Source organism: Collinsella sp. AM18-10, from assembly GCF_003471585.1.
In the GTDB taxonomy this organism is placed as follows: Bacteria; Actinomycetota; Coriobacteriia; order Coriobacteriales; family Coriobacteriaceae; genus Collinsella.
This window is the reverse complement of sequence record NZ_QRJO01000004.1, coordinates 57,672-115,064: the sequence shown is the minus strand read 5'-3', so window position 1 is coordinate 115,064 and position 57,393 is coordinate 57,672. Positions and strand designations below refer to the sequence as shown.

The following is a 57,393-nucleotide window of genomic DNA, read 5'->3' as shown; positions in this document are numbered from 1 at the left end:
CTGTGCGTCACCGGTGGCCTGCTGGGTGTCCTGATTGGCTATCTGCTGGCCTGGGGCCTCGCGATGTTTGCCGCAGGATCAGGGGTTCTCAACGAGCTCGGTGCCAGTGGGGAGATCACACCGAGCTTTTCAATCGCCACGGTGCTGCTGGCCTTCGGCGTCTCCGTCGGCATCGGCGTAATCTTTGGCTTCTACCCCGCTCGCCGCGCGGCAAAGCTCAACCCGGTGGAGTGCCTACGCTACCAGTAAGCCACCACCAGCTACCAGTAAGCCACCACCAACAAGTTGCGGTGAATTAGGGACTGAATATGCTATCTAGCAGCAAAAACAGACACTATTTCACCGCAACTTATTGAAGGGCTGTTTGCGCCAGTTCTGGGCGTCGTCCTCGAGCTATTGATGGATGACGGGCTTGTACGGGTCGAGCTTGCTCGGGACGCTCCTCCTCGCGGGCGGGAGGGCGCGCTAGGCGCGGCAAGCGCCTAGCGCGCGAACTCCCGTAAGAGCGCGTCTTCCACTTCCCGAAGCGAAAGGGCCCCGCTTCCCTCGGCGGGACGGGTGACCACGATGCAGCGCGCTCCCACGTCGCGCGCGGCGGCGAGCTTCTCGGCCGTGCCGCCTACGGTTCCCGAGTCCTTAGTCACAAGCCACTGGGCGCCCACCTGCCGAAGCATCGCCTCGTTGAGCTCGCGGGTGAAGGGCCCCTGCATGCCGATGACGTGCGACGGCGAAAACCCCGCGTCGATGCACTTCGTTATAGCACCGGGCAGCGGGAGCACACGCACGAAGAAGCGCTCCGCGAAATCGGCGACGCTCGTGTAGGGAGCAAGCTCCTTGCTCCCCGTCGTGAGAAGCGCGCGACCCGGGTTCTCGGAGAGAAAGCGCGCCGCGTAGGCGATCGACGCGACCGCCACGACGCCTTTGGGCAGCGCCTCGACCGGGCGCGCAAGGCGCAGGCATCGTGCACCCACGGCGAGCGAAGCGGCCCGGATGTTGCCGCTTGCGAGCGTAGCGAAGGGGTGCGTGGCGTCGACAACGATGCACGCGCCGGAAAGCTCGCGCTCCATGTCGGCATCGTCGAGCCTGCCCGCATGCACCTCGATGCCCGGAAGCTCGCCCAAAAGCTCGCCTCCGTACTCGGTTGCCGCGTAGGCACGGGCGGGGATGCCCGCCCTGCTCGCCCATTCGCACAGAAGGCGGCCCTCGGTGGTGCCGGCGAAGATGCGCAGCGCCGGCGCGGATGCGGGCGCCGTCACTTCGGGCCGCCTGGGCGCGTGATCTGGTAGAGCAGCGCGTTCATAATGGCAGCCGCCACGGTCGAGCCGCCCTTGCGACCCCTCGCGACGATGGCTGGCACGCGTCGTGCGAGTAGCTCCTCTTTCGCCTCGACCACGTTCACAAACCCGACCGGCACCCCAACGACGAGCGCGGGCGCGATCTTCCCCGCGTCCATGAGCTCGGCGAGGCGCAGAAGTGCTGTGGGAGCGTTGCCGACGGCCACGATGAGCGGACCCTCGATGCCGCAAGCTTTGTCCATGCTCGCAACGGCGCGAGTCGTGCCCGCGGCGCGCGCAGCCGCGGCGACATCAGGGTCGGCCATGAAGCACACGGCCTTGCAGCCGAGCTTCGCGAGCGCGGGCTTGCTTATGCCTGCGAGCGCCATGTTCGTGTCGGTGAGCACCGTGGCCCCTGCGCGCAGTGCATCGAGCGCACAGTGCGCGGCGTCATGGGTAAACACGAGGGAATCGGCGTACGAGAAGTCGGCAGTGGTGTGGATGACGCGCTTCACGACGGGCTCTTCGAGCGGCGGGAACGTGCGGCCGCCGAGCTCTTCGGTGATGATCTCGAAGCTGCGCCGCTCGATGTCGCCGGGCGCCATCTCCTTGGAATCCATCTAGTACTCCACTCCTTCCCTTGCACATATCCCCTGCTCGTAGGGATGTTTCTTGCACCGCATCTCGGTTATGTAGTCGGCCTTCTCCACGATCTTGCGGGAAGGCGCGCGCCCGGTGAGCGCTACTTCGACGCCGCGCGCGGACATATCGAGCGCGCGGTCCACGAGCGCCTCGTCGACAAGCCCCTTCGAAAGCGCGTCGAGCGCCTCGTCGAGCACGAGCAGTCCCTCTTGCGCGCCCTCGAGCTCGGCAAGCGCGGAAGCGAGGTTCCCATCGTGCAGCTCGCACGTCGCGGCAAGTTCTTCCGACGTCATCGACCAGGTAAACTTGTCCGACACCTTCCCCGCGAACACGGGCACGCCGAAATGCTCGGCGAGCAGGCGCACCTCCCCGCTTTCGCCGTCTTTCAGGAACTGCACGACGACGACGCGGCGGCCTGCAGCGAGCATGCGAAGGGCGAGGCCCATCGCCGCCGTGGTCTTGCCTTTGCCGTCGCCATGATACACGTGGATCATACGCCCTCCTCGATAATGCGGTAGACATACTCCATGTCGAGCGCCCCGCGCACGACGTCGGCCAGGCGGTCGAACTCGCGCGCACGGTGATCGGCCGCGGACGCCGCGCCCGCAGCACCCACGACGTTCTCGGGCAGGCCGCGCATGCGCGCGAGCGAGCGCGCGAGGGCGAGCGCCACCCCCGGTTCGTCGAACAGGCCGTGGAGATAGGTTCCGAACACGTTTCCGCAGGCCGCGCCTTCTGGTTTGCCGCCAATCGTGCCCGCAGGAGCGCAGGAGACGGTCGTTTCGCCGTCGTGAATCTCGTACCCGCGCGCCGTCATGCCGTTCCACGCCGAGAACGCGCCTTGGGCGCCCGTGATGCGCAGCTCCGACTGGGCGAGGCGCTTTTCCTCCTTGAACACCGTACTTGCAGGGATGAGCCCGAGCCCGCGCGCGGTGCCAGCGCCTTCCCTGCCGTGCGGGTCGGAAAGCTCGTCTCCCAAAAGCTGGTAGCCTCCGCATATGCCGAGCACCGGCGTGCCCGCGCCCGAAAGCGCGCGTACACAGGCTCCGATGCCGCTAGCCGCAAGCCAGCGCGCGTCGTCGAGCGTGGTCTTCGAGCCGGGAAGCACCACCAGGTCGGGTCGGCCCAGATCGGTCGTCGAGGAAACGTAGCGCACGCCCATGCCGGGCACGCGCGAAAGCGGGTCGAAGTCGGTGAAGTTCGACAGATGCGGAAGGCGCACGACGGCGACGTCGATGACGCCGCGCGCCTCGCGGGCAGATAGGCGCGGCGCGAGCGAGTCCTCGTCGTCCAGGTCGAGCGTAAGATACGGCACGACCCCCACGACGGGAACCCCGCACATCTTCTCGAGCGGGGCCAAACCCGGGCGCAGGATTTCCACATCGCCGCGGAACTTATTCACCACAAGCCCCCGCAAAAGCGCGCGATCCTCGGGCGCAAAGAGCGCGACCGTGCCGTAGAGCTGGGCAAACACCCCGCCTGGGTCGATGTCGCCCGCGAGCAGCACGGGGGAGGACACGGCGCGCGCGAGCCCCATGTTGACGATGTCGTTTTCGGAAAGGTTGATTTCGGCGGGGCTGCCGGCGCCCTCGATGACGATGACGTCGTTTTCCTCCGCGAGCGAATCGAACGCCTCCAAAATCTGCGGCATGAGCGCCTTCTTTCGCGCGAAGTAGTCCCTCGCAGCGAAGGCTCCCTGCGCCTTGCCGGCCACGATGAGCTGGCTTCGGTGGTCGCTTTCGGGCTTGAGAAGGATGGGGTTCATGCGCACGTCGGGCGCGATGCCGCACGCCTCGGCCTGCATGATCTGGGCGCGCCCCATCTCGAGCCCGTCGGCCGTGACACCGCTGTTGAGCGCCATGTTCTGGCTCTTGAAGGGAGTCACGCGCAGGCCGTCCTGCGAAAGCACACGGCACAGCCCCGCCGCAAGCAGGCTCTTCCCCGCGTTCGACATGGTGCCCTGGATCATGATGGGCTTCGCCCTACCCACGGGTATCGACCTCCTTCGCCGAGCCTCGGCCATCCGCGCCCGCCATAGCGCCGCTGCAAGAAGCGCCGCTCCGTTCGTCGGGTTCGCCTTCGCCCGATGCACCTTCCGCCCGAAGTGCGCGGCTGAACGCCATCGCAAGCCGGGCATTCTCCTTGCGCGTGCGCACCGCGACGCGGCACCAGAAACGGGACAGTACCGAAAACGAGTCGCACGTGCGGACCAAAACCCCCTGTTTATACAGGCGCTCGGGGATATCTTTCGCCGGCGTGCGGACTAAAAGGAAGTTCGCATCCGATGGCACGACGGAAAGCCCGAGCGAGGAGAGCTCGTGGGAAAGCCACGCTCGCTCACCCGCCAATACATCGCGCGTGCGCGAGACGTATTCAACGTCTTCCAGGGCGGCGATGCCCGCGGCCTCGGCGACCGAGGAGACGGGCCACGCCTGCCCCGCCCGGCGAATCCCCTCGATGAGTTGGGCGTTTCCGCTGATCAGATATCCCAGCCGCAAGCCCGCCATTCCGTAGAGCTTGGTGAACGCGGAGAGCACGGCCACATGGCGCGAACACGCGGCGCGTGCGGCCACGCTCCTTTCGCGGGCGTCGGGCGCAAATCCGAGGAAGCACTCGTCCACGACGAGCAGCGCGCCCACCTGCTCGCAGCGGCAAGCCGCGGCATCGATCACGCTGGGGTCGACGAGACGCCCCGTCGGGTTGTTCGGATTGCAGAGGTACGCCACGTCTCCCGGCCTCTCGATCGCGCGGGCGAAGGAGGCGGGCACGTCGAAGTCGTCCGCTTCGGAGAGCGGGAACTCCTGCACGCATGCGCCGTAGTACGATGCCGCCTCCGCATATTCAGAGAACGTCGGCGCGCACACGACGATGCGTTTCGGGCGCACCGCCGCGGCGAGCCGCCAGATGATGTCGGACGCGCCCGCGCCGCAGACGATAGTATCTTCGGGAATGCCCTGGGCGCGCGCTAGGGCGCGAACGAGGGCGAGGCTTTCCCTATCGGGGTAGGCGTCGATTCGAGAAAGCGCCTTGCAAGCTGCGGCGACGGCGCGCGGCGAGGGGCCTGCCGGATTCACGTTCACCGAGAAGTCAATGAGGTCGGAGGCGCCCCCTTCGCAAGCGATGCCGAGCGATTGCGTACTACCCCCATGCGCACGGGCACGCAGGATTCCCCCGGCAGCCCGGGGCGCGACGTGGTCTTCCCTCATGCCATCGCCCCCACGGCGAGCACGACCGCCGCGCGCGCAGCACCGAAGACGACAAGCGCGCATACGGACGCGGCGAGCATGAGCCTTGTCGCCCGGGCGATGTCGCCCCACTCGATTTCGCGGGACGCGTCGCCTATCGTCGGTTTCTCAACGAGCTTGCCGAAATACACCGCGGGTCCTGCCAGGCGCAGCCCGAGCGCGCCCGCGCACGCTGACTCAGTCTGTGCCGCGTTCGGGCTCGCATGGCGACGCCTGTCGCGGCGCCAGATGCGCGCCGCCCCGCGCGCGTCGAGCCCGACGATCGGGCACACGGCGATCATGATCAGGGCCGATAAGCGCGAGGGAATCCAGTTCACCGCATCGTCGAGGCGCGCCGAGGCGCAGCCGAAGTCGATGTAGCGCTCGTTTTTGTAGCCCACCATGCTGTCGAGCGTGTTCACCGCCTTGTACGCCATGCCCAAAGGCGCACCCCCGATCATAAGGTAGAAAAGCGGCGCGATGACACCGTCGCTCGCGTTCTCCGCCACCGTTTCCACGGCGGCGCGCGCGACGCCCTGCTCGTCGAGAACAGACGTGTCACGTCCCACGATGAGCCCGACGGCTTCGCGCGCCGCGACAAGTCCGCCCTTCGAGAACGCGCGGGCAACGGCCAGGCTCTGGCGGCGCAGCTCGTATGTCGCGAGAATCTGATAGCTCGCCCATGCCTCGGCCACGATGCGCAAGCCGGAGTGAACCATGCCGCAAACATGCAGGATTCCCCAGGTCAAAAGCCCACACGTAAGCGGAAGCGCCACGGCGAGCACAAGCCCTGCGGCGCGCGTGCCCGCGGACGTTTGCGGGAATGCGCCCCGCAGGCGGCCTTCGGCCCACGTGATCGCGCGCCCCATGGCGACGACGGGATGGGGAAGCCAGCGCGGGTCGCCGAAGGCAAGGTCGGCCGCGAACCCGGCGGCGACGGCAAGAATCGTCATCACCGGGCATCGCCCCCCGAAGCGGGGCGAACGTCGCGAAGGCAGCGCCCATCCCAAGTGGCGGCCCATGCGCCGCCCGGCTCGGTATGCACGTCGAAGTATCCCATTTTCGGGACAGCTAGCTCGGAGAGCAGCGCTTTCACGGTACCCGCGTGAACGACGAAGACGGCGCGCCCACTCCCCTGGGCGCGCTCCGATTCGCACGCCTCCCGAAACGCCGCGATGACGCGGCGGGTGAAATCGCTCTTGCCCTCGCCATGCGGGCAGCGCGTCTCGCACCAGGAGTCTATCCAGGCGCGATAGCGCGCATCCTCTTTAAGCTCGGCGGCGCTTCGCCCCTCGAAGTCGCCGAAATCCATCTCGCGCAGACCGGGGCACGCCATAAGCTCCGCGTTCGGGAAGAGGATGCGCGCCGTCTGGTCGGTGCGGGCCATGCCGCTCGTGATAACACGGAACACGTCACGATCGCACGCGAGGTCGCGCAAAGCGCGCTCGCCCGCACTCGACAGGGGCTCGTCGGTGCCCGCCCCGCTGTAGCGATGGTCTTCCGTGCCCGCCGTGGCACCATGGCGCACGAAGACGACTTCCAAAAGCGCACCCGCGCCCTGCGTCCCTCGAGGTGCATCGGCAAGGTTTCCTTTGATGACCTGGGGAATCCCGCACGTCATGCGCACGACGACGTCGGCGCGCGCAGCGAGCGCGCATCCCAGGCGCCCCGCGCGCTCGCGCCATTGGGCGTCTTCCGCACTCATGGGGACGACCCCCGAGCCGACCAAGGGCAGAATCACTGCGTCGAAGCCGATCAGCCGCTCGAGCGCCCGGTCAGCGTCGAGCGCGCGTACGAGTTCCTCAGCACGGTATGCGACGCGGCCGGCAAAAGCCGCGGGCACGCCGCCCTCCGCAAGCTGCGCCGCGTCGACGAAATCGTCCGCCGCGAACCCGAGTTTTTCGCGCACGAAGGTCCTCTTCCCCGAATGCGCGCCACCTACCACGAGCATCATAGGAGCATGCCCCCCGCCACCAGCATGGCAAGCATCGCGAGCTCGGCCCATTGCAGAAACCATCCGGCCAAATCCCCCGTCACCCCGCCGAAGCGGGACAGGGCAACATGGCGGTACCACGCGAGCGCCAAAAGCCCCGTCACCGCCATAAGGGCGCCGACGGCCTGAGCGCACGCGACCATCCCTGCAGCCGAAGCCGCAGCGAAAGCGCAAAGCGGCACGACGATCGCCGCGCGCTTCTTCGCAGGCGAGAGCCCCGCGGCCATGCCGTCCGCCCGCGCGGCAGGCCAGCATTCAACGGCGAGTCCCGAAAGCGCGCGGGAGAACACGAGCGAGCACAGAAGCGCGAGGAACGCCCCCGCCGTAAGCGGCAGCGCGGTGAACAGGGAAAACTGCAGAATAAGGTACACAACAACACCGATAACCCCGAAGGCGCCCGCCCGCGGATCGTGCATGATCTCGAGCTTTCGCTCGCGCGGGGCCCAACTTGCAAGCGCATCGGAGGTGTCGCAGAGCCCGTCTAGGTGGATGCCTCCCGTCACCGCCACAGGCAGCGCCACGAGCACGGCCGCGACGATGGTCGCGGGCACGCCGAGCAGGTTCGCAACGTGTCCCCACGCCGTCATGAGGAACCCTTCCGCAAGACCCACCAGGGGAAACGCGGCAAGCGCATGGGTTGACCCGAAATTGGTCCAGGCCGATTTCGGGACGGGGATGCGCGAGAACGTTCCGAACGCCGCGCCGATTGCCTCTGTTATCTTCACCTTGTAGGTCCTTCACCTTTCATCCACACGGGAATCCCGCATACCACTTCGACTGCGCGGTCGGCCAGCGCCGCCACGCCCGCGTTCACGCGCGCGAGCGCGCGCCTCCATGCCTCGGCCCCCTCATCGTAGCGCATCCCATCGGCGAACACGTCGACGGTGACCACCACCGTATACGCAGCGGCCTGAGCGAGCCGTTCGATGCCTCCGAGCACCTCGCGCGCCGCAGCGTCGGGGTCACGTGGGGACAAGCCGCCTTCCGCGAAAAGCTCGTTCGCAACCAGGTTGCCCACGTCCTCCAAAAGAAGCGTGCAGCCGCGCGGAAGCCCGGACACTGCGGCGCCCACGTCACGCGTTCGCTCGAGGGTGGAAAACCCCTTGCCCTCGCGCAGCGCCCGATGGCGCGCGATGCGGCGGGCGCCCTCTTCCCCGAAGGGCTCCATCGTTGCCAGGTACACGCGAGGGCCGTCGTGCCCGAGGCACAGGGACTCGGCGTAGGCGCTCTTGCCGCTCGCGGCGGCGCCGATGACGAGCGTCACCGTCATTTCCCGGCCTCGAAATGCTCGTAAGCAGCCATGCCAGTCGCCGTGAACGTCTTCCCATCCCGGTACACGCGCAGCGCCGAATCCAGAAGGGGGAGATACGCCATGGCGCCCGTGCCCTCGCCCAAGTGCATGCCTGCGTCGAGGGGCGCCTTTATGCCGAGCTCGCGAAGGAGCTCCCGGCTTGCGGGTTCGCTTGATGCGTGGGTGCCCACGAGGTAGCCCAAGGCGTTGGGGCACAGGCGCGCCGCGCACAGGGCCGCCGTGCAGGATATGACCCCGTCGAGGAGCGCCGGCGCCTTCGAGACCGCGGCCCCCAGGTAGAAGCCGCACATCGCAGCGATGTCGAAGCCGCCCACCTTCGAGAGCACGTCGATCGGGTCGGCGGGATCGGGCGAGTTCGCGTCGATAGCGCGCTCGACCACGTCGCGCTTGCGCGCGAGCGAGGCGTCCGAGAGCCCCGCGCCGCGCCCGACAAGGCTCCGCGCGTCCGCCCGGATGAGCACTGCGGCCACCGCCGCCGAGGTGGTCGTGTTGCCGATGCCCATCTCGCCCGCGGCGAGAAGGCGCACGCCGGCGCGGGCAAGCCCGCACGCGACGGCGATTCCGACCTCGATCGCGCGCACGGCCCCATCGCGAGACATAGCGGGGCCGTGCGCGATGTTGCCGCTCCCCCGCCGCACGTTCGCGCGCACCATGCGCGCGTCTTCTATGCCCCGGGCCATACCCACGTCGACGGGCACGACCTCGGCACCCGCGAACGCCGCCATGCGGCAGGCGCTCGCGGCCCCCTCGCACATGTTGCGCGCGACGGCTCGCGTCACATCTTGCCCGCTTTGCGACACGCCTTCGGCAACGACCCCGTTGTCGGAGAAGAATACCGCGAGCGCACGGGGAAACTCGGCAACCTCGGCGCTCCCCTGAGCTGCGGCGATACGCGCGACGGCGTCTTCAAAGTCGCCCAATCCCCCCAAGGGGTGCGCGATGGAGTCCCACGCGGCGTACGCGGCGGCACGGGCGCACTCGTCTGCGGGCGCGATCCGGGAAAGCGCGGCTTCGAGCACGGCGCCCGGCGCCGACGAGAACGCGCGCTCGACTTCCTCGCGGATGCAGGCAAGCGCGGTTTCGGTTGCTTCAGCCATGCCGCCTCCTCTCTGCGAACGACGCTGCGGCAGACGCGAACGCGCGCGCAACATCGGGGTTCGCAGGATAGTACACATGCGGGAAGCCCGCCACCAGGGACGGGGTGGTCGTCATGCACGGCCAGCCCTTGTCGCGCCGGGGCTTCTGCGCCCAAAAGTCGCCGCCCGGGCAGGTGGACTGCCAGTAGTGGAACTCGTGCGCGCGGATGCGTGTGCCGCGCGGCCCGTAGAGCCCGTCGCGTTGGGAAGTAAGCTCCACGTACCCGAAATGGGACAGCCTTCCCCCGTTCTCGCTTGCGCCCTCAAGGGCGCCCGCAACAGGCCAGCGCCGCCCCTCGCTATCGGCGATTTCGCGCTGCAGGTACAGAAGCCCACCGCATTCGGCGACCGTCGGCATGCCGGATTCCACCGCGTGCCGCACCGCCTCGCGCATCGGCGCGTTCTCGGAGAGCTGCCGCGCATGGAGCTCCGGGTAGCCGCCCCCCAGATAGAGGGCGCTTGTCCCCCGGGGCAACTCGCTATCACACAGGGGGCTGAAAAAGGCCAGCTCGCAACCCAGATCCTTGAGCGCGCGCAGGTTCTCCTCGTAGTAGAACGAGAACGCCTCGTCACGCGCGACGGCGACGATGGGCCGCGCTCCCGCGATCGGCTCCGACCGGTAAGGTTCCTCGCGGATATCGGGTGCCGTCGCCGCTATTTCAAGCAAGCGGTCGACGTCGACGCTCTTTTCCACCAGCTCGGCCATCTTGTCGATGCGCGCGGAGAGCTGCTCGACCTCGTCGGCGGTCACAAGCCCCAGATGCCGGCTTTCGAGCGAGAACGTCTCGTCGGCGGGGATATTCCCCAAAACCGCGACGCCCGTGTGCTTCTCGATCGCAGGCGCCGCGTAGGCGCAGGCAGCGGCGCTCGTCTTGTTCAGCACGACGCCGCGCACGTTCGCACAAGGCAGGAACTCGGCGATGCCGCGGATTACGGCGGCGAGCGATAAAGACGCCCCGCGCCCGTTCACCACTAAAACGACCGGCGTTTCCGTGTCGCGCGCAACCTGGTAGCTGCTCGCGTCGGCCACGCCGGGCGCCATGCCGTCGTAGAAGCCCATGACCCCCTCGAGCACCGCGACATCCGCGCCCGCGGCGCCGCGTGCGAGCAGGGCGCGCAGCGTCGGGGCGTCGGTGAAAAAGCCGTCTAAATTGCCCGAGCGCGCACCCACGACGCGGCGATGAAAGAGCGGGTCAATGTAGTCGGGGCCGCATTTGAAGGCCGCGCATGCAAGGCCGCGGCGCGCGAGCGCGCGCAGGAGCGCGCACGTGACGACCGTCTTGCCGCTCCCGCTCGAGGGCGCAGCGACCATGACGCGAGGGATGGACGTGCTCACCGGGCACCGCCTTCCCCACCTGCGGCGTTGCAGTTAGCAAGCGAGACCACCTCAACGGATGGTTTCCCCTCGGTAGAGGGGTCCTCCCCGACAGGCAACTCAGCAAGCGTCCCGACTTCGGCAAGCTCCTCGGCATCCGCGCCCGCACCACGCGCGCTGACGAGGAACACGGGGTTTTGCGCCTTCATAAGATGGTGCGAGCCTACAGTCTCGGCGCGGGCGGCCGACACCTGGCACGCCTCGAACCCCTTAAAGCGCGAACCCGAGAGGAGCGCGCACGCCTCGGTGAGCGTCTCAACGGTGACGCATGGCACGCACAGGCGAACCTGTGAGTTCTTCTCGAGCGCCGCCTCCACGATGGAGGGAAGCTCGCCCGCGCTCCCGCCGACGAACACGGCGTCGGGGACGGGCAGTTTCGCGAGCGCTTCGGGGGCGACACCGGGGACCGCATGCACGTTGCCGCACCCGAATGCATCCGCGTTCTCTCGGATGAGCCGCACGCCGGCCGCGTTGCGCTCGACCGCCCATACCGACCCCGCTCGCGCGACGAGCGCCGCCTCGATCGACACGCTCCCCGTGCCGGCGCCGACATCCCACACGGTGTCGGTCGCGGTAAGGCGCAGCTTCGCGAGCGCGACGGCGCGCACCTCCTGCTTGGTCATGGGAACGTCGCCGCGGATGAAGAGCTCGTCGGGAATGCCCGAGGAAGCGTACGGCCAGCGGGGGCTCGCGGCGCGGGATGCGCCCGCAGAGTCCGCCGCGGAAGAAGCCGTCGCGGGCGCAGACGCGCCGGCCGGCGCCTCGGAGGCTGCGCTAGAGCCCGCAGGCGACCCGGCGCCGCCTGCGGGCTCGATAAGCATTACGTTCAAGTCGTCGAACGTCTGACCTGCGATTTCACTTGCGGTCGCGCAGGTGATGCGCTCGTCGGGGTACGACAGGCGCTCGGCCACCGTCACGCGCGCGTCCCCGAAGCCCGCCTGCACAAGCTCGCCCGAAAGCCGCGAGGGGTCTTCCCCGCCCGACGTGGCGAGGAAGAGCTCACCTGCGCGCTCAGCCTCGGCCACAATGTCGCACGCCACGCCGTGAGCGCTCACGAAGCGCCAATCCTGCCATGGACGCGCGAGGCGCGCGGCGAGATACGACGCTGAGCTTATGCCGGGAATGACGCGCACGTCCACCTGCGCGTCGCCGGAGAGCGCCTCCACCAGGCGGCGCGCGCCGCTGAACAGCCCCACATCGCCCGTCATCACGACCACGGCGCGCTGCCACGACGCCGCATCGGTGAGCGCGGCGACGATGTCCGCCGTCTTCACGAGCTCGCACCTCACCACGTCGGGCGGCACGTCGATGCCGACAAGCGCGCGATGAGCGCCGATGACCACGTCGGCGATGTCGATCGCCTCGCGCGCCGCGCGCGAGAGCAAGTCGGGGTTTCCGGGCCCCGCCCCGATGATCGTTATCTTTCGCATGGAATCTCCCGATACCCGCGCGGCGTGACCATACGGCCGCCTACGCGCTTTGTGTCCGCGTTGCCGACGAACACGGTAGTGAACATGTCGGCGTCGAACTCCCCCAGATCGGAGAGCCTGCACATGCCCGATTGCTGCCCCTCGCGCCCGATGTTGCGTACCCAACCGCAGAGCGTGTCGGGGGCCTTCCATTTGAGCATAATCTTCGCCGCGCGCGAGAGCCTGTCGGCGCGCTTTCTGCTGCGCGGGTTGTACAAACAGATGCAGAAGTCGGCGCTCGCCACGGCGGCGAGCCTGCGCTCGATGACCTCCCACGGCGTGAGCAGGTCGGAAAGCGACACGACCGCGAAATCGTGGGCAAGCGGGGCGCCGAGCACCGCCGACCCGCTCTGAGCCGCGGTGACCCCGGCGATAACTTCCACGTCTACATCGGGGTAGTCCTCCGCAAGCTCCAGCACGGGGCTCGCCATGCCATACACGCCCGCGTCACCGCTGCACACGAGCGCCACCGCTTCTCCACTCTGCGCGCGCGAAAGCGCCACGCGGCACCGTTCGACCTCGTGCATCATCGGCGTCGCGAGATGCGCCGCGTCGGGCACGGCGGCGAGCGCAAGCTCCACGTATTTCGTGTACCCCACAACGATGTCGACCGCCTCGAGCGCGCGCCGAGCCGCAATCGTCATGCCGTCGGGGCCGCCCGGGCCGATCCCCACCACGAAGAGCTTTCCCATCACCGCTCCTTAAACGAAAGTTCGATAGTTACCTTGGAAAACGCGACGGTCACGCCGCCATGAGCGAGCTTCGGGAAGATAAGTATGCCCCCGTCCGCGAGCGCCGCGCGCTCGCACACGTTGTCGACTCCCACCGTCGCGCGCACGAAATCAGATGGCGAAACGCTGCCTTCGACCTGCGACAACTCCTCTGCGGAATACGTCGCGAGCGGGATATTGCGCGCGCGGCAGAAGGCGAGCAGACCCTCCTCGCGCGCCTTCACGTCGATCGTCGCCGCCTCGCACACGGCCGAAGGCGAGATACCCGCCTGCCCGCACGCGAGAAGAAACGCCTCCCCGATCGCTTCGGCGCACGCACCGCGGCGGCACCCTATGCCCACAACGATGCAGGGCACGACAAGGCGAAGCGGCTCGGGCGCAGGCGCCTGAGCCCGCACGCCCGCCGGCTTCCCCGTCTCACCGGCGGGTACGACCTCGCCCGTTGTCTCCGCCGCGCGAACGGACGCACCTGCATTCGCGCCAGCGAACGGCGACACGACGATATCGGCCCGAGCGCGGTCGGACGCAATGTCAACCCCCTCAGGCGGCTGTCCCGAAATCGGCATGTCGGAATAGAGCGCCACGCGCCCGCCCGAAAGCAGCCGTGCCGACACTCGCTTGATAGCCTCGGGATTCGAAACAGCGAGCCCCGCACAGCGCGCCCACGTATCCACCGCCCACACGCCGCGGACGTCGGTCGCCGTGGTGATGACGGGGATGGCCCCTGCCGCGCGTGCCACAGTTTGCGCAAGCTCGTTCGCACCGCCCAAATGCCCCGACAAAAGTGGGACGGCAAAGCGCCCCGCCTCGTCGATCACCACAACCGCGGAATCGGTTGCCTTCGAGGCGACATGCGGCGCGATCGCCCGCACGGCGATGCCCGCCGCGCCCACGAACAGAAGCGCGTCCGACGCTTCCCACGCGAGCGCCGTCCATGCGCGCAGGTCGGCCTTCCCCTCGCCGAACCCGCGCGAAACGGAAACGTCCCAGCCAGGGTCATCCTCACCTGTCTGCGCGCAATCGGAAAGCGCGCGTGCGGTGCGCTCCGCCAACGCATATCCCCTCTCAGTGAACGCTATGCAGGAAACCCTCATCTAGCGCACCACCATCGTCGAGAAGTAGCTGCCCCGATCGGGCACATCGTCGAGCGAGCGGTACACGCGCTCGCCCGGAAGCCCACAGTCCTCTACGAGCTCGGAACCGTCGAAGGCGCCCTCCTCGCGAAGGATGCGCTTCGTGTCCGCAAGCGAGCGGCGCGCCTTCATGACCACCTTCGTCCCCGGCCAGCCGATTGCGCGGCGCACGTCGTCGTAGCCGCCGGACACGATGTGCAGAGGCGACGACATCTCGGGCGTGAGGTCGCGCTCGAGCGCTGCGGCGACCGCGCAGAAGCTCGGCACGCCGGGAATGGCGCGCGCCTCGAACCCGCGGGCGCGCACGTCGGGCGCTATGCGCTGGAAGGTGGCGTAGATGCTTGGGTCCCCCAGGTTCAGCAGCGCGACGTCGCGGGCCGCATCCAGGTGCGCGACAAGCTCGCGAACAAGCGAGGCATGCTCGGCCGCGCGGCGCTCGGCGTCGCGCGTCATCGAGAATCGCACGGGGATCACCGTCTTGCCTGTAAGGTCGACGGCGCCGAGCACGATGTCGAGCGCGACCATGACCCCGTCCGCCGTCTGCGGTGCGGCGATGACCGGACACGATTCGATTGTGCGGACGGCCTTGATCGTGAGCAGCTCGGGGTCGCCAGGCCCCGTGCCCACCCCGTACAGCACGCCTTTACTCATACGTCGCCCCCAATTCCCCGATAACTGCATCGGCGCCCGACGTGCGGAAAAGCTCACAGCGCTCGGCGTCGAACACGACCGCGGCGATGTCGCATGCGCCCGCCGCGCGGCGGCGCAACCTGTCCTCGATTGCCGCAGCGAGCGAGGCGCGCGCAGCGTCCCCCACGCCGGCGGCCTCGATTACCTCGAGCGCCGCCGTGGTCGTGACCGACGACATGATCTCGCGCACGGTCTTCGCGCCCGCGCCGGCCAAGGCCGCGTGGGCGGCCAGAATCTCCGCGCGGCAGTCGGCGGTACGCGAATGGGTGTCCATGATGCCGCCCGCGACCTTCACCAGCTTGCCGATGTGTCCCACAAGAAGGACATTGGTAAATCCCTCGCGAACGCAGCAATCAATCGCATCGCCCACAAAGTTGGAGATGAAGACCACCGGCGCACCGTTTAGGTGGAAATGCCCCGAGATGAACTGCGCGCCGTAGTTGCCGGGCGTGAGCACGACTCCGCGCCGCCCCATAGCCGCATGCTGCCGGATCTCGAGCTCGATGCTGTCGCGCAAGGCAGCGAGGCTGCGCGGCTCGACGATGCCCGTCGTGCCCAGGATGGAGATGCCGTCCTCTATCCCCAGGTGCGGGTTGAAGGTCTTTTCGGCAAGGGCAACACCCTCGGGTACCGAAATCGTCACAGCAATATTTCCAGAAAAGCCGTGCGCGGCGCACACCTCGCGCACCGCCGAAGTGATCATCGCGCGCGGTGTCGCGTTGATGGCGGCCGCCCCCACCGGCTGTTCGAGCCCGGGCAATGTCACGCGCCCCACGCCCACGCCGCCATCGACGGAAACTTCCGATTCGCGCGCGGGCACGCCCTTGCTGCCCGCAGCGCCCGTGCCCGACCCCGCATGTTCCACGCGCGCGTACACGAGTACGCCGTCGGTCACATCGGCATCGTCGCCTGCGTCCTTTCGCACGGCGCACTGGGCGCACCCCTCGCCGATACATGCGTCTACCACGTTCGCCTCGACGGGCAGCCCGCCGGGGGTGACGATCGACACGCGGCCGACGGGCTTTCGTGACAAGAGCATCTCACAGGCCGCCTTCGCCGCGAGCGCGGCGCAGCTCCCCGTGGTGTAGCCGCAGCGCAGGCGGGTCGTCCCGGTATATATGTAGTGCTCGAAGGCCACGCTAGCTGCTCGCCTTTCGATACCCTGTGGCAAACGAAGGGTCGTAAAGCTTGCTGCGCTCGTACGACTCCGCTTGCGCGCCGATGTGCGCAAGCCCGCCACGAACTCCGAGCACGCGGCCCACCACCACGAGCGCCGTGCGGTCGATGCCCTCTCGCGCGCCCGCATCGGCGAGCGTGCCCACTGTGCAGCGCACCACGCGCTCCTCAGGCCAGGTCGCCTTGTACACGAGCGCCGCCGGCTCGTCGGAGCTGCGGCCCGCGCCCAAAAGCTCGGCGGAAAGCTCGGCGAGCATACCCGAGCTCAGGAAGATGACCATAGTCGAGCCGCTTTCCGCCATGGTGCGCATGCCCTCGCCCGCGGGCATGGGGGTACGTCCGGAAAGCCGCGTGATCACGACCGACTGGCTGATTCCCGGCAGCGTGTATTCCTGGCGAAGCGCCGCCGCGGCACCGCAAAAGCTCGACACGCCGGGCACCACCTCGTAGTCCACGCCGCGCGCGTCGAGCGCGTCCATCTGCTCCTGGATGGCGCCGTACAGGCACGGGTCGCCCGTGTGCAGGCGCACCACTTCCTCGCCCCGCGCATCTGCCGCGCACATCACGTCGAGCACTTCCTCCAAGGTCATGTGCGCGCTGTCGTAGACGACGCAGGATTCCTTGCACTCGGCGAGCAGCTCGGGATTCACAAGGCTTCCCGCCCAAACGACTACGTCGGCCGCGCGCAGAAGGCGCGCCCCGCGCAGCGTGATAAGGTCGGCGGCGCCCGAGCCTGCGCCAACGATATGAATCATCCGAGCCTTCCCTTCCCGTTTCTCATCGCAACCGTTTACGCCGCCATTCGCGCAGCGGGCAAAACACGGCGCCTGCGGCAGCAATCGGCGCAAATACGCAGGCAGGAGGCGCAATGCCGCCCGCGCTGGCTTTGACACGTTCACAAGTGCCCACTATCATAGTAAAAGTTTCGGCAACGAGCATATGACAATCGGATAAAAGGAAATGACCGGCGCGGCGCCTGCACAGCCCGCGCTGGCTTGCGGAGGGAACCAGGTGGGAATCCTGGGCAAGGGACATTACTGTATAGGACGCGCGGGCGAACCGCCTCGCGCCCCAAGCCAGACTGCTTCGCCTTTTCCTCACGGCATCGCCGTGGCGTTAGCTCCTTGTGAACCCCGAGGGGTGCGCTTTTCTTTCGCTTGTGCCGACAAGCAACTGTCGCCGGGGGACCGGCAAACCGAGGAAAGGAAAAACCATGTCCGACCAGATGTCACGCCGCGGCTTCATGGGCGCCGCAGCAACCGGAGCCGTCGCGCTCGCCGGAGTCGCGCTCGCGGGCTGCTCCAACACCTCCGCGAGTTCCGAGAAATCTAGTGAAAAGGAGAAGGCCGCGAAGCCGGTCATCCTCGTCACGAGCTTCGGCACGAGCTACAACGACTCGCGCCACATCACCATCGGCGCCATCGAAGACGCTATCCGCGAGAAGTACTGGCAGGACTACGACATCCGCCGCGCCTTCACCGCGCAGATCATCATCGACAAACTGAAGAAGCGCGACGGCATCACGATCGACAACATGACCGAGGCGCTCGACCGCTGCGTGGAAGACGGCGTGAAGGAAATCGTCGTGCAGCCGACGCATCTCATGGCTGGCCTGGAATACGCCGACGTGAAAGACGAGCTCGACAAGTACGCCGACAAGTTCGACAAGATCTCGCTCGGCGACCCGCTGCTCACCTCCGACGACGACTACAAGAAGGTGGCCGCAGCCATTAAGGAGAACATGGCGTCCTTCGACGACGGCAAGACGGCGCTGTGCCTCATGGGCCACGGCACCGAAGCCGATTCCAACGCCGACTATGCCAAGATGCAGGAAGTGTTCAAGAACGAGGGCTTGACGCAGTTCTTCGTCGGCACCGTCGAGGCTGAACCGACCTGCGAGGATGTTATCGCCGCTGCGAGCGCCGCAGGGTACAAGAAGGCCGTGCTCGCGCCGTTCATGGTGGTCGCGGGCGACCACGCGAACAACGACATGGCAGACGAGACCGACCCCGACAGCTGGGCTGCAAAGTTCGTGGCCGCCGGCTTCGAAGTGACGTGCCTGCTCCAGGGTCTGGGACAGAACGCCGCGGTCGACGACATCTACGTCTCGCACGTGGACGACGCCATCGCCAAGCTGTAAACTCGCCGCGCACGGGGGCGCCGGTCGCGTCCCCGTGCAACGGGCATGCGCCTTCCCCGACCGACGGCGCATGCCCGTTGCATTCGCATCCCGCCCGCCCACCGCACGGCGCGGGCGGTAGAAGCGATTGAAAGGAACCCCTCCATGTTGAAGAAAACCCTCGTCTTCGCCCTGTCGGCGGCGCTTCTCGCGTTCTCGCTCGCCGGCTGCGCCGGAAATTCAAGCGACAGCGCAAAGGCAAGCAATACCGATTCCCAGGAAAAGACCGAGCAGGCGGCCGATGCGACCGAGGGCGCAAGCGCTGCCCCCATCACCGCCGACAAGGTGGCCGACGGCACCTATCCGATCACCGTAGATTCCAGCTCGAACATGTTCAGGATTGTGGACGCCCAGCTCATCGTGGAAAACGGCTCCATGCACTGCGTGATGACGCTTTCCGGCACGGGCTACGGCAAGCTCTTCATGGGCACGGGCGACGAGGCTGCCGCCGCGAGCGAGGCCGACTTCATCCCCTATGTGGAAAACGCGGAAGGCAAGTACACCTACGACGTGCCCGTTGATGCGCTCGACGAGGACACCGCCTGTGCCGCGTGGAGTATTAGAAAAGAGCAGTGGTACGACCGCACGCTTGTGTTCGAATCCGCCGGCGTCGATCTGCGCGCCGACGCACTGAAGTAACGCCATGCGGTTGATTCTCCCCAAGGGGGAAAACAGGAAGCGCCACAGCATCGCGGCGCGCGCGATCACCTGCGTTCTCGTCGCCCTGCTCGCGCTTCCCTTCGCGGGGTGCAGTGCGAGCCCGAACGCGACCGGTGGCACGGCGGGCTCTCAGGAATACACTGTGAATGTCTCGCTTTCCGGCGGGTCAGGGCGCGCAAGCATCGCCTCACCCACCACAATTGTGAAGGATGGCGACACCTACACCGCGACCATCACCTGGTCGAGTTCGAACTACGACAAGATGACCGTCGACGGCGTGGACTACGCACCCGTAAACGACGGCGGCAACTCCACGTTCGAGATACCCGTCACGCTCGACGAGGACATCGCCGTGTCGGCCGAGACCGTCGCCATGTCGACGCCGCACACCATCGACTACACGATCCACTTCGACTCATCCACCATGAAGGAGAAATCGGGCGACGATGCAAGCGGCGGCTCCCCTGCGGGAACGGCTTCAAGCGCCGCGGCCGACTTCCACAACGCCGATTTGGGCTGTGGCTGGGAGCCGACGGGGGCGCTTCAGCTTGAATACGCCGAGCACTTCACTGTCGACGAGTTCGAAGGCGGTCTGCGGCTTATCTGCGTTTCGAATGGGGAGCGTTTCCTCGTGGTGCCGCAAGATGCGAAGGTACCTGATGGGTTGAGCTCCGACATCGCGGTCATAAGGCGCCCCGCCGACAAGGTGTACCTCGTGTCGTCGGCGACGATGTGCCTGGTCGACGCGCTCGATGCGAACGACAATATCATCATGTCGGGCACGAAGGCCGACGATTGCTCGGTCGCAGGCTTCAAAAGCGCGCTCGAAAGTGGGGCGATCGCCTACGGCGGCAAGTACAGCGCGCCCGACTACGAGCGAATATCGGCCTCGGGCTGCACGCTCGCCATCGAGAACACCATGATCAACCACACGCCCGATGTGAAGGAAAAGCTGCAGAAGCTCGGGCTCGTCGTGCTCACCGAACAGTCGTCGAGCGAGCCCGAAGCACTCGGGCGCGTCGAGTGGATTAAGCTTTTCGGCGTCCTGTTCGACAAGGAAGACGAGGCCGCGCACCTGTTCAACGAGCAGAAGGCCCGCGTCGAGCAAACGTCGGGGCTCGCGTCGTCAGGTAAAACCGTGGCGTATTTCTACATTAACTCGAACGGGGCCGCCGTCACGCGGCGGGCGGGCGACTACGTGGCGCAGATGATCGAGCTTGCAGGCGGCAGCTATGCGCTCGATGACGCGCAGACGGCGTCGACGTCAGGTTCGTCAGTAACGCTCGAAATGGAGCGCTTCTACGCGACGGCGAAGGATGCCGACATCATCGTCTACAACGGCACCATCGACGAATCGGTTGCCACCTTGAACGACTTCGTAGGCAAAAACGCGCTATTGTCGCAGTTCAAAGCCGTGAAGAACGGCAACGTCTGGGTCACAAGCGCCGACATGTACCAGCAGATGACTTCTACCGCCGACATTATCGACGAGCTGCACGGGGCGTTCACCGGCGATGACGCGAGCGACTTCCATTATCTGAGGAAGCTCGGCTAGCACCATGAGAAGCCGACTTTCCATGGCATACGACGAATCGGGGCGCGCCGCGCGGTATCGCGTCGTGACGGCGCTGCTCGCTGTTGCCCTCATCGTGCTCGTCGGGGCCAACCTGTGCATCGGGAGCGTGCTCGTGCCCGCAGACCACATCCCCGGCATCCTTTCGGGCGGCGCGGCCAATTCCATGGAAAGCCAGGTCATCTGGGAGATTCGCCTGCCGCGCGTGCTTTCAGCCGTGCTTCTCGGCGGGGCACTTTCGCTCTCCGGGTTCCTGCTGCAGACGTTTTTCAACAACCCCATCGCCGACCCGTTCATCTTGGGCGTCTCCTCGGGCGCAAAGTTCGTCGTCGCACTTACGATGATCGTACTTCTGGGCGCGAACCAGGCCATGTCCTCGCCGGCCATGGTGGCCGCAGCGTTTCTGGGCTCGCTTATCACCATCGGCTTCGTGCTCCTCATCGCACGGCGCATAAGTTCCATGGCCATGCTCATCGTGGCGGGCGTCATGGTGGGATACATCTGCTCGGCGGCGACGAACTTCCTCATCGCCTTCGCCGACGACCAGTCCATCGTGAACCTGCACAACTGGTCTTTGGGTAGCTTCTCGGGTTCGAGCTGGGACGACGTGGCGGTCATCGCGGTCGTGGTGATCACCGTGAGCGCATGCGTATTCGCGATATCGAAGCCCCTTTCCGCCTTCCAGCTGGGAGAAGCCTACGCGAAAAGCGTCGGCGTGAACGTCGCACGCTTCCGCGTGGTGCTCGTCCTTCTAGCGAGCATGCTCTCCGCCTGCGTGACCGCGTTCGCTGGTCCGGTGTCGTTCGTAGGCATCGCGGTTCCGCATCTCGTGAAGTCGGCGCTAAAGTCGTCGAAACCCATCCGCGTGATTCCTGCGTGCTTCTTGGGAGGCGCCATCTTCTGCGCGGGCTGCGATTTGATCGCACGTACGCTGTTCTCTCCCGTCGAGCTTTCCATCAGCGCCGTCACCGCCATCTTCGGCGCGCCGGTGGTTATCGCGCTCATGTTGAAGAAGCGGGTGAGGTAGATGGGGGAATTCGTGCCGCGGCCCAAAAAGCTCGGAGGGAACATTCCATGCTTAGACAGTCCTGAGCTCGCACGAAAGCGCCAGAAGGCACTTTCGGCTCGTGCGGAACTGCGCGCGGAACGACTCCTCCGAGCGGAGTCGAACCTCGAAGCCCCGGTCGAAACGCAGGCTGACGGAGTTCCGCTTTTCCGCATAAGCGACCTGTCGGCGGGCTACGACAAGAAGGTCGTAGTCGGAGGCGTCGATCTGGAGGTTCGCGCGGGCGACGTTGTGGCGCTCATCGGGCCGAACGGCTCGGGCAAGTCGACCATCTTGAAAACCATCACACGCCATCTGGCACCGCTTGCCGGCGCGGTCGAGCTCGACGGGCGGGAGATTTCCCGATGGAAGACGGCGGAGTTCGCAAGGAACCTTGCCGTTATGCAGACAGATCGCCCCCGGACCGAGCTCCTCACCTGCCGCGATATCGTAGAGGCGGGAAGGCATCCCTACACCGGGCGAATGGGCACACTCTCGCCCGACGACCATAGTCGGGTCGACGAGGCCATGAAAACCGCACATGTGGAAGAGCTCGCCGAGCGCGACTTCATGCAGATAAGCGACGGGCAACGCCAGCGCGTCATGCTCGCACGTGCCATCGCGCAGGATCCGCGTGTGCTCGTGCTCGACGAGCCCACGTCGTATCTCGATATCCGCTACCAGATCGACCTGCTGCGAATACTTCGACACCTTGCGAAATCGCGGAATGTGGCTGTCATCATGTCCATCCACGAACTCGAGCTCGCGCAGAAAAGCGCCGACAAGGTGATTTGCGTGAAGGACGGCCGGGTCTTCCGCGCCGGCGTACCCGAGGACATATTCACGCGCGAGACGATTGGCGAGCTCTACGGCCTTCAGCATGGCACCTTCAACGAGCGCTTCGGCAGCGTGGAAATTGGGCGCCCGCACGGCGATGCGCACACGTTCGTCATCGCCGGCGCAGGTACGGGGTCGGCTGTGTTTCGCCAGCTCATCCGGCAGGGCAAGGCGTTCTACACGGGCGTTCTGCACGAAGGGGACATCGACTGCGAGCTCGCGCGCGACCTGGCGGCGGAATGCGTGGCCGAGCGCGCCTTCGAGCCGATCGGGGATAAAACCATAGCCCGCGCCAAAGAGCTCCTCGTCCACTGCGCGCGCCTTATCGTGTGCCCCGCCGCCTTCGGCACCATTAACGCCCGCAACGCAGAGCTCGTCGAGTTCGCACGCTCGCACGGTATCGAGGTCATGCGAGCGTGCGAAGGCGCATCGGAGGATTCCCAATTGGGGTGGAAAGGATAAACTGGACTTTCTTTTAAGGATCCTCAGGCTACAGCTCCTACGCCGGCGAGGTCTACAAGGCGCCGGAGAACCTCGTAAACAGGAATTTCCACGCCGACGAGCCCAACCTGCTGTGGCTCACCGACATCACCGAGTTCAGACTCCCGGGCGGCGAGAAGGTCTACCTGAGCCCGGTCATCGACAGCTTCGGCGGGATGCTCGTCGCCTGGTCGATCGGGCTGCACCCCGACAAGCGCCTCGCGAACTCGAGCCTGCGCCTAATCCAAGCGAGATTCCAGACTCGACAGGCCATTGAGAGTCAGGTCGTTGGCGACCTCCGAGACGCGCTCGATAGGAACCGAGCCGTCAGACAGCGCCCATGTGCGATAGATTCCGATAATACCCGACAGCAAAAACGCCAGATAGTAGTCGAACATCTCGTCCTTGAGACCTTGGGGCAGCAGATCGCGCTCGGCAATCTCATGCTCGAGCGGCACGCGCAAACGCGTCATAAAATCGTCGAGCGGGATGTTTTCAATCAGCTGGCGATTGAGCACGAGGTTATTGCAAAGTGCCTCGTTGATGGTCTTAAAGAAGGTAGCCGCCGCTCCAAGGGCGCGCTCGTTGGGGTCACTGCCCATAGTGGAAAGCGTCTTTTCGACCGAGTCGACGATCATCTCGACCACATCGGCGGCGATGGCATCGAGCAAGCCATCAACCGTACCAAAGTGCACGTAGAAGGTTTTACGGTCGACATTGGCCTCGCGCGCGATGGCACTCACCGTAATGTCTGCCAGCGGCTTTTCCATGAGCAAGCGCTCAAAAGCGGAAAGGATGGCATTGCGGCTGCGAACGATACGGCGATCAATACGCGGTTTGCTGGTGTCCATGGACGTGTCCCTTCGATATGCGGGCATTCATCAACAGATGAGAGATAATCTACGTAAGAGGATTATCCCCCATCCGGCACAAAAAAGCCCGGCAATATGAAGAACGCACGACTGCCCTACTGCGACTTAGGGTGCTTCTTCTTATTGAGTGCCGACGGAGATACGCGAATACCGTCGCCTGTCTGGCGCACATAGGCTTTATGAGCCGGCTTAGCGGTCCCAGAAGCCTTCTGAGCGTGCTTCTTGGGATCAACGGTAACAGCATTCGTGGGGTGCGGCTTAGTGGGCGCAGAGGGCGTCTGAGGCGTGCGGCCGAGTTTGCGCATCACGCGATCCCAGCGCGCATGGATGCTCTCGTTGTGGGCGCTCTTAAGGCCCAACAGGGGCGCAGCCAAAATGGTCGGCGCAATAAACGTAATGAGGCGCCACAGCAGATAGCCGGCGGTCGAAGCCGACCCAAAGAAATGACCCAAGAACAATGCAAAGCCGCCCTCAGCGCCACCAGTTCCACCGGGCAAGGGGACCGCAGAGCTCAACAGCTGGACAAAGGCGCTCGCGGCCATGACCGAGAAAAAGTCGACCTCGTGGTGGCCAAAGGCAAGCATCAGGAAATACGGCACGAGGTAGAAAAACGCGAGCTGCAGCATGGTGATGACCACCGTGAGCAGCATGGACGAAAAGTGGCCGGCTGAAAGCTTGAACTTCTCGGAGAAAGAGTAGATCTCGCCGTCGACAAACGTACGCCAGCCCTCAATCTTGGTGGCCGAGACGCCCATTCGCTCGAGCCAATTGATAATGCAGTGCGCGACGCGCGTGACGGTCTTAGGCATGAGCGCGACGGCAAAGATGCCAAGCAGAATGCAGCAGTGGCCGCCAAAACTAAAGACGCACAGCAGCGTCATGTCGCCATAGCGCTCGGCAAAAAACGGCATGCGAGCAAGCAATAGGATAGCGCCCCAGGCAACAAGGCCAAACTGATACACGATAAAACGCGTGAACTGCGTGGCGCCGGCCTCGCCGACATTTTGGCCCGCTTTGGTCAGGCGGTAAATCTGGGCGGGCGTAGAGCCCATCATCATGGGCGTGAGGTTGCCAAAGAAGATACCGCTCGCCTCGACCGAGATCAGGTCGCGAATGCCGACGGGCGAATAAGGGTCGAGCCAAACGGCGATCGCATAGGCCACAATGCCAAAGAACAGATACATGAACATGCAAAGACACGCGATAACGAGCCATGGCGCCTGGACGCTCGACATAGCGGCCCAGAACTGCCCCATCTGCCCGGTTACCACCAGATAGACGATATAACCCACCAGCACGACGCCGATAAAGATGGCGCCGCGGCGTGCGCTCTTATTGTCATCTCCGCCCGAGGCCTCAACCTCGACCTGGGGCTTAGACGTATGCTGAGAGGACTCCGTCATGAGACTCCTTCTAACAGTCAAAATATCTTGGTTATTGTACCCGTAAGGGCCATAGGCAGAACGCAAAGCTCTGGTTCAAACGGGAATTGCAGACGGTTGTTTGAAAATAAAAAACCCGGCCTTCCATGGGAAGACCGGGTATCAGATGCGTGGTAGCCCGTACCAGATTCGAACTGGTGATCTCCGCCTTGAGAGGGCGGCGTCCTAAACCGCTAGACGAACGGGCCATAAGCCTCAGCAGAAAAGAAGTGGTAGCCCGTACCAGATTCGAACTGGTGATCTCCGCCTTGAGAGGGCGGCGTCCTAAACCGCTAGACGAACGGGCCACATGACATCTGCACTGCCGTGCTGCGAGCAAATATATTACGGGACATAAAACACGAGCGCAAGAAGAAAATCCAAATTGCCCGAATTTTGTCGGGAGGTTATGGAACACGCAGGTCAACTAGGTAGCCCATTTGGGACGAACCGAAGGATGTTTACCCCAGGTGCAGATGGGCCAGAAGGGCTTCGCGCTCGTTGGGAACGTTGTCCTCGATCACGGTGTCGAGGGCGGCATTGAGAAGCTGCCCCAACTCCGGCCCCGGTTTGACGCCTGCGCGAATCAAATCGCCGCCGTTAATAGCAAGCATCTTGAGCGTATAGGGCTCCCCTGCCTCAAGCAGTCCGTGGGCGAGTGAGCGCATCTCCTCGATCGTCTCGACGTAATAGAAGCACGACGGCGCTTTACCCAGCGTATCGGCACGTTTAAGGTCCATAAGCTCGTCGATCAGACGCGGCGTATCGATGCCCTCGCCCGAAAGCAAGCGCATCATATTGAGCAAACAGGAGCGCTCGGAGCGCAGCGGCTTATCGTGATACTTGATAAGCAGAAACACATCGCGAACCAAATCGTGCGAAAGCGCCAGACGATCCATAATGGCGCGCGCCTTCTTTGCACCGAGCTCGGGATGACCGTAAAAGTGGCCGCTGCCCGCATGGTCGACCGTAAAGCAATCGGGCTTGGAGACGTCATGCAAAAACGCTGCCCACATTAAGCTCGACGAAGGCGCTACGCCGTCACACAGCGCCAACTCTCCCGCCACCGTCAACACGCGAGCAATATGCTCGTAGACATTAAAGGCATGGTAGACACTGCGCTGGTCAAACCCACGAGCCGGCGCAAGCTCAGGCACAGCGGCACAAATAAGCTCGGGGTAGCGCAGCATCGCGTCTCCCCCATGACCGGTCGAAAGAATGCCTTCGAGCTCAATGCCCACGCGTTCGCGTGCCACGGCGTCAAGCAGCGGCGAGCATTCGGCAAGTGCAAGTTTGGTCTTAGGCTCGATCATAAAATCCAAGCGGCAGGCAAAACGCACAGCGCGCAGCATGCGAAGCGCATCCTCGGTAAAGCGACGCTTGGGATCTCCGACGGCACGGATCAACTTACGCCCTAAGTCGCCCTGGCCATCGTAACGGTCGACAAGACCGCGCTGGGGATGCCAAGCCATGGCGTTAACGGTAAAGTCACGACGCGCCAGATCGTCCTCAAGCGACGCCGCACGCTCCACACTCTGGGGATGACGACCATCGGTGTAAAAGCCATCCAGGCGATACGTCGTGACCTCAATGCGCTCATCGTCACAAATGGCGGTGATGCCACCAAATTTAATGCCCGACTCAACTACCGCAATGTCAGCGGCCTCGAGTGCCGCTTTGGACTCCTGCCACAGGCCGCTGCAGCACATGTCCACATCGTGGCTAGGACGTCCCATCAGTGCGTCACGTACCCAACCGCCCACGAACCAGGCCTCAAGACCAGCATCCTCAAGCGCACGTAGCACACGCAGGGAGGCATCTGAGGGCTGCGTACCGTTGAGCGAAACATTGCACATAGCTATGGCCTCCTGCGCCTGCAAACGTTAATCGATGGTTCTCAAGAAGTCTAGCAAGAAACGAGCATGGGCGCACATGCAATCGTATCGTCGATTCGAACGAACGGGACAGAAAGCGCCTCATGTGGACAGCGTGCAAAAAAACACCCGCCTTGGAAATCCAAAGCGGGTGCTCGGCAACGATATATCGATGCAGCTAGCAGACCTGACGAACCTCGATGTGCTTCCTATATTCGTCCACCTTGGCAAAATCGCCCAGACCAGGGCACTCAACCACGTTGGCGCCGGTAGCCATCGAGAGGCGCAGTGCATCCTCGACGCGCTCGGGAGCGTCGTGCCACACGGACAGGAAAGCAGCAAGCGAGGAGTCGCCCGCGCAGACCGTCGACAGCAGCTTGACCTCAAAGGTGCGGTTGGCAAACCAGATGTGCTCACCGTTGGAAAAGTACGCGCCGTCGCCACCAAGGGTCAGCAGTACGTTCTTTGCGCCCTTGGCGTGCAGCTCGGCCATCGCACTCTTAACGGACTCGTCGTCGCCACCGCTCACCTTAATGCCAAAGATGTCGAGCAGCTCGTCGTCGTTGGGCTTAATGAGCAACGGCTCCATGGCAATGAGGTCGGCCAGCTGATGGCTCGAGATATCGAGCACAAACTCGGCACCTTTTGCCTTAACACGGCGCAGGACCTCGGCCAGGAAACCCTCGGAGGTGTTGGGGGGAAGCGAGCCGCTAATGACCAGGCAGGTCATATCGTCGAGCGAATCGATGAGCTCAAACATCTCCTGCTCGTTGGCAGCATTGATGGCGGCGCCTGCGTTTACCATGTTGTACTCGGTATCGGGGCCGGCGTTGAGGAAGACGTTGACGCGCGTGATACCGTCGGTCCACACGGGCTTGACGGGCACGCCCAGGGCCTCGGCGCCCTTGACGATAAACTCGCCCGAGAAACCGGCAAAAAAGCCCAGGATCGTGGTGTCGACGCCGTAGTGATCGAGGGTGAACGAGACGTTGAGACCCTTGCCGTTGGGCGTGTAGACCGCGTTGCGCGTGCGGGTTACGGTATTGGCGGAAAGACCGTCGCAGGCAATGTTATAGTCGATGGCGGGATTTGCAGTGAGCGTGTAAATCATGAATGTTCCTTTCACAAGGCAACGTGTTGATGAAAGTATATTCCACGCCACGTGAAAAGGCTATAGCAACTCGGCGAACGGTGTAGAACGCGTGCAGGGCGGCAGGATGACGGGCAAAAAGAATCAGGGTGCTTGCTCTGTCGCTCGCCCACGATTTACAAAAAATGGCGCCCCAGCCTAAACCGGGACGCCATACACGCGAAAATAATGTGTTTCGCTTACTTGCGGTCGAGCTTACGGACAGCAACGCGCTTGCTGTACTCGTCAACGTGACCAAAGTCGCCAATGCCCACGGACTCGGCAACGTTAGCGCCGGTGGCCATAGCGAGCTTCATGGCCTCCTCGACGTTGTCGCGATCCCTGTACCACTTGTGCAGGAACGCAGCGAGGGTGCAGTCGCCGGCGCAGACGGAAGAGACCAGCTTGATGTTGAACTCACGCTTGGCGTACCAGATGTCCTCGCCGTTGGAGAAGTAAGCGTCGCCGCGGCTACCACGGGTGAGCAGCACGTTCTGAACGCCGGCCTCGTGAGCCAGCTTCATGGCAACGCGGACCTCGTCGTCGGTGTCGACCGGCACGCCGAAGATGGCCTTCATCTCGTGATGGTTCGGCTTGATGAGCAGCGGCTTCTTGTGAGCGAGCTCCTTGAGCTTGTCGGAGGACAGGTCCAGGACGACGTCGGCGCCACGGGCCTGAGCATGCTCCATGACCTTGGCCAGGAAGTCAGACGTGGCTTTGGGAGGCACGGAGCCGGAGACGATCAGGCACTCGAGGTCGCCCGCGGTGTCCAGGATGTTGTAGAGCTCCTCCTGATGCTGCGGCGTGATCGGGGCGCCGGGGTTGAGGATGCCGTACTCGTGCTGGCCATCGTTGACGTAGGTGTTGATACGCGTGATGCCGTCGGTCCAGACCGGGCGGCACAGGCAACCCAGGTTCATGACCTCCTCGACGATGAACTTGCCCGTGAAGCCGGCGAAGAAACCGAGCGCGACGGTGTCGACGCCCATCTTCTTAAAGGCGAAGGACACGTCGAGGCCCTTGCCGTTAGCCGTGTAGCTGGCCGAGCCGGTGCGGACGTTCTCGTCGGGCTCGAGCGGAGAGCTCGAAACCGTCATGTCGACAGCCGGGTTAGCGGTTAGCGTGTAGAACATTTACAGTACCCCCTGTATATGTGAGGGCCGCGTGGCCGGCCCATTCCAACCACGCGGTTACCTCTGATACCAAATTAGCGAGCTGCGGACTCGAGCAGTGCCTTGACCTCGGCAGCGGTGTTGCAGGCGAGCGCCTTCTCGGCGAGCTCGTCGCACTCGGCCTTGGTCCACTGGCTGATGGTCTTGCGGGCGCGCAGGATGGACGGAGCGCTCATCGAGAACTCCTCCAGGCCCCAGCTGATCAGCAGCGGCTCGAGCAACGGATCGGCAGCGGCCTCGCCGCACATACCGACCATGATGCCGGCCTTCACGCCGCTCTCGATGATGTTCTTGAGCGAGCGGAGCACGGCGGGATAGTAAACCTGGTACAGGTTGGAGATGGTGTCGTTGCCACGGTCGGCGCACATGGTGTAGCCGATCAGGTCGTTGGTGCCGATGGAGAAGAAGTCGGCGACCTCGGCCAGGCGGTCAGCGAGCAGCGAGGCGGCAGGCGTCTCGACCATGATGCCAACCTCGATGTTCTCGTTGAACTTGCGACCCTCTTCGGTCAGCTCGGCCTTGCACTGCTCGACGAGCTCCTTGACAGCCAAGACTTCCTCGACGCAGGTGACGAGCGGGATCATGATCTTGACGTCACCGAAGGCGCTGGCGCGCAGCAGGGCGCGGAGCTGAACCTTGTACTGGTCGGGATTGGCCAGGCAGTAACGCACGGCGCGGAAGCCCATGAAGGGGTTCTCTTCCTTGACCATGTGCAGATACGGAATCTCCTTGTCGCCGCCCACATCGAGCGTGCGGATGATGACCGGAGCACCCTTGAGCGCGCTGGCGACCTTACGATAGGCGTTGAACTGCTCCTCCTCGGAAGGAAGCTCAGCAGAGTCCATGAACAGGAACTCGGAGCGGAACAGACCGATAGCCTCGGCGTCGTGATCGAGCGCGTTGGGCACGTCATCGGGGTTACCGATGTTGCAGGCGATGATCTTCTTGATGCCATCGGCAGTCACGGACGGCTTGCCACGGAAGGCCTCGAGGGCTGCCTTCTCGGCAGCGAAGGCCTCGGCCTTGGCGGTGTAGGCAGCGAGCGTCTCCTCGTCGGGATCGGCCTCGACGATACCCTTGCCACCGTCGACGACAACGGTCATACCGTTGCGCAACGCGGTGCAGCTGTTGGAAACCGAAAGGACAGCCGGGATCTCGAGGGCGCGCGCAATGATCGCGGAGTGCGACGTGCGGCCACCGGTCTCGGTGACGATACCGGCAACGTGGGCCTTATCGATCGTGGCGGTCATGGACGGCGTGAGGTCGTGCACGACAACGACGGTATTCTCGGGCAGGACGGAGAGGTCGACGACCTCCTTGCCCAGCAGCTCGGCCAGAATACCGGTGCGGATGTCGGCGATGTCGGCCGCGCGCAGACGGAACATCTCGTCGTCCATGGACAGGAACATGTTCTCGAACATGGTCGAGGTGTCCATGAGCGCCTGCTCGGCGCAGGTGCCGCCGTCAATGGCGGCGTTGATGGCGTCGGTCATGCCCGGGTCCTGAGCCAGGACAATGTGTCCGCTCATGATCTCGGCCTCGGCCTCGCCCACCGTCTCCTTCATGTGGTCGGCCTGAGCCTGGGTCTTCTCGCAGAAGACCGAAAGAGCGGACTGATAGCGCTCCTTCTCTGCTGCCGAATCAGCAACCTCGTGCGGCTCAAACGTCAAGTCGGGATCGACGGCGACCATGACGGTGCCGATACCGATGCCCTCGGAAGCGTTGACTCCCTGATACATTCCCATTCCTCTCTCCGTGTCATGTGATAAAGCGTTTTGCCATATCCATGACAAAAGAGCGCAGCTACCTTACAACAGGTCACTGCGCCCCCAAATATGAACTTAGTTGTTCAACATGCGACCCGTTTGAGTTCTACTCGCCAAGACCGCTCTTGATGAGCTCGATGGCAGCAGCCAGAGCCTCGGCCTCGTCGGCGCCGTCGCACTTGACCTCGACCTCGGTACCGCAGGGGATACCAGCAGCCATGAGGGCCATCGGGGACTTGCCGTTGACCTCCTTCTCGGGGGTGACGACCGTCACGTCACAGGCGTACTTGCCCATGGTGGAGGCGAACAGACCAGCCGGACGCATGTGCAGACCCTGAGGATTAACGAGGGTAGCCTTCTCAGAAACCATAGTTGACTCCTTTTTTGTGTTTAACCCCTGTCATGCATGTGGCAGGAGTCAGATTCACGACGTTGTTTATATTAACTCACATCAAACGGTTTTTCATTGTGTTTCGCACGAATTGTTGGACAGATGTCGTTCGCTGTCCGCTCGCCTGCCGGGCGGGGCGGTTAAGTTTGCTGCTCTACAGTCCTGCGCAAGACGGAAAGCACATTAAGTGCTTTCCTTTGCGTGCGGAACTCGCGACAAACTTAACCGCCCCGCCCGGCAGGCGAGCTGCGGGAACATGCTTCCGTCCAAGAAATATCGTGCAAAAGGAATTCTGGCTGAATTATTGTTCGCGTGGGTGATTCAGTCGATGAGGGCTATTTATGCCCTGTCGGGGACTAAGGAGTGTCCCGGGGTGCCGGCAGGAAAGGAACGTCCCTGAGTGCCGGGTGGTATGAAAAAAGGCGAGGACCCGTAGGGAGTCCTCGCCTTTGTTACAGGGGGCGATGTTATTCGCGTACTGTGGGATTAGATCAGGCGAGCGTTGATCGTCTTGGCGATCTCGGCGGCGTCGGTGGAACCCTTGACGGTGGCACGGAAGTCCTCGTCCATGAGCGCCTCGGCGACCTTGGACAGGATTTTGAGGTGCGTAGTGCCGGCCTGGGCACCGGGGATGAGCAGGGCGATAGCCACGTTGACGGGAGCACCGTCCATGGTGTCCCAACCGGTCACGCCGGACTCGTCCTTGACGACGATGACGGCAGCCTCGGTAATGGCGTCGGACTTGGCATGCGGGATGGCGAAGCCCTCCATCATGCCCGTGGTGCCCTCGGCCTCGCGGGCCAGGAAGGCGTTCATGACGGCGTCGGCGTCGCTGGCGATACCGGCCTTGACGGCCTGGTTGGAAACGAAGCTCAGAGCCTCGTCACGAGAAGCGAAGTCCTCGGCGACAAAGACATTCTCGACCTTCACGAAGTCGGCAGCCTCGGCCTTAGGGGACTCGACAGCAGCGGCCTTGGGGGCCTCAACCGGCTTGGCTGCAGGAGCGGCTTTCTGGTTCTTCTCGAAGTCATACTTCTTGAAGGCGACGAACAGGATGCCACCAACCACAGCGCCGATGAGAATCGCGAGGACCCACAGCGGACCGTTCTCGACAACGGGCAGGACCAGGAAGCCACCGTGGGGCGCTGGATCGTGGACGTTGAACATAATGGTCAGGATCGAAGCGATGGAGGAACCGAGCATCATGATGGGCATGACGGGCCAGATGTTCTTGGTCATAAACGGAATGGCGCCCTCGGTGATGTGGGTGCAACCAAGGATGAGGTTGACGACACCGGCGTCATGGTCCTCCTGGCTGAAGTACTTCTTGCCGACGATGACGGCGAAGGTGGTGATCAGCGGCGGAACGATGCAGGCGGCAGAGACGGCAGCCATGAAGTTGGTGCCGAAGTTGTAGGTGTCGGTGCCGACACCGGCAGCCAGAGCCTCGGTGAGCATGGCGGTACCGGTGACGTAAGCAGCCTTGTTGACCGGGCCGCCCATGTCAAAGGCGCACATGCAGCCGATGGCAAGACCCAGGACAACGGCGCCAGAGGCAGACAGGCCCTTGAGGAAGTCCATCATGGCGGTGTTGATGGCAGCCATGGGGCCGGAAATGCCGAGCATGACCAGACCGACGATGGCGGTCGAGAACAGCGGGTACAAAAAGATTGCCTTGAGGCCGTCCAGGTTCTTGGGCAGACCGGCAAAGACCTTCTCGAGCAGCAGGATGACATAGCCAGCGAGGAAGCCGCCGACGATGCCGCCCAGGAAACCGAAGCCCACGCCGGCGCCACCGGCGTCAATCATACCGGTCTCGGCGTTAACGGGCAGGCCCTGGATGGCGATCATACCGGCGACGAAGCCGGGGACGAGCGCCGGGCGCTTGCCGATGGACTCGGCGATGTAGGCGGAAAGCACCGGAACCATGAGGTTCATGGCGATGCCGCCGATGATCTTGAGCATCGCGGCAAAGCTGTTGTAGTCGGCAGCCGTCGAATCGAAGGACGTGATGCCCCACAAGAACGAGACGGCGGTCAAAACACCACCGGCGACGACGAAGACCAGCATGTGGCTGACGCCGTTCATGAGGTGCTTGTAGATGACGTGGCCGATGGACTCCTTCTCCTCGACCTCGTCCTCGACATCGGCAGCAGCCGCAACCGTGTCGTCGCCCTTGGCGGCGAGAGCGCGGTCGATCAGCTTACCGGCGGCCTCGACGGACAGGGCCTTGGAAACACCGACGGAAACCATGGGCTTACCGGCGAAACGCTCCGCCTGGACATCCTTGTCGGCTGCGACGACAACGGCCTTGGCACCGGCGATCTCGCTCTTGGTGAGCTCGTTCTCGACACCGACCTGGCCATGAGTCTCGACCTTAATAGTCAGACCGCGCTCGGCAGCTGCCTTCTCCAGCGCCTCCTTCGCCATGAAGGTGTGCGCAATGCCGGTCGGGCAACCGGTAGCGGCGATGATGTCAAACTTAGCCATGTGTCCCTCCTTTTTATGTTTTGCGCCCGCAGGCGCTCCCCTACACGCGCGTCCTTGCGCGCTTTTCCACAACTGAAAGATACCAACCCAGCGCTTTCGCGGAAAGGAAAATGTCCCAATTCTCCGGTGAAAGGTTCTTTCATAACCGTAAACGGTAGGTGAAAGTTTACCATCAACACTTGAAACAGCAAGGTGTATCTTGTAATTGAAAATGACCGTATACTATGGCTTTGAAGAACAGGACCGATTTTCATGCCAACCAGGAGCCATCCATGACTGATAGCAGCAAGAGCGCGCTCTCCCTTATTAGCACTCATCAGGGATATAGTGGATCCGAGCAGCGCATTGTCGACTATATATTGGAGCACCAGTCCGAGGCGCCGCGCCTGACGGCCGCACAGCTTTCGCGTGCCGCAGCCACGTCCGAGGCGACGGTTTCGCGCTTTTGCCGCAAGCTGGGCTTTGGCAGCTTCCGCAGCTTTCAGTTTTCGTTGGCGCGCGACTTGGAGAGTCAGCGCAACGAGGGCCTGACCGACGAGGTCTCGCTCGACAACATGGAGCAGAGCCTTAAGAATATCTTGGCTGCCAAGGTCAGCGAGCTTAACGCGACCATCGACGGGATTGACCACGATACGCTAACGGCCGTTGTGCACGCGTTAAAGAATGCGGGCGTTATTGAGTTTGCGGCCGTAGGCAACACCAATGCCGTTGCGCTCGACGCGACGTTTAAGTTTTCGCAGCTGGGCCTTCGCTGCATGGCAAGCACCATCAGCGAGACCTCGATTGGTTTCGCGCTCACGTTGCGCCCCGGCGACGTTATCGTGCTGATCTCGAACTCCGGCAAGTCGCGCCGTCTGAATCGCATGGCAAAAGCAGCTCGCGACTGCGGTGCCACCGTGGTCGTCATCAGCAGCGACAGCAAGTCTCCACTTGCGCGCCTAGCCGACTACACCTTTAATACCGTCAATCACGAGGCGCTGCTGACAACGGGCGACTTCGCATTCTCCAAGATGAGCGCCACGATGATCATCGAGGTTATCTACAACTTCCTGCTGCCCGAAATCGAGGACGCCCGAGAGCACATCAGCTACTACGAGGAGCTCATCCAACCGGACAAGGTCGTGGAGTAGACATTTTGGGGAGCCGACAAACAGCACCAGCCACGAAACGGGCCCATCTACTACGTTTTATCCGTATAGCCCAACCACATACCGAAAATAGAGAAAACCGCAGGCGTTCTACCTGCGGTTTTCTTTTTGCAATTCTTGGCGTGGTTGACGATAGCCTATTAAACGTAGTAGATGGGCCGGTTTCGTGGCGGCAGGGTCGGACATACATGTGGCGGCTCGGCCTAAGCGTGCGCTTCTTCCAGCATCTGTCTGGCATGCGCTAGACTTGCCTCGGACTGATCGCCGCTCAACATGCGGGCGACCTCGGCGGTACGGGCATCGCCGGTCACCTCGTCCAAGTGCGTCTGGGGAACATCGCCGGGCTCTTTACTGACCACGTAGTGTTTGTCGGCCATGACGGCGACTTGCGCCAAGTGGGTTACGACAATCACTTGATGCGTAGCGGCAAGATCGGCCAGCACACCAGCAAGAGCACGAGCCGTGGAGCCGCCGACACCGGCATCGACCTCGTCAAATACCAGTGTGTCGACGCCGTCAGCATTACCCAAGACCACCTTGCTCGCCAGCATGACGCGGCTGAGCTCGCCGCCCGAGGCAATGCGGCGCAGGGGACGCGGCGTCAAGCCGACACCGCTGCGATACAAAAGCTCGTAGCTTGAAGGACCCGCCGGCGTCCACTCGGCACGCGGAAGATCACGCGACTCCCAAACGAGCTCGGCGCCGCCCATCTCCAGGCGCGCCATTTGGCGGCCAACCTCGTGACAAAAACGCGGAGCAGCGGTATTACGCGCACGCTTGAGTGCCTTGGCGGCAGCGAACAGCTCGCGCTCGGCGCTCCCGAGTGCCTCACGCGCCTTTTTGATCTGTTCATCGCCATCATCGACCAGGGACAGCAGCTCTTGCGAGCGATCGCGCATGGCAAAAACATCGTCCATGGTGGGACCCCACTGACGCAACAGGCCCTTGAGGTCGGAATACCGCTCACGCATGCGAGCGAGCTCGCGCGGGTCGAAGGCGACGCCATCGCGATAGGCACGAAGCTCGTTCGCGCTATCCTCAAGGGAGATGCAGGCATCCGAAAGCGCATCGGCAATGTCGCCCAGTTTGCGATCGACGGTAGCCATACGGGAAAGCTCTGCCACGGCGCTGTTCACGGCATCGAGCGCTCCACCTTCGGCGGCAAGCGATGCATGGGCATCGTTAGCTGTGGCAACCAGTACCTCGGCATGTTCGGAGCGCGGCAGCAGTTCCTCGAGTTCCTCATACTCACCCGGCTTGGGGTCGACCTCGGCGATACGCTCCAGGGCGAAGCGCGCCTCCTCGACGCGACTCCCCTGCGCACGCGACGCCTCCTCTACGCGACGGACCTCCTTGGCAACCGCACGCGACGCCTTGAAGCAGGCACGGTAACGGTCGAGCGCCTCGAGCGCAGAGCGACCAGCCCAGGCATCAACCATGGCAACATGATGCGCCGGATCGAGCAGACGCTGATGTTCATGCTGGCCGCACAGATCCATCATCACGCCGACGCGCTCGGAAAGCTCGCGCACGCTGGCGATGCGGCCGTCAATCTTGACGCGGCTGCGACCCTCGGCAGAAAGGCTGCGCTGCACGGTAAAGCCCTCCGTGTCGTGCGGGCCGTCGAACAAGCGTGCCTCGACGCTCGCCAGCGCCTCTCCCTCGCGCACGGTCGACGAATCTGCACGCTCGCCCAAAATGAGCTTGAGCGCCGAGAGCAGCGCGGTCTTGCCGGCACCGGTCTCGCCAGTCAAAACCGTTAGGCCCGCACTCGGCACCAGCGTCGCCTCGCGAATGAGTGCAATGTTGGAAACCTGCAGCTCATCGATCATGACGCACTCCGTAGAACACGCGGCTCACGGAGTTATAGAAGCTCTCGGGACCGTAATCGAGAAGCAGCACATCTCCGGGACCGCGACGTACCGCCACGCTCTCAACGGTGCCATCGCAGGTAATAAACTGTCCATCGATAGCGATCGCCGGAACACTCGGACGGTCATCAGACATAAAGATCTCGACGACATCACTCGGCGAGGTCAAAAAAGCGCGAGCCTGTATGGTATGCGGGGCGATGGGCACACAGACCATACCCGTGTAATCGGGGCTGACAATGGGACCGCCGGCGGAAAGCGCATAGCCGGTGGAGCCGGTCGCCGTCGAAACGACGACACCGTCGCCGCGCAGGCGATCGATATGATGGCCGGACACCGTGATGTCAAACTCAACCATATCGGACAGGGGGCCGCGCGTAAGTGCCATATCGTTGAGGGCAAACGTGCGCACGACATCCTTCGTGCCATCGTCGCGCACGGACACGATATCCGCGGCGATGGTGGCGCGGCGGCTCACGTGCAGCTCACCGGACAGAGCATCGCTCACGACCTGCAGAATGTCGCGCTCCTCGGGGCTCGCAGCAGTTAAAAAGCCCAGGTGACCATAGGAAAGACCAAGGATAGGAATCTCGCGATGGTTGAGGATGCGGGCAGCGCGCAGCAACGTACCGTCGCCGCCGAGCGTAATGACCAGATCTGAGCCATCAATATCAGGCGTGCTTTGAATCTTCGATCGCTGGTCGGCAGCCCATGCGACCTCGTAGCCCTGGCGCGAAAGCCAAAGCTCAAGCATCAGGCCGCTCTCGACCGCCTCTTGCTTGTAGTAATTGGGAACCAGAAAGACCTTCATAGCGTTGCAGCTTTCTCGCTCAAAGCCGATACCTGGGATTGCAGCTCATCGTCGGTGCGTTCACCAGGGGCAAACCTTGTGCCGTACAGGAAAAACTCAACGTTGCCCTTAGCGCCATGGATGGGCGACACGCACACGTCAAGCGGGAACAGGCCCTTGGCGGCAAAAAGCTCAATCGCCGCCACGAGCGTATCGCGGCGGACGGCGGGGTCGGTCACGATACCGCGCTCGCCCACCAGCGCAGCCGGCGCCTCAAACTGGGGCTTTACGAGCGTGCAGAACGAACCCGAAGGCTTCAGGCACGCCAGCACCGCATCGATAATGTTCGCGATGCTGGTAAACGAGACATCACAAACAGCCAGGTCGATGGCGCCGGCATAGCCAAGCTCAGGCAGCTGCGTCACGTTGGTGCGCTCATGCAGCGTCACGCGATCGTCCTGACGCAACGACCAATCGAACTGTGCGCGACCCACGTCCACCGAGACAACGGTCGCAGCTCCGCGCTTGAGCAGGCAATCGGTAAAGCCGCCGGTAGAGCAGCCTACGTCCAGGCAGGCAAGGCCCGTGGGGTCGATACAAAACGCATCGAGCGCACCCTCAAGCTTAAGGCCGCCGCGCCCAACGTACGGAATGCGCCCCTTAACGTGCAGCGGCAGGCCCGGCGTCACCTTGAGCCCCGGAGAGGTCAAACGCTCACCGCCGCTCGAAACCAAGCCGGCCATAAGAGTGCGAAGGGCATCCGCGCGATCGGCGCAGATGCCCTGTGAAATCAGTTCGTCATCAAGACGCACGCGTTTCATGAATGCCATCAACCATTCGTATCCGGAGATGCGGCTAGCTATCCTGGGATTCGTTTGCCGCATCCTCATCGTATTCCTGCTCGAGCTTATCGGCCTCACGCGGCGTCAGCTCAAACTTGTCGACCATATCGACCGCGCGGGAGCCCAGCTCAATCGCTTCGTCAAACAGATCGAGTGAACGCTCCAAGGACGTATCCTTGGAGCGAACGGTAGCAATGATCTGGTCCAGACGGTCCGAGATCTCGTCAAAGTTGCGGACAGAACCCTCTGGCATGGCTACTCCTCGACGGAGTCGGCCTCGACGGCCTCAGCAGCGTCCACATCCTCGGCAAGTACACCGGCGGTAGCCTGAGCGGCAGCGACCTTGGCGGCAGCCTCAGCAGCCTGGGCCTCCTCGCGAGCGCGATCCTCGGCCAGCAGTTCCTGGTAAAGGTCCTCGCCCGGCAACTCCTCGCTGCGCGCGATCTTGCCCAGCACGCCGTTGACGAACGACGCGGACTGGTCGGTGCCATAGGCCTTGGCGAGCTCGACGGCCTCGTTAATCACGATGGCGTCCGAGACCTCCTCGTCGGTGAGGAAACGCATCTCATAGACGGCGATACGCAGCAGATTGCGGTCGGCGCCGGGCATGCGCATAAGATCCCAGTTCTTGGCGACGGCGCGCAGAGCGCAGTCGATGCGGTCGATATGCTCGTAAGCACCGCGGCACAGCTCCAGCGCATAGGGGTCGAGGGGACCCTTCGAGATCAGGAAATCGCCCTCGAGGACGCGCTCGAGCGGGCTGTCCGTGGCCTCGGCCTGGAACAGCAGCTGCAGCGCCTGACTGCGGGCAAGCGTGCGCCCGCGATAAACCTTAAGGCTCAAAGGTTACTCCTTGGGGAAAACGAGGCCGTCGATGCAAACGTCAACGCGCTCGACCTCAACGCCCACCTGGGCATCGATGGCGGTGACCACGGCGACGCGAACGGCCTCGGCGAGTTTCTTGAACGGATAGCCAAAGAACACCACAACGCGCACGGTGAGTGCGAGCTTGTCGCCGACGACCTCGGCCTCGACCGCCGGCTCGGAAGCCGGGGCCTTGGACGAGAGCATCATGGAGACAAGGTTGGTGGCAAGGTCCTTGACGCCAACGGAGGCGATGCCCTCGACATCCGACACGGCGCGCGAGACGATGGCGGTCAGAACATCGGGTGAAATGCCGATGCCGTCAATCTTGATTTCCTGGGGCATGAGTCCTCCTAGAAGAGTTGGTTGCTAGACGCGGGAGACGAACTTGCCATCGCGGGTGTCAACCTTAATGACCTCGCCCTCGTTGAGGTACATGGGGACCTGGATGACAGCGCCGGTGTCGATCGTGGCCGGCTTGGTGGAACCCTGGACGGTGTCGCCCTTAAAGCCCGGGTCGGTCTGGACGATGGTGGTCTCGATGAACATCGGCGGGGTCACGCCCATGAGCTCGTCGTCGGCGAAGAGCAGCTGGCAGATGTCGTTCTCACGCAGCCACTTGGAGTTCTCGCCCACCATGTCCTCGGGAACGGGAACCTGCTCGTAGGACTCGTTGTCCATGAAGATGTAGTCGGTGCCGTCGTTGTAGAGGTACTGGAACTCACGGGTGGTGAGCATGACGCTCTCGAACTTGGTGCCGGCGTTGCAGGTGTTCTCAACGACACGACCGCTCTTGATATCGCGAGTCTTGTAGCGCACAAAAGCACCACCCTTGCCCGGCTTGACGTGCTGGAACTCGACGATGGTATAAACCTTGTCCTTAATACGGAGACCGAGGCCGTTCTTGAAGTCGGCGGTAGAAATGGTAGGCATAGCGACCTTTCTTCTTATGGGCAGAACGCACAGGCGTCCAAATTACATACGACCGAAATTATACACTTGCAGACGGCGCCTGCAGCGAGCGCATAAAAAGAGAACGCGGGGCGTCCGAATCGATCCGGACGTCCCGCCCCAAAAATCTATCGAAATGAGCTAGCAATCGATGACGTGAAGGTCATGCGGCGTCTTGGTGAAGGGCTCGTAGCCGTTCTCGGTGACCACGCCGTAGTCCTCCAGACGCACGCCGCCCACGCCGGGCAGGTAGACGCCGGGCTCCATGGTGATAACCGAGCCGACCTCGATGATATTCTTGCTGCGGTTGAAGTTGGGCAGCTCGTGGATGTCAATGCCCACGCCGTGGCCCAGACCATGGTTGTAGTAATCACCATAGCCGGCATCGCCGATGATCTTCTTGGAAAGCTTGAAAATGTCGTTGCCCTCGACGCCCGGATGGATTGCGGCGACGCATTCCTCGTGCGTACGGCGCACGAGCGCGTACAGGTCGAGCTGTTCGGACGTGGGCTCGCCCATCACGACGGTACGAGTCATGTCGGAGCGGTAGTCGCAGTAACCCGCGCCATAATCCATGAGAACGAAGTCGCCCTTCTCGATCACGCGGTCGCTCGGGACGGCATGCGGGTTGGCGGTGTTGGGACCGCTCGCGACGATGGAGCCAAAGGCCAGGCTATCGGCACCGTTAGCGAACATAAAGTTCTCGAGCTCGTTGCGGACCTGTTTCTCAGTCATACCGGGCTTAATATAGCCGAGCATGTGCTGGAAGGCGGCGTCGGTGATCGACTGCGCGTGGCGCATGAGCTCGATCTCCTCGGCGTCCTTGATGGCGCGCATCTTACGGATGTCGTCATGCATCAGCGGCAGCATGCAGGCAACGGAGCGGTCCTCCAGGCCACGCTGAATACCCTGGTAGAAATTGATCTGCATGTCGTCCTCGACAGCGCAGACGCGGCACTTGTTGGCCGCGATCTTGCCGGCGACCCAACCGGGGATGGTGCCCTCGTCCATGTCGTAGACCCAGGGGCTGCCGGCGGGCGTGTTCTCCTCAAAGCTGTTGAGATAGCGCGAGTCGGTATGGAACAGGCACTGGTCAGCCGTAATAAACGCAGCGTGCGGGAACTCGAAGGTGTAATCGAAGACGCCCTTGACGCCCGTAAGCCAACGAAGGTTGGCCTCGTCGCGCACCACGATAGCGTCGTAGCCGCGCTCAACCATCAGGGCACGGACACGCTCGATACGACCGGCAGGACCGGCAGCAAACTCAGACATGCAGATTCCTTTCTTGTTGTCTCTATAAAGACGGGACGGGCTCAATCAACGTACGGAATCGCATGCGATCCGCAACCGATTGGAAACCCGCCCCTCAACATGATACGAAAGACGATGGAAGTCAATAAATCTTAGAGAAGTTCTTTGCGAGAAGCCAAGTAGGCGTGAGCATGGCGCTCAAGAACCTCGTCCTCAACGCTCGTGAGACGAATGGCGCCGAGTGCCGCGGGCAGCGGCAACATACTGCGGTTCGAGCGGACAAACTGCTGCCTGCGGAACTCCTCGATATATGCGGCAGGCTCCAGATCGAAGGCAAGCTCCTCGATACCAAAGTCCTCCAGGCAGTCATCGACCTCAAAGACGTAATCGATATCAAAGTCGCAGGCATCATGTGCTAGGCGCGCCTCAAAGCGCATGCCCTCGGACAGCAGCTGGTAGGCAGGAACCTGCGCCGCGGCTTTGCCCAGGCTGACGTGCAGAGTACGCTCCCCTGTCTTGCCAAAATCGAGCGCATGGCGGGCACTCGGGTTCGTGGCCATCAGTACGTCCTTACGGGCAGTCTGAGACCACTGAACGGCATTGACGAGCGCGACCTCCTCGCCCGCGAGAATCTCGGGAATGGTCTCGGTAAACTGATTCCAGCGGGACTTGCTGCTCGAAAGCATGGTGCCAACAAGTACCGCATAGCCGAGCTTGAGGTCCTCGGGGTCCGCCTCGCGTACAAGGTCGAGGTCACACACGACCAAGCCCGGCTCGGGACGGAACGCGATAGCGGGAAGCGCATGCGCCGACGAGGCGACAAGCGGCTTCATGGTCGTCGCGACCGTGAGCATGGCGTCGAACGTCGTCGGCAGCAAGGCGCACTCGGTGCGACCGCACCACTGATTGGCGCACCAGCAAACAACCGAGCAGGTCGCCGTGTCGCCGACAGCGACAACGAGATCATCGCAGGTAATGCCGTTAGCCGACAGCGCGCCAAAGACGGTATCGGCATCGACCAGCGTAGCACCGGCAGGCGAAACCTCGAGGACGAGCGGCGACACGGCAAAACCGGCGTCAACAAGTGCATGCTCGACAACCTCGCCAAAACGCTCGGATGTGGCGTCGTTCCAAACCACCATCGCACGCTTAGGCTTGCCCACAGCCGAGGCAAACATGCGCGACAGCTCCTCGAACGCCCCCAATCCGACGCGGACATCGACACTGCGGTTTTGGAAATTGATAAGTTGACGGCGAATCATAGCAGTCCACGCTCCAAAAGCATCTCGGCACAAAGGTAGGAAACGTCCTCGAAGGACTTGTTGCGAATATCAAGGGTAATATCGGCCGCCTGGCGATACAGCGGACGGCGATGCTCAAACAAGCGCGCAGCGTGCTCGGGCGAGCGGAAATCGGGCCGGGTATCGGAGCGACGAATCTGGCGCAACGAGTCCTCAAAGTCGCCTTCGAGGTACACGCATGTACCCATCTCGTGCATCAGCTCAATGTTCACCGGCGTCTCGACGATGCCGCCCCCGCACGATACCAGCAGGCTGCGCTCGCTTTGAAGCGAACGGAGTGCCGAGGTCTCGAGCTCGCGAAAACGATCCTCGCCCTCGGTCTCAAATATCTCGGCCACCGACTTGCCGCATCGACGCACAACCAAGCGATCGGTATCGATGAATCGACGCTTGAACATAGTGCCCACATTGCGCGCAAGCGTCGATTTGCCCGCGCCCAAAAAGCCGATAAAGAAGATATGGTCGCAGCCGTGTTTGGTGTGCTGGGACATAGCGAGACCTATTCCTCGCAGGGAAGGTCGCGCAGGGCCCGGCGCTCAAAGATACGGAAGATCTGCGTGTACCACAGGTCCTGGGTTGCCTGCGGCTTGACCAGAATAGTGTCAACGCCGGCAAAGTTACCGCTCCACACGTCCGTGTACAGCTGATCGCCAATCAGCACCGCCTCGTCTGCCGTGGCGCCGAGGCACTTAAGACCCGCCTTCAAGGCAAACGGGGCGGGCTTCATGGCGTGGCTGATGGCCTCGAGTCCCAGCTCGCGTGCAGAGCTCATGACCTGATCGCGATGCCAGTTGTTGGACACCATGCACAGCTTAAAGCCTTTGGCGCGGGCGGTATCGAGCCAAGCGGAAACCGCGGCGGGAACCTGCTCGGTGTCGCGCGGAACCAGAGTGTTATCGCGATCGAGCAGAATGGCGCGTTTGCCGTCGGCCCACAGGGTATCAAGGTCGATGCGATCGACCGAGGCAACGTATCGTTTGGGGCTAAATATCCTCATGCTAATTCCAAGACTGTTGATGCTCTTCGTAGGTTTGCGAGAAGTACTCCTCGTCCTGCGTAATGTAGAAATACAGGTCATCGGAGTCGGTCGGCTCAAGCGTGGCCTTGAGTGCCTCGAGCGACGGAGAGCAGATGGGCGTGGGCGGCAGACCCTCGTGCTTATAGGTGTTATAGGGGCTATCACTCTGCAGGTCGTCGGCGGTAACCTCGCCACCGGTGACATACATCATGGTCGCATCGCTGTTGAGATAACGCAGACCGTCGAGCTTGCCGGCAAGGCGGTTGTAGAAGACCGAGGCCACGTGCGCACGTTGATCGGCGTTGAGGCCCTCGCGCTCAACGATAGAGGCCAAGTTGACGATGTCGTAGTCGGACATCTCCACACCGTAGCGCTCCTTGATCTTGGCTTCGCAGCTCGCAAAGTCAAGCGACTTGTACTCGGTCTTAAACTGATCGAGCATGGCGCGAATCACGTCATCGGCCGTCGGCGAATCACCCAACGAATAGGTCTTGGGGAACAAGAAACCCTCGAGCGAGTCGTTGGCGGCGGCCTTAAGGAAGCTATAGTCATCCACGTAATTGGAGGCCTTAGCCTGGTTGAGGAAGTCTTCCTTAGAGATACTGTCGCAGGCCTGGGCCACACGGTCGGCGATTTGATCGACCGTCAGGCCCTCAGGGATAGTCAGCGCATTGGAGCCCGCGTTAGGACCTTCCATGAGCTGCTGAACAACCTTGGTCGCATCCATGAGCGTGGTGAACGAGTAGGTGCCTGGCTTAAGCGACATATCGGCGTTGAGCTTTTTCACCGCCGCATAGTAATCCTTGGGATTGTCGACGATATGGTTCTCGGAGAGAATCGAGGCGATCGCATCGCCCGAAGCACCGTCGGGAATGGTCACCGTAACCTGCTGACCAGCAGCGACTTTCGCATCCTCACCGGCAAAGAAGCCCTTAACGGCAGGTACGACAAAGAAAGCGATAGTAGCAAGCGCGATTACGGCCACCACAACGCCGATGATCATAGGAACCGGAGAACTCTTCTTTTGAGCACCGCGACGAGCATGCGTGTTGTAGCTCGAGCGAGTCGCCGGAGCAACGCCATGCGAACCGCGAGCGTGATGCGAATGCGATTGGGGGGCCTGCGTTCGCTGGGTAGGTGCCTGTTGCTTAAAGCGAGCACCGCCTGCAGGCTGAGCCGAACGAGCAGTGGGCTGCTGAGCCGCGTGAGAAGCCGGATACTGAACCGAACGAGCAGAAGGCTGCTGACCCGTCCGTTGAACAGGTTGGGCCGAACGAGAGGAGGACTGCACCGGGCGCGCGGCAGACTGAGCTGCGCGCTGGGTCGGCTGTGCCGGACGCTGGCCAGGCTGGGCAGGGCGCGACGCCGGCTGACGTGTACGATTCGGCTGGCGCGGATCGGGAGCGCTAGGCATGAGAAACCTCCTCGTTTTTACGATCAAGCCACGTCTGCAAAAACAGGCTGGCGGCAATCATGTCAATCTTGCCCCTCATCTGCTTTTCGTTGAGGCCCTGCTCGCGCAGGATACGCTTTGCCTCTTGCGAGGACAGGCGCTCGTCCTCAAACTCCAACGGAAGATCGAGCTCGTCGGCAATCTTTTGCGCAACAGCGGCAACGCGCTCGGCCTGGGGACCGGGCTCACCGGCCATGGTCAGGGGACGCCCACTTACCAGGATATCGGGCTCATAGTCCTCAACCAGGTAGCGGAACGTCTTGGCCATACCGGTGACCTCTGCAGCCGGGAGCACCTTGACAGGCATCGCCATCTTGCCATCACGGCTCGAGACGGCGATACCGATCCTGGTCTCCCCTATGTCCAGCGCAAGCGCGACCACAGCGACTACCTAGATTCTTAGGCGCCGAGCGCGGTCTTAGCGGCCGCGAGGGCATCGGCGATGCCGGCGGCATTCTTGCCACCGGCCTGGGCCATGTTGGGACGGCCGCCACCGCGACCGTCGACTAGGCCCGCGATCTGCCTGATCACGTTACCGGCGTGGAAACCGGCCTTGACAGCGTCATCGGAGCCGGCGGCGAGCAGGGCCGGGGTGCCCTTCTCGGTCACGCTGGCGACGACGCAGGCGACAGGACCGGCGACCTTCTGGTGCACGGTATCCCAGACGTTGCGCAGGTCGGCAGCCTCAAGGCCCTGGAGCTCAGCGACGACGAGCTTGTAGCCGTCGAGCTCGACGGCGCCCTCGATGGCGCTGGAGATAGCGTCGGAGGAGCCACCGGTCAGCGCCTTCTTGAGCTTGTTGGACGTCTCGCGCAGCTCGGCCTGCAGGTTCTCCACGCGGGCGGGAACCTCATCCACGCGGCACTTGAGCGCAGCAGCAGCGGCGTCGACGAGCGCCAGACGGTCGGCCATGTAGTCGAGAGCACCCTTAGAGGTCACGGCCTCAATACGGCGGACGTTGGAGCCCGTAGAGGACTCGGAAATGATCTTGAACAGGCCGATCTCGGCGGTGTTGGCGGCATGGGTGCCACCGCAGAGCTCACGGGAGAACGGCTGGTCCTCGGCGCCCACGGAGACAACGCGGACGACGTCGCCATACTTCTCGCCAAACAGGGCGACAGCACCGGCGGCCTTGGCCTCGTCGATGCCCATGACGCGGGTCACGACCGGCTTGGAGGCGAAGATCTGCTGGTTGACCAGGTCCTCGACAGCCTTGAGCTGCTCGGAGGACAGGGCCTCGAAGTGCGTGAAGTCAAAGCGCAGGTGCTCGGGCGTCACCAGCGAGCCAGCCTGGGAGACATGCTCGCCCAGGACCTGCTTAAGCGCAGCGTCGAGCAGGTGGGTGGCGGTGTGGTTGCGGCGCAGGAAACCACGGCGCTCGGCGTCGAGCGCGGCGGTCACGGTAGCACCGACGGTCAATGTGCCCTCGGCAACGTGGGCAACGTGAGCATACAGGCCATTGTGGTTCTTGGTATCGGAAACGGTCAGCGCAACGCCCTCGGCGGAAAGATCGCCGGCATCGCCCTGCTGGCCACCCATCTCGGCGTAGAACGGGGTGCGGTCGAGCACGACCTCGACGTCCTCTCCCACGGCAGCGGACTCGACGGACTCGCCGTTGCGAACGATGGCGACAACCTTGGCACCCTCGATCACATCGTTGTCATAGCCGTCGAACTCGGTCGCGGCAACCTTGTCGGAAAGCTCGACCCACACGTCGTTGAAGCTGCCCCAAGCATCGCCCTTGGCGTTGGCGCGAGCGCGGGCCTTCTGGTCCTCCATGCAAGCGGTGAAGCCGTCCATATCGACGTTGTGACCGGCGGTGCCGGCGATCTCGACGGTCAGGTCGATGGGGAAACCAAAGGTGTCGTGCAGCTTAAAGGCAACGTCGCCCGGAAGGACAGTACCCTCGGCAAGCGCGGCCAGGGCCTCGTCCAGGTAGACGCGACCGTTGTCGAGCGTCGTGGAGAAACGTTCCTCCTCGGAAGCGACGATACCCTTAACGAGCGCGACGTTCTTGAGCAGCTCGGGATAGGCCTCGCCCATCTGGGCGTTGACCTCGTCAATGAACTTGGTCAGGAAGGCGCCCTCGATGCCCAGCAGGCGACCGTGGAACACGGCGCGGCGGAGCAGGCGGCGAAGGACGTACTCGCGACCCTCGTTACCGGGGAGAATGCCGTCCGAGATCATAAAGTCGACGGCACGAGAGTGATCCGCGATGATGCGCAGGGAGCGGCTGGCACCGGAGTAATCGTCGGCGTCATAGGTCTTGCCGCTGATCTTCTCGCCCAGCTTGATGAGGTGCTGCATCAGATCGCCGTCGTAATTAGCGGTCTTGTGCTGCATGATGGCGGCCATGCGCTCCAGACCCATGCCCGTATCGAGGTTGCGGTGCGGCAGCTCCGGCATGGAGCCGTCCTCCTGGCGGTCGTACTGGGTAAAGACGAGATTCCAGAACTCCAGGAAGCGGTCGCAGTCGCAGCCGGGCTTGCAGTCGGGGCTGCCGCAGCCGACCTCCTCGCCCATGTCAAAGTAGATCTCGGAGCACGGACCGCAGGGGCCGGTGGGGCCAGCGGCCCAGAAGTTGTCGTCCTCGCCCAGGCGGGAGATGTGATCCTCGGCAACGCCCAGGGAGCGCCACACGTCATGGGTCTCGTCGTCCTCGGTAAAGACGGTGAAGTACAGGCGATCGAGCGGCAGCTTGAACTCCTTGGTAATGAGCTCAAAGGCCCAAGCGCAGGCCTGCTGCTTGGAGACGCCACCAAAGGAGAAGTCGCCGAGCATCTCAAAGAAGGACAGGTGACGGCCGTCCTCGCCGATGCAATCGATGTCGTTGGTGCGGACGCACTTCTGGCAGGAGATCGCGCCGATCTCCTTCATGGTCTTCTTGCCCTGGTAATACTCCTTAAACTGGTTCATGCCGGCGTTGGCAAGCAGCAGCGAAGGGTCGTCGGGGACGAGGGACGAAGAAGGATAGAGCTTAAGACCGCGCTCCTCAAAGAAGTTGAGGAACTTAGAGCGAATCTCGGCCGTAGTCATTGACGGGTAGTCAGCACTCATAGAGGGAATCTCCTCGGTTTCACATCGAAACAGTTCAAACGTAACGATATTACCATCCCACCGCGCCTGTGCAAAAAAGAGGGCCGGCACAATGCCGGCCCTTCAGCGAAATTGCATGTTAGCGCGTATGAATGTTAGCCCGAATTACCCCGCTACTTGTCGTCATCGTCCATGGAGCCGTCGATGCCGGTTTTGGTGTCGTCATCCGTGTTGGAATCATCATCCTTGGCGAAGGGGTTCTTGAAGAAGCCCGTGGCATCGGGCTGCAGGTCCGAAAGCTTGATCCAAGGATTATCGAGCTCGGGCTTGGGCATAGCTTTAGCCTCGGGCGCAGTCTCGTTACCGATGAGCTCGGACTCATAGATGAACGTATCGTCCCCAAGCGCGTCGTAGGCGGCGACCGGGTTGCCCTCGGCATCGCGATACGGCGTGCCCTTAAACACGGCGCCGTCATAGGCCACAAGTTGGCGGCCGGTCTCATTCTCGAAGTAGTACACGAAGATACCCTTGAGGGCCGCACACAGCGGGATGGCAATAATCATGCCGATGGGGCCCATGAGTGCCGAGCCAATAACGAGCGCCGTGAGGCTCATGATGGGATGCACCTGCACCGAGCTCTGCATGACCTTAGGCGAAATCACGTTATCAGTGACGTTTTGCGCGACCATCGTCACGATGAGCGTCCACAACGCCAACATGGGGCTGAACATGAAACCGAGCACTGTGGCGATTGCCGCGCTCACCCAGGGGCCGACGACCGGAACCAAATGCATGATGCCGGTAAAGATAGCCATGAGCGCCGCATACGGATGGCCGATAATCATAAAACCAATAAAGGCGAGGAAACCACCGCAGATGGACGTCACGACCATACCGCGCATGTAGCCGCCGACAGAGCGAGAAAGGATGGCGACCATAAAGCGGTACGAAGTCTCCTTCTCCTGACCGATGATGGTGCAAATCTCATGGTGCATGCGAGGATAATCGCAGGCCATCCAGTAGGCAAGCACCAGACCAAGGAAGATCACGAACAACTGCGAGGCCGTATTGGTGATGAGCGGGAACACACCGCGGCCAAGCTCGGCAGCGATCTGAGACACATACTTCGATGCCACGGTAACCAGCGACGAAAGATTATCGTCCAAATACTCCATGAGCGGCGTGTTGTTGAGCGTCTTGACATGCGAGACCATCTCGTTGAGGTCGCCACCCGCAACACGAAGCTGCTCGGGCAGGCGGCTCAGGACTTCCATGATCTGACCAAAAAGAATCGGCGACAAGATGCAAACAACACCGACGAGCACGGCAACAACAACAATAAGCGCGATAAGCGAACCGATGCCACGACCAACGCCATGATGCTCGAGCCAGTTGGTGATCGGGGACATCACAAAAGCAATGATGGAACCAACAGCGAGAAACTCAATAACCGGTGCCAGGATGCCCATAAGGTTAAAGATGACGGCAGCGATGACAATGCAGCCGACAACAGCCCAAATGCGAAGCGTCAGAATGCGGGTATCGCGCAGCGTGCGGTCTGTTTGTTGGGGGTGCTCACTCATGAACGAATCATCACTCCGTCGGGGTCAATCTTATCCTGAATCTTCTTGAGGGTGCGGCGCAACAAGCGCGAGACCTGCACCTGCGAGATGCCCAACTTCTTGGCGATCTCGATCTGGGTCATGCCCTTTACAAAGCGCAGCTCGATGACTTCGCGCTCGCGCGGCGAGAAATCGCGGATGGCCTCTTCAATGACCAGACGGTCATCGGTAAAGTCGAGCTCGTTGTCGTCGTCGGCGTAGCGGTCGAGAATCGAGGGCGCATCGTCGGAATCGGACGCACCAGGAGCCTCAATGGGCACCGAGGTATAGGCCGAAGACGATTCCATAGCCTCCAGGACCTCGTCGAGGGTAACGTCCAGGTACTCAGCGATTTCTTCGACCTTGGGCGAGCGCTGCAACTCGTTGGTAAGCTTGTCGGTAGCCTGGTTAACCTTGGCAGAAAGCTCCTGCAGGCGACGAGGCACGCGCACGCTCCAGCCCTTGTCACGGAAGTGACGCTTGATCTCGCCCAAGATGGTGGGCGTGGCAAACGTGGTGAACTCGAGTCCGCGCTCAGGGTCAAAGCGGTCGATTGCCTTGAGCAGGCCCAAATAGCCAACCTGCATCAGGTCGTCGAGCGGCTCGCCGCGATTCTTAAATTTGTTGGCAAGAAACCTTACCAGGTTCATATGGGACATGACGAGCTGCTCGCGGGCGTCCGGATCACCGGTCTCCTTGTAACGACGAAACAGCTCGCGGGTTTTCTCCTTGTCCCAAGCGGTCTTACCGCTCCGGGAACGTTCGGTCATATTAGATATCCGCCTTGAGGTCGAGGGAAAGCGTCAGGGGCGCCGCAGTCTTTTCGTAGGAGTCGCACACGCTCGCGAGGATGAGCTCGGCATACACCGCAGCCTGGTCGTCTTCATCGACCGTAGCCTGATCGCCAAAGGTAATAGTCATGCCAACGTGGGTCTCATCGACATCGAATATGATGGTGATGTCGTCGCAGTCGACCGCGGTACAACCAAAGATGAAAGCCTCCTCGGCAGCCATGCGGATGTCCTCGATGCGATCAACAGACATAGAGCACAGGGCACCAACGTTGGCGGCAGTCATGCGCACAAGGCGAGCGAGACGCGGGTCGCCGGCAACGGTCAGCGTGATGGGGCAGGTTGCTTCGCTACTCATCGCAGGACTCCTCAGAGGTCTCGGCGGGCGTATAGGTGTAATACTGAGCCGGCTTGGTTGCAGACTTCTGAGCCACATCTGCACCATCGGTGGCCTCGTCCTCGCCAATTAGGACACGCACGGTGGGCTGCTCGGCCTCCGCAGCGGCAGCGGCGAGCTTGCGCTCGGCGTCAGCTGCAGGTGCCTTCACCTTATTGAACAGCTTCTGCACAGCACCGGCGGCAGAATCGGTCACGCTCGACACGGCGTTGCTGGCCTCGGCCATACTGCCCGTGACCTCGGAAATGTCGCGAACGACGGCCTCAACCTCAACGAGGTTGGACGTCAGGGCGTCAACGGCGGTCTTGCTCGACTTGAGGAGCGGCTCAACCTGTGCCAGCGCGGGGGTAAGCTCATCGACAGCGCCATCGAGCTTTGCCACCACGGGCTGTGCCTCGGCGAGCGTATTATTGAGGTCGCTCACCGTCTTGTCGAGCGAGTCGACGACGGTGCGGGTCTTGCGCAGCGTGAGCGCGAGCTCGACAACAGCCCACACGCCGGCAACGGCGAGCACCAGCAGGGCGATTTGAATGGGACTCATACAAGCCTCCCGAAGGAATCGAAATACAGACGTTTTTTCATGGTACCCCAAAGAAGGGCAAAGATACCCAAAGGGAATGCGCGAGGCGCCAATGGCCTACTTGGGAGCGTTGCCGCTACGGTCGCGCTCGCTTTGCTCCACACGCCACTCTTCCCAACCGCGGCCGGCAGGCTGCCAGAACGCGCCGCGCTCCAACCCCTCGGGCAAATAGCGCTGATCGACCCAGCCTTCGGGATAATCGTGCGGGTACTTGTATACACCGTACTCGTCGCTGCCGGGACGGTGACGATCGCGCAGGTAGCTGGGCACCTCGCGAAGACCACTGCTGTGGATATCGGCCAGCGCCGCATCGATCGAGGCCTCACACGCGTTGGACTTAGGCGCCAGGCACACATAGAGCGCAGCCTGAGCCAGGTTGATGCGACACTCGGGATAGCCAATGACCTCGGCAGATTTAAATGCGGCATGTGCCACCAAAAGCGCCTGCGGGTCGGCGTTGCCAACATCCTCGGAAGCCTGAATCATAATGCGGCGAGCGATAAACTTGGGATCCTCCCCCGCATCGATCATGCGCGCAAGCCAATAAATGGTGGCATCGGGATCGCTGCCTCGCATGGACTTGATGAACGCGCTAATAATGTCGTAGTGCATATCACCGTTTTTGTCATACGAAAACCCACGACGTGGATTGGCGATCTTCACGTCATCCACGGTAATGGGATAGCGTTCCCCGGCCGCCGGCGCTGGCGTTCCCTCAGTATCGGGACGCGTAACGGCAATCTCACTCGCAAGCTCGAGCGTCGTGAGCGCCGAGCGCGCATCACCCGCGGCCAGCGTGCAAATGGTCTTGACTGTATCCTCATCGGCCGAGAACTTACCGTTTAAACCCTGCGGTGCCTCGAGCGCACGCTCAATGAGCATGGCGATATCCTCGTCCTTCAGGTGCTCAAGCTCTACCACACGCCCACGCGAGAGCAATGCCGAGTTGACCTCAAAGTACGGGTTTTCCGTCGTGGCGCCAATCATAATGACGGTGCGGTTCTCAACCGCATGCAGTAAGGCATCCTGCTGCGACTTGGAGAAGCGATGGATCTCATCGATAAACAGAATGGTGCGGCGGTCGTAGGTGTTCAGACGGGTCTTAGCCTCATCGATTACGCGGCGCAGGTCCTTCACAGTGCCCGTCACGGCGCTGACCTCGACAAACTCGCTCTTGGTATGGTTGGCGATAATGTGGGCCAGCGTCGTCTTGCCCGTGCCAGCCGGGCCGTACAGAATCACGCTCGACAGCACGTCATGCTCAATCGCGGCGCGCAGCCACGAGCCCTTACCGACGGCCTTTTGCTGGCCCACATACTCGTCGAGCGAATCGGGGCGCATACGCACCGCAAGCGGCGCATTTTTAAAGGAGCGCTCGCGCGTCGAAGCAGAAAAAAGGTCGTCCATAGCCATCCCGTGCATTAATCAAAATCGTTGTTAACCAACAGTATACCGAAAGGATACGAACTACCGTTCGTTAATATAGGTGCGGTGCGGAAACTTTAGACCTGGGAACAATTTGCTCGTCAGCTCGCAGAAATAACCATCCGTCATGCTTGCGATGTAATCGACGACGGCCTGATCCTTGTCGTCCTGCCAGGCATAGGTGCGATCGTAGTAGGAAAGCTGCTGCTCAATGCGCGAAACATGATGCTTAAAGATGTAAGAGAACTCGTCGCCTTTATTTAGATCCTGCAGGCAACGGTCGTAGAGCTTTTCGAAGGCCTCACGCAGTTCCGCTTCGGAGTCGCCTTCGATACCGCCCTTGCTATAGATCTTCTCGTAGTTCTCGCGCTTCGCCCGGCGGATCTCCTCAAACAGGTCCTCGCTCATCTCGATACGCGGTTTGCCATAGCTATGCTCAACGATATCGATGGAAGCGTGCGTGAGAATCCAGCTGTTATAGGCGCCGCCCCGACCATCGTCAAAAGCGTCGGGCGACAGCAGGCCCGCCGCAATGGCGTCCTGACGATCACGACCGACGTAGGCGAGGATATCCGAGATACGCACCACACAGCCCTCGAGGGTCATGGGGCGCAGGTGCTCGATCGCGCCATAGCCCGTGGCAATGCAGTCCTCGACGGTACGGTCGAACTGGTCAAACGACGCCATGTCCGAAAGTTCAAAGACACGCTGCTCGTACTCGCCGTTATGGCACAGCACGCCGTCGAGCGTCTGGAGCGACACGTTGCGGCCGTACAGCGCGTCGAGCACGCGGACGGACTGCACGTTATGGAAAAAATAACGACCCGTACGCTCGTGATAGATATCGTTGAGGAAACGCTCGCCGGCATGGCCAAAGGGCGTGTGGCCCAAATCGTGGCCCAGGCCAATCGCCTCGATCAAATCGCAGTTGAGGCCCAGGGCACGGCCGATATCGCGGGCAATGCGCGAGACGAGCTGCACATGAAGGCCGCGCCGCGACAGGTCGTCGTTGCTGCGAAAGCTAAAGACCTGCGTTTTGCCTGCATAACGCGTGTACGCAGGAAGATGAAGAATCTTTTCGGTATCGCGCATAAACGCCGGACGCATAAGCGTGCCTTTGTCGGCAGCGCGATCTATACGACGAATGACCTGGTCGTCGCAGCATCGATAAGGATTAACGACACCCGAGGCGCGGTCGGCGGCGATACGCTCGACCAGCTCGGGCGACAACGCCGCGGGAATGCGGTCCATGCGCGCCTTAATGACGGCCGTTTCTTGATTAGTTGCCATGGCATGCTCCTTAAAAAGGATGCGCAATCGGTTACAATGTCCAGCCCACGACCTCGATTATGGCAAATATCGGCACCAAAAACGGGAGCAATGGCAGGGAGCGCGATTTTGTAAAGAGGCAGGAGAGGGCCAGGACCAGGAGCGCGACGGCAAATGCCACGATGCCGCCCAGAGGGTCGAGCGTGCAAAGCGCGAAAAGCGCCTTGGCATCCCCCATGCCGATGCCGGGGGCCTGGCGGAAACGCCGCCAAAGCGACTCGGTCAGCACAAGGGAAAGGTACACGATAACGGCAGGACCGGCGTGGTCAAGCGCCGTGTTCAAGCCCCTGTCCAGCCAAACGCCTGCAAACGCCGCCACGGCGCATGCGGCGGCAAGCGCGTTGGGAAACCGCCGTTCACGGACATCAATCACCGCACCGGCAAAGGCGCAGATCCAAAAGGGAATATAGACCATTGAACACCTCCCGTGGCAGTCACTCAAAAGCAAAAACCACCACAAAGGTGCCTGTCCCCTTTGTGGTGGTTTTGGTGGTGGTTATTTTGCGCCCTGCATGACCTCGTCGAGGGTAACGTTGACGGCGTGTTGCGTCGGGACCCAGTCGACCTTGAGGAACAGTGCAGCCACCGTGATGGGGATATAGCTGAACATAAAGATCGGGAAGGTAAACAGGTTGGTCACCAAACGCCACTTTTGCGCGCAATGAATGTGCTTGTACTCGAAGATGGTCGTAAGTAGCGCCATGGTAAAGAACGTCTGATACATCATGGCAAAAGTCATAATGAGCGAAGCGGCACACGCCTGCATCTCGACCTCGGTGGCCAAGAAGCCGTGCGAAAGACCACCCACAATGAGGAAGGTCGCATTGGCGAGCATCGAGATGAGCGATAGCAGCATACCCGGGGCGATCGTCATGAACATGTCGTAGGCGGCAAAACGATGATAGCGGAAGGCCGATTTGACCAGGTGCTTACCGTAGGTAAAGAACACCTGGTAGAAGCCCTTAGTCCAACGCATGCGCTGCTTCCAAGAAGCCTTGAACGTCACGGGCTGTTCATCAAAAAACTCCGCCGGTGCATAACCGATGCGAATACCGTGAATGGCACAGAACGTGGTGAACTGAATGTCCTCAGTCAACGTGTGGAACTGCCAGCCGTGCATACCCTCGATCACGCTGGCAGAAATGAGGTAGCCCGAACCCGAGACAGCGCAGGACGTCTTGCAAATATTACGCGCGTTGTTAAGGAAGCGTGCCTCGCGCAGATACCACGTGGCGTTGGCCGAAGAGATCCACGAACTACCAAAGTTCTTAGAGTTGCGGTAGCTGGTGACCACATGAAAACCCTGGTCAAAAGCGTCGTTCATCTTGGAAACGTAATCACGGGAAATTACGTTATCGGCATCGAAGATAAAGTAACCTTCAAAGGTGTCGGGATACTCGTTAAGGATACGGTCGAAACCAAAGTCCATGACCCAACTCTTGCCTTTACGGGCCAGGTCATTGCGCTCGTACACAATGGCGCCCGCCTCGCGCGCGAGCTGCGCGGTGTTATCGGTGCAGGCATCGGCGACCACGAAGACCTCGATGAGCTCGGACGGATAATCCTGGTCCTTGATGGAGCGAACGAGGTTGGCGATCACGGCCTCCTCGTTATGCGCCGCGATAAAGAAGGCATACCGGTGGAGTTTTTTGGCCTTGGGAGGCGCGACCTCGCCGCGGAGAGCACCGATGACAAAGAAGACCACCTGGTACAAGAAGCAGACCGTGAGCAGCGTGACGACGATCTGGTTGAAGATCACGATGGGTGTGTTGGTTTGTAAAAAGGCGAGCATGCAGGCTCCCAGGAACGTGTTACGTAAACAACCGTATATCTTACCGCAGGCTTACCGAGTTCAAGAAACCACCTAATACTGGCTAGGCTTCGAGCAGGCCGAGCTGCGGTACGATTTCGTCGCCGGCAGCAGTGCGACCAAGCGAACGCGGGGCTAAGTCGTCGAGGACGGCGGCGAGATCCCACGGCAGCTCGTCGCGGCACTCAATGCGCTCTCCCGTCACGGGGTGATCGAACGCCACGCGCCAGGAATGGAGGAATTGCCTGGTCAGACCCCGATCGGCACGCGCATCGCACTTACCGTAGAGCGGATCGCCCACGCAGGCGTGGTTGATATGGCGCATGTGCACGCGAATCTGATGCGTGCGACCGGTAAACAGGTGACACTCAACGAGTGTGTAGCCGTCATCAAAGCGCGTGGAATCAAAGCGCTCAAGGACCTTAAAGGTCGTGATGGCCTGGCGCGCAAAAGGATCATCGGAAACCGCCATCTTGACACGGTCACGTGTAGAACGGGCAATGCCGGTGTTAATGGTGCCCTCATCCATGGCGATATGACCGTGAACGAGCGTAATGTAGCGGCGGTCGAGCGTGCGCGTACGGATAAGATTTTGGAGCGCGCGCTGGGTGTCGTCGTCCTTTGCCGCAAGCATAAGACCCGAGGTATCGCGATCCAAACGATGTACGATACCGGGGCGGTCCTCGCCCTGCACGGTGCCCAGATGGTCGATACCGCAGTGATAGACCAGGGCATTCGCGAGCGTACCGCTCTCATGACCATGCGCAGGATGGCACACCAGGCCGCGCTGCTTGGAGAGCACGATGAGGTAGTCGTCCTCATAGCGAATGTCGAGCGGGATGGCCTCGGGAATCACGTCGGTGGGATCGTGCGGCTCGGGCAAATCAACCG

General features: G+C 62.4%; 55 protein-coding genes, 2 tRNA genes and 1 pseudogene (2 of these 58 running past the window's edge). 8 read left to right on the top strand and 50 right to left on the bottom strand.

Translation table 11 applies throughout. The features are described 5' to 3' along the window. Positions 1-249, top strand: the 3' end of a protein-coding gene (locus DW211_RS04535; RefSeq protein ID WP_118259480.1) for an ABC transporter permease. It extends 966 nt beyond the left edge of the window; the window shows 249 of its 1,215 coding nt (coding positions 967-1,215); its start codon lies beyond the left edge, outside the window; its stop codon occupies positions 247-249. A 233-nt stretch (positions 250-482) separates the two neighbouring features. Here DW211_RS04535 and cobK read toward each other — a convergent pair whose 3' ends face one another. The 17 genes from cobK to cobM all read right to left on the bottom strand — a co-directional run bounded on the left by cobK (position 483) and on the right by cobM (position 16,910). Continuing rightward, a complete protein-coding gene (gene cobK / locus DW211_RS04530) occupies positions 483-1,256 on the bottom strand; it encodes a precorrin-6A reductase (RefSeq protein ID WP_118259478.1) in 774 nt (257 codons plus the stop codon). Beyond that, a complete protein-coding gene (locus DW211_RS04525; RefSeq protein WP_117806204.1) occupies positions 1,253-1,894 on the bottom strand; it encodes a precorrin-8X methylmutase in 642 nt (213 codons plus the stop codon). The genes cobK and DW211_RS04525 overlap by 4 nt, the downstream gene beginning before the upstream one ends. Continuing rightward, positions 1,895-2,410 (bottom strand): cob(I)yrinic acid a,c-diamide adenosyltransferase, encoded by a 516-nt coding sequence (locus DW211_RS04520; RefSeq protein WP_089571806.1) that lies wholly within the window; start codon positions 2,408-2,410, stop codon positions 1,895-1,897. It abuts the gene before it with no gap. Then, positions 2,407-3,906 carry a cobyric acid synthase gene (locus DW211_RS04515; RefSeq protein WP_233540944.1) on the bottom strand — a complete coding sequence of 500 codons (1,500 nt, stop codon included), beginning with the start codon at positions 3,904-3,906 and terminating at the stop codon, positions 2,407-2,409. The genes DW211_RS04520 and DW211_RS04515 overlap by 4 nt, the downstream gene beginning before the upstream one ends. After that, positions 3,899-5,122 (bottom strand): histidinol-phosphate transaminase, encoded by a 1,224-nt coding sequence (locus DW211_RS04510; RefSeq protein ID WP_158564530.1) that lies wholly within the window; start codon positions 5,120-5,122, stop codon positions 3,899-3,901. The genes DW211_RS04515 and DW211_RS04510 overlap by 8 nt, the downstream gene beginning before the upstream one ends. Continuing rightward, on the bottom strand, positions 5,119-6,093 hold the full coding sequence (gene cbiB, locus DW211_RS04505) for an adenosylcobinamide-phosphate synthase CbiB (protein ID WP_118259474.1): 975 nt from the start codon (positions 6,091-6,093) through the stop codon (positions 5,119-5,121). Before cbiB ends, DW211_RS04510 begins: the two co-directional genes overlap by 4 nt. Beyond that, positions 6,093-6,845 carry a histidine phosphatase family protein gene (locus tag DW211_RS04500; RefSeq protein ID WP_233540943.1) on the bottom strand — a complete coding sequence of 251 codons (753 nt, stop codon included), beginning with the start codon at positions 6,843-6,845 and terminating at the stop codon, positions 6,093-6,095. Before DW211_RS04500 ends, cbiB begins: the two co-directional genes overlap by 1 nt. 245 nt (positions 6,846-7,090) lie before the next feature. Beyond that, a complete protein-coding gene (gene cobS / locus DW211_RS04495) occupies positions 7,091-7,858 on the bottom strand; it encodes an adenosylcobinamide-GDP ribazoletransferase (RefSeq protein ID WP_118259471.1) in 768 nt (255 codons plus the stop codon). Then, positions 7,855-8,403 (bottom strand): bifunctional adenosylcobinamide kinase/adenosylcobinamide-phosphate guanylyltransferase, encoded by a 549-nt coding sequence (locus DW211_RS04490; RefSeq protein ID WP_118259469.1) that lies wholly within the window; start codon positions 8,401-8,403, stop codon positions 7,855-7,857. Before DW211_RS04490 ends, cobS begins: the two co-directional genes overlap by 4 nt. Continuing rightward, positions 8,400-9,542 carry a nicotinate-nucleotide--dimethylbenzimidazole phosphoribosyltransferase gene (gene cobT / locus DW211_RS04485; protein WP_118259467.1) on the bottom strand — a complete coding sequence of 381 codons (1,143 nt, stop codon included), beginning with the start codon at positions 9,540-9,542 and terminating at the stop codon, positions 8,400-8,402. The genes DW211_RS04490 and cobT overlap by 4 nt, the downstream gene beginning before the upstream one ends. After that, positions 9,535-10,917 (bottom strand): cobyrinate a,c-diamide synthase, encoded by a 1,383-nt coding sequence (locus DW211_RS04480; protein WP_233540942.1) that lies wholly within the window; start codon positions 10,915-10,917, stop codon positions 9,535-9,537. The genes cobT and DW211_RS04480 overlap by 8 nt, the downstream gene beginning before the upstream one ends. Then, positions 10,914-12,386 (bottom strand): precorrin-6y C5,15-methyltransferase (decarboxylating) subunit CbiE, encoded by a 1,473-nt coding sequence (gene cbiE, locus DW211_RS04475; RefSeq protein ID WP_118259466.1) that lies wholly within the window; start codon positions 12,384-12,386, stop codon positions 10,914-10,916. The genes DW211_RS04480 and cbiE overlap by 4 nt, the downstream gene beginning before the upstream one ends. Beyond that, entirely contained in the window at positions 12,374-13,117 is a 744-nt protein-coding gene (gene cobJ, locus DW211_RS04470) for a precorrin-3B C(17)-methyltransferase (protein WP_118259464.1), read from the bottom strand. The genes cbiE and cobJ overlap by 13 nt, the downstream gene beginning before the upstream one ends. Beyond that, positions 13,117-14,250: a cobalt-precorrin 5A hydrolase gene (locus tag DW211_RS04465; RefSeq protein ID WP_117637723.1), complete on the bottom strand. Its 1,134-nt coding sequence runs from the start codon at positions 14,248-14,250 to the stop codon at positions 13,117-13,119. The genes cobJ and DW211_RS04465 overlap by 1 nt, the downstream gene beginning before the upstream one ends. Then, on the bottom strand, positions 14,251-14,940 hold the full coding sequence (gene cobI / locus DW211_RS04460) for a precorrin-2 C(20)-methyltransferase (RefSeq protein WP_117637722.1): 690 nt from the start codon (positions 14,938-14,940) through the stop codon (positions 14,251-14,253). Continuing rightward, complete coding sequence (gene cbiD / locus DW211_RS04455; RefSeq protein WP_255413170.1) at positions 14,933-16,117, bottom strand: cobalt-precorrin-5B (C(1))-methyltransferase CbiD; 1,185 nt, start codon at positions 16,115-16,117, stop codon at positions 14,933-14,935. Before cbiD ends, cobI begins: the two co-directional genes overlap by 8 nt. Before the next feature lies 1 nt (position 16,118). Further along, complete coding sequence (gene cobM, locus DW211_RS04450) at positions 16,119-16,910, bottom strand: precorrin-4 C(11)-methyltransferase (protein ID WP_118259462.1); 792 nt, start codon at positions 16,908-16,910, stop codon at positions 16,119-16,121. A gap of 458 nt (positions 16,911-17,368) precedes the next feature. On the opposite strand from cobM, the gene DW211_RS04445 reads away from it, so the two are divergent. The 6 genes and pseudogenes from DW211_RS04445 to DW211_RS10285 all read left to right on the top strand — a co-directional run. Then, entirely contained in the window at positions 17,369-18,295 is a 927-nt protein-coding gene (locus DW211_RS04445; RefSeq protein WP_118259460.1) for a sirohydrochlorin cobaltochelatase, read from the top strand. Positions 18,296-18,439: 144 nt separating this feature from the next. Beyond that, positions 18,440-18,973: a hypothetical protein gene (locus DW211_RS04440; RefSeq protein WP_089571779.1), complete on the top strand. Its 534-nt coding sequence runs from the start codon at positions 18,440-18,442 to the stop codon at positions 18,971-18,973. Between the two features lie 4 nt (positions 18,974-18,977). Further along, entirely contained in the window at positions 18,978-20,549 is a 1,572-nt protein-coding gene (locus DW211_RS04435; RefSeq protein WP_147357240.1) for an ABC transporter substrate-binding protein, read from the top strand. Between the two features lie 22 nt (positions 20,550-20,571). Continuing rightward, positions 20,572-21,594, top strand: a complete 1,023-nt coding sequence (locus DW211_RS04430; protein ID WP_118259456.1) for an iron ABC transporter permease — start codon at positions 20,572-20,574, stop codon at positions 21,592-21,594. Next, positions 21,595-22,911 (top strand): ABC transporter ATP-binding protein, encoded by a 1,317-nt coding sequence (locus DW211_RS04425; protein ID WP_118259455.1) that lies wholly within the window; start codon positions 21,595-21,597, stop codon positions 22,909-22,911. A gap of 29 nt (positions 22,912-22,940) precedes the next feature. Continuing rightward, positions 22,941-23,165: pseudogene (locus DW211_RS10285) on the top strand (DDE-type integrase/transposase/recombinase); the annotation flags it as partial. A gap of 3 nt (positions 23,166-23,168) precedes the next feature. Here the strand turns inward: DW211_RS10285 and DW211_RS04415 are convergent. From DW211_RS04415 to DW211_RS04370, 10 genes are all read right to left on the bottom strand, one after another. Next, a complete protein-coding gene (locus DW211_RS04415) occupies positions 23,169-23,780 on the bottom strand; it encodes a TetR/AcrR family transcriptional regulator (protein WP_158568490.1) in 612 nt (203 codons plus the stop codon). A 116-nt stretch (positions 23,781-23,896) separates the two neighbouring features. Beyond that, positions 23,897-25,204, bottom strand: a complete 1,308-nt coding sequence (locus DW211_RS04410) for a lysylphosphatidylglycerol synthase transmembrane domain-containing protein (protein WP_118259451.1) — start codon at positions 25,202-25,204, stop codon at positions 23,897-23,899. Between the two features lie 150 nt (positions 25,205-25,354). Beyond that, a tRNA-Glu gene (locus tag DW211_RS04405) sits at positions 25,355-25,431 on the bottom strand. Positions 25,432-25,453: 22 nt separating this feature from the next. Next, positions 25,454-25,530, bottom strand: a tRNA-Glu gene (locus DW211_RS04400). A gap of 153 nt (positions 25,531-25,683) precedes the next feature. Then, positions 25,684-27,078, bottom strand: coding sequence for a CCA tRNA nucleotidyltransferase (locus tag DW211_RS04395; protein ID WP_118259449.1), 1,395 nt, complete (start codon positions 27,076-27,078; stop codon positions 25,684-25,686). Between the two features lie 196 nt (positions 27,079-27,274). Next, the gene (locus DW211_RS04390) at positions 27,275-28,207 is read right to left on the bottom strand and encodes a 1-phosphofructokinase family hexose kinase (RefSeq protein ID WP_118259447.1); all 933 of its coding nucleotides are present in this window, start codon (positions 28,205-28,207) and stop codon (positions 27,275-27,277) included. A 218-nt stretch (positions 28,208-28,425) separates the two neighbouring features. Beyond that, the gene (locus tag DW211_RS04385; RefSeq protein ID WP_118259445.1) at positions 28,426-29,358 is read right to left on the bottom strand and encodes a 1-phosphofructokinase family hexose kinase; all 933 of its coding nucleotides are present in this window, start codon (positions 29,356-29,358) and stop codon (positions 28,426-28,428) included. Positions 29,359-29,432: 74 nt separating this feature from the next. Further along, complete coding sequence (ptsP, locus tag DW211_RS04380) at positions 29,433-31,136, bottom strand: phosphoenolpyruvate--protein phosphotransferase (protein ID WP_117800215.1); 1,704 nt, start codon at positions 31,134-31,136, stop codon at positions 29,433-29,435. Between the two features lie 133 nt (positions 31,137-31,269). After that, positions 31,270-31,533, bottom strand: a complete 264-nt coding sequence (locus tag DW211_RS04375) for an HPr family phosphocarrier protein (protein WP_022094575.1) — start codon at positions 31,531-31,533, stop codon at positions 31,270-31,272. Positions 31,534-32,040: 507 nt separating this feature from the next. Continuing rightward, positions 32,041-34,044, bottom strand: coding sequence for a fructose-specific PTS transporter subunit EIIC (locus DW211_RS04370; RefSeq protein ID WP_118259443.1), 2,004 nt, complete (start codon positions 34,042-34,044; stop codon positions 32,041-32,043). 272 nt (positions 34,045-34,316) lie between these two features. Between DW211_RS04370 and DW211_RS04365 the strand changes: the two genes are divergently transcribed. After that, entirely contained in the window at positions 34,317-35,174 is an 858-nt protein-coding gene (locus DW211_RS04365; RefSeq protein WP_117655428.1) for a MurR/RpiR family transcriptional regulator, read from the top strand. A 221-nt stretch (positions 35,175-35,395) separates the two neighbouring features. Here the strand turns inward: DW211_RS04365 and DW211_RS04360 are convergent, their stop codons facing one another. The 23 genes from DW211_RS04360 to DW211_RS04250 form a co-directional block, all read right to left on the bottom strand. Beyond that, the gene (locus tag DW211_RS04360) at positions 35,396-37,024 is read right to left on the bottom strand and encodes a DNA repair protein RecN (protein ID WP_118259439.1); all 1,629 of its coding nucleotides are present in this window, start codon (positions 37,022-37,024) and stop codon (positions 35,396-35,398) included. Further along, entirely contained in the window at positions 37,014-37,874 is an 861-nt protein-coding gene (locus DW211_RS04355; RefSeq protein WP_117758136.1) for an NAD(+)/NADH kinase, read from the bottom strand. Before DW211_RS04355 ends, DW211_RS04360 begins: the two co-directional genes overlap by 11 nt. Then, a complete protein-coding gene (locus tag DW211_RS04350; protein ID WP_118259566.1) occupies positions 37,871-38,674 on the bottom strand; it encodes a TlyA family RNA methyltransferase in 804 nt (267 codons plus the stop codon). Before DW211_RS04350 ends, DW211_RS04355 begins: the two co-directional genes overlap by 4 nt. A gap of 34 nt (positions 38,675-38,708) precedes the next feature. Further along, positions 38,709-38,948, bottom strand: a complete 240-nt coding sequence (locus DW211_RS04345) for an exodeoxyribonuclease VII small subunit (protein WP_006233978.1) — start codon at positions 38,946-38,948, stop codon at positions 38,709-38,711. Between the two features lie 2 nt (positions 38,949-38,950). Further along, positions 38,951-39,538: a transcription antitermination factor NusB gene (nusB, locus tag DW211_RS04340; protein ID WP_117806187.1), complete on the bottom strand. Its 588-nt coding sequence runs from the start codon at positions 39,536-39,538 to the stop codon at positions 38,951-38,953. A 3-nt stretch (positions 39,539-39,541) separates the two neighbouring features. Then, the gene (locus DW211_RS04335) at positions 39,542-39,904 is read right to left on the bottom strand and encodes an Asp23/Gls24 family envelope stress response protein (RefSeq protein WP_117842477.1); all 363 of its coding nucleotides are present in this window, start codon (positions 39,902-39,904) and stop codon (positions 39,542-39,544) included. A gap of 24 nt (positions 39,905-39,928) precedes the next feature. Continuing rightward, complete coding sequence (gene efp / locus DW211_RS04330; RefSeq protein ID WP_006233983.1) at positions 39,929-40,492, bottom strand: elongation factor P; 564 nt, start codon at positions 40,490-40,492, stop codon at positions 39,929-39,931. A 159-nt stretch (positions 40,493-40,651) separates the two neighbouring features. Beyond that, positions 40,652-41,782, bottom strand: a complete 1,131-nt coding sequence (locus DW211_RS04325) for a Xaa-Pro peptidase family protein (RefSeq protein ID WP_117842478.1) — start codon at positions 41,780-41,782, stop codon at positions 40,652-40,654. A gap of 131 nt (positions 41,783-41,913) precedes the next feature. Next, the gene (locus DW211_RS04320; RefSeq protein ID WP_118259437.1) at positions 41,914-43,023 is read right to left on the bottom strand and encodes a hypothetical protein; all 1,110 of its coding nucleotides are present in this window, start codon (positions 43,021-43,023) and stop codon (positions 41,914-41,916) included. Further along, positions 43,020-43,553, bottom strand: coding sequence for a shikimate kinase (locus tag DW211_RS04315; protein ID WP_118259435.1), 534 nt, complete (start codon positions 43,551-43,553; stop codon positions 43,020-43,022). Before DW211_RS04315 ends, DW211_RS04320 begins: the two co-directional genes overlap by 4 nt. A gap of 8 nt (positions 43,554-43,561) precedes the next feature. Then, entirely contained in the window at positions 43,562-44,059 is a 498-nt protein-coding gene (locus DW211_RS04310; RefSeq protein ID WP_118259433.1) for a YqeG family HAD IIIA-type phosphatase, read from the bottom strand. Between the two features lies 1 nt (position 44,060). Then, positions 44,061-45,494, bottom strand: a complete 1,434-nt coding sequence (gene mltG, locus DW211_RS04305) for an endolytic transglycosylase MltG (protein WP_233540941.1) — start codon at positions 45,492-45,494, stop codon at positions 44,061-44,063. Further along, the gene (gene ruvX / locus DW211_RS04300; protein WP_035138185.1) at positions 45,487-45,915 is read right to left on the bottom strand and encodes a Holliday junction resolvase RuvX; all 429 of its coding nucleotides are present in this window, start codon (positions 45,913-45,915) and stop codon (positions 45,487-45,489) included. The genes mltG and ruvX overlap by 8 nt, the downstream gene beginning before the upstream one ends. Positions 45,916-45,932: 17 nt before the next feature. Next, positions 45,933-48,590, bottom strand: a complete 2,658-nt coding sequence (gene alaS, locus DW211_RS04295) for an alanine--tRNA ligase (protein ID WP_118259564.1) — start codon at positions 48,588-48,590, stop codon at positions 45,933-45,935. A 152-nt stretch (positions 48,591-48,742) separates the two neighbouring features. After that, a complete protein-coding gene (locus DW211_RS04290; protein WP_118259429.1) occupies positions 48,743-50,152 on the bottom strand; it encodes an AI-2E family transporter in 1,410 nt (469 codons plus the stop codon). Next, positions 50,149-50,940, bottom strand: coding sequence for an RNA polymerase sigma factor SigF (locus tag DW211_RS04285; protein ID WP_118259427.1), 792 nt, complete (start codon positions 50,938-50,940; stop codon positions 50,149-50,151). The genes DW211_RS04290 and DW211_RS04285 overlap by 4 nt, the downstream gene beginning before the upstream one ends. A gap of 1 nt (position 50,941) precedes the next feature. Next, positions 50,942-51,319, bottom strand: a complete 378-nt coding sequence (locus DW211_RS04280; RefSeq protein ID WP_118259425.1) for an ATP-binding protein — start codon at positions 51,317-51,319, stop codon at positions 50,942-50,944. Further along, positions 51,312-51,899, bottom strand: coding sequence for a hypothetical protein (locus tag DW211_RS04275; RefSeq protein ID WP_118259423.1), 588 nt, complete (start codon positions 51,897-51,899; stop codon positions 51,312-51,314). The genes DW211_RS04280 and DW211_RS04275 overlap by 8 nt, the downstream gene beginning before the upstream one ends. Before the next feature lie 96 nt (positions 51,900-51,995). Beyond that, positions 51,996-53,345: a replication-associated recombination protein A gene (locus DW211_RS04270; RefSeq protein WP_199576682.1), complete on the bottom strand. Its 1,350-nt coding sequence runs from the start codon at positions 53,343-53,345 to the stop codon at positions 51,996-51,998. A gap of 60 nt (positions 53,346-53,405) precedes the next feature. Continuing rightward, entirely contained in the window at positions 53,406-54,653 is a 1,248-nt protein-coding gene (locus DW211_RS04265; RefSeq protein ID WP_117583442.1) for a deoxyguanosinetriphosphate triphosphohydrolase family protein, read from the bottom strand. Between the two features lie 31 nt (positions 54,654-54,684). Next, a complete protein-coding gene (locus tag DW211_RS04260) occupies positions 54,685-55,107 on the bottom strand; it encodes a prepilin peptidase (protein ID WP_089571722.1) in 423 nt (140 codons plus the stop codon). Positions 55,108-55,188: 81 nt separating this feature from the next. Then, entirely contained in the window at positions 55,189-56,484 is a 1,296-nt protein-coding gene (locus DW211_RS04255) for a glycosyltransferase family 2 protein (protein WP_118259419.1), read from the bottom strand. Between the two features lie 82 nt (positions 56,485-56,566). Further along, on the bottom strand, positions 56,567-57,393 hold the 3' portion of the coding sequence (locus DW211_RS04250; protein WP_118259417.1) for an RluA family pseudouridine synthase. 187 nt of this gene lie beyond the right edge of the window; only the last 827 of its 1,014 coding nucleotides appear in the window; its start codon lies beyond the right edge, outside the window; its stop codon occupies positions 56,567-56,569.

Bases quoted from the DNA above. Each gene is read 5' to 3' on its own strand.
- DW211_RS04410 (WP_118259451.1), bottom strand. From the start codon at position 25,204: ATGACGGAGTCCTCTCAGCATACGTCTAAGCCCCAGGTCGAGGTTGAG.
- DW211_RS04430 (WP_118259456.1), top strand. From the start codon at position 20,572: ATGGCATACGACGAATCGGGGCGCGCCGCGCGGTATCGCGTCGTGACG.
- DW211_RS04365 (WP_117655428.1), top strand. From the start codon at position 34,317: ATGACTGATAGCAGCAAGAGCGCGCTCTCCCTTATTAGCACTCATCAG.
- DW211_RS04525 (WP_117806204.1), bottom strand. From the start codon at position 1,894: ATGGATTCCAAGGAGATGGCGCCCGGCGACATCGAGCGGCGCAGCTTC.
- DW211_RS04285 (WP_118259427.1), bottom strand. From the start codon at position 50,940: ATGACCGAACGTTCCCGGAGCGGTAAGACCGCTTGGGACAAGGAGAAA.
- DW211_RS04335 (WP_117842477.1), bottom strand. From the start codon at position 39,904: ATGCCCCAGGAAATCAAGATTGACGGCATCGGCATTTCACCCGATGTT.
- DW211_RS04370 (WP_118259443.1), bottom strand. From the start codon at position 34,044: ATGGCTAAGTTTGACATCATCGCCGCTACCGGTTGCCCGACCGGCATT.
- DW211_RS04490 (WP_118259469.1), bottom strand. From the start codon at position 8,403: ATGACGGTGACGCTCGTCATCGGCGCCGCCGCGAGCGGCAAGAGCGCC.
- DW211_RS04255 (WP_118259419.1), bottom strand. From the start codon at position 56,484: ATGCTCGCCTTTTTACAAACCAACACACCCATCGTGATCTTCAACCAG.
- DW211_RS04325 (WP_117842478.1), bottom strand. From the start codon at position 41,782: ATGTCTGAGTTTGCTGCCGGTCCTGCCGGTCGTATCGAGCGTGTCCGT.
- cobT (WP_118259467.1), bottom strand. From the start codon at position 9,542: ATGGCTGAAGCAACCGAAACCGCGCTTGCCTGCATCCGCGAGGAAGTC.
- DW211_RS04290 (WP_118259429.1), bottom strand. From the start codon at position 50,152: ATGAGTGAGCACCCCCAACAAACAGACCGCACGCTGCGCGATACCCGC.
- DW211_RS04520 (WP_089571806.1), bottom strand. From the start codon at position 2,410: ATGATCCACGTGTATCATGGCGACGGCAAAGGCAAGACCACGGCGGCG.
- DW211_RS04270 (WP_199576682.1), bottom strand. From the start codon at position 53,345: ATGGACGACCTTTTTTCTGCTTCGACGCGCGAGCGCTCCTTTAAAAAT.
- DW211_RS04275 (WP_118259423.1), bottom strand. From the start codon at position 51,899: ATGAGTCCCATTCAAATCGCCCTGCTGGTGCTCGCCGTTGCCGGCGTG.
- DW211_RS04260 (WP_089571722.1), bottom strand. From the start codon at position 55,107: ATGGTCTATATTCCCTTTTGGATCTGCGCCTTTGCCGGTGCGGTGATT.
- ptsP (WP_117800215.1), bottom strand. From the start codon at position 31,136: ATGTATCAGGGAGTCAACGCTTCCGAGGGCATCGGTATCGGCACCGTC.
- DW211_RS04360 (WP_118259439.1), bottom strand. From the start codon at position 37,024: ATGATCGATGAGCTGCAGGTTTCCAACATTGCACTCATTCGCGAGGCG.
- DW211_RS04265 (WP_117583442.1), bottom strand. From the start codon at position 54,653: ATGGCAACTAATCAAGAAACGGCCGTCATTAAGGCGCGCATGGACCGC.
- DW211_RS04465 (WP_117637723.1), bottom strand. From the start codon at position 14,250: ATGAGGGTTTCCTGCATAGCGTTCACTGAGAGGGGATATGCGTTGGCG.
- DW211_RS04425 (WP_118259455.1), top strand. From the start codon at position 21,595: ATGGGGGAATTCGTGCCGCGGCCCAAAAAGCTCGGAGGGAACATTCCA.
- DW211_RS04440 (WP_089571779.1), top strand. From the start codon at position 18,440: ATGTTGAAGAAAACCCTCGTCTTCGCCCTGTCGGCGGCGCTTCTCGCG.
- DW211_RS04345 (WP_006233978.1), bottom strand. From the start codon at position 38,948: ATGCCAGAGGGTTCTGTCCGCAACTTTGACGAGATCTCGGACCGTCTG.
- efp (WP_006233983.1), bottom strand. From the start codon at position 40,492: ATGCCTACCATTTCTACCGCCGACTTCAAGAACGGCCTCGGTCTCCGT.
- cobJ (WP_118259464.1), bottom strand. From the start codon at position 13,117: ATGGGAAAGCTCTTCGTGGTGGGGATCGGCCCGGGCGGCCCCGACGGC.
- mltG (WP_233540941.1), bottom strand. From the start codon at position 45,494: ATGCCTAGCGCTCCCGATCCGCGCCAGCCGAATCGTACACGTCAGCCG.
- DW211_RS04320 (WP_118259437.1), bottom strand. From the start codon at position 43,023: ATGATTCGCCGTCAACTTATCAATTTCCAAAACCGCAGTGTCGATGTC.
- DW211_RS04500 (WP_233540943.1), bottom strand. From the start codon at position 6,845: ATGAGTGCGGAAGACGCCCAATGGCGCGAGCGCGCGGGGCGCCTGGGA.
- alaS (WP_118259564.1), bottom strand. From the start codon at position 48,590: ATGAGTGCTGACTACCCGTCAATGACTACGGCCGAGATTCGCTCTAAG.
- cbiE (WP_118259466.1), bottom strand. From the start codon at position 12,386: ATGCGAAAGATAACGATCATCGGGGCGGGGCCCGGAAACCCCGACTTG.
- cbiB (WP_118259474.1), bottom strand. From the start codon at position 6,093: ATGACGATTCTTGCCGTCGCCGCCGGGTTCGCGGCCGACCTTGCCTTC.
- DW211_RS04390 (WP_118259447.1), bottom strand. From the start codon at position 28,207: ATGATTTACACGCTCACTGCAAATCCCGCCATCGACTATAACATTGCC.
- DW211_RS04355 (WP_117758136.1), bottom strand. From the start codon at position 37,874: ATGAAGGTCTTTCTGGTTCCCAATTACTACAAGCAAGAGGCGGTCGAG.
- cobM (WP_118259462.1), bottom strand. From the start codon at position 16,910: ATGATTCATATCGTTGGCGCAGGCTCGGGCGCCGCCGACCTTATCACG.
- DW211_RS04445 (WP_118259460.1), top strand. From the start codon at position 17,369: ATGTCCGACCAGATGTCACGCCGCGGCTTCATGGGCGCCGCAGCAACC.
- cobI (WP_117637722.1), bottom strand. From the start codon at position 14,940: ATGAGTAAAGGCGTGCTGTACGGGGTGGGCACGGGGCCTGGCGACCCC.
- DW211_RS04375 (WP_022094575.1), bottom strand. From the start codon at position 31,533: ATGGTTTCTGAGAAGGCTACCCTCGTTAATCCTCAGGGTCTGCACATG.
- DW211_RS04350 (WP_118259566.1), bottom strand. From the start codon at position 38,674: ATGAAACGCGTGCGTCTTGATGACGAACTGATTTCACAGGGCATCTGC.
- DW211_RS04395 (WP_118259449.1), bottom strand. From the start codon at position 27,078: ATGTGCAATGTTTCGCTCAACGGTACGCAGCCCTCAGATGCCTCCCTG.
- DW211_RS04315 (WP_118259435.1), bottom strand. From the start codon at position 43,553: ATGTCCCAGCACACCAAACACGGCTGCGACCATATCTTCTTTATCGGC.
- DW211_RS04280 (WP_118259425.1), bottom strand. From the start codon at position 51,319: ATGAGTAGCGAAGCAACCTGCCCCATCACGCTGACCGTTGCCGGCGAC.
- DW211_RS04310 (WP_118259433.1), bottom strand. From the start codon at position 44,059: ATGAGGATATTTAGCCCCAAACGATACGTTGCCTCGGTCGATCGCATC.
- DW211_RS04510 (WP_158564530.1), bottom strand. From the start codon at position 5,122: ATGAGGGAAGACCACGTCGCGCCCCGGGCTGCCGGGGGAATCCTGCGT.
- DW211_RS04415 (WP_158568490.1), bottom strand. From the start codon at position 23,780: ATGGACACCAGCAAACCGCGTATTGATCGCCGTATCGTTCGCAGCCGC.
- DW211_RS04385 (WP_118259445.1), bottom strand. From the start codon at position 29,358: ATGTTCTACACGCTAACCGCTAACCCGGCTGTCGACATGACGGTTTCG.
- DW211_RS04435 (WP_147357240.1), top strand. From the start codon at position 18,978: ATGCGGTTGATTCTCCCCAAGGGGGAAAACAGGAAGCGCCACAGCATC.